Annotated in this window: 54 protein-coding genes and 1 tRNA gene (1 of these 55 only partly in view); 22 read left to right on the top strand and 33 right to left on the bottom strand. The window is 68.1% G+C overall.

The annotated features are described in order from the left end of the window. The 8 genes from QWI33_RS14270 to QWI33_RS14235 form a co-directional block, all read right to left on the bottom strand. Window positions 1-711, bottom strand: partial view of a DNA-methyltransferase gene (locus QWI33_RS14270; protein WP_289957822.1) — the 5' portion only. Its footprint begins 339 nt before the window's first position; 711 of the gene's 1,050 nt are visible here — the first part of the coding sequence; its start codon is at window positions 709-711; the stop codon falls past the left edge of the window. Then, window positions 708-1,658, bottom strand: a complete 951-nt coding sequence (locus tag QWI33_RS14265) for a replication-relaxation family protein (RefSeq protein ID WP_289957821.1) — start codon at window positions 1,656-1,658, stop codon at window positions 708-710. Before QWI33_RS14265 ends, QWI33_RS14270 begins: the two co-directional genes overlap by 4 nt. After that, window positions 1,655-3,844, bottom strand: a complete 2,190-nt coding sequence (locus QWI33_RS14260; protein ID WP_289957820.1) for a type IV secretory system conjugative DNA transfer family protein — start codon at window positions 3,842-3,844, stop codon at window positions 1,655-1,657. The genes QWI33_RS14265 and QWI33_RS14260 overlap by 4 nt, the downstream gene beginning before the upstream one ends. A gap of 504 nt (window positions 3,845-4,348) precedes the next feature. Beyond that, window positions 4,349-4,564, bottom strand: a complete 216-nt coding sequence (locus QWI33_RS14255; protein ID WP_289957819.1) for a hypothetical protein — start codon at window positions 4,562-4,564, stop codon at window positions 4,349-4,351. A 66-nt stretch (window positions 4,565-4,630) separates the two neighbouring features. Next, a complete protein-coding gene (locus QWI33_RS14250; RefSeq protein WP_289957818.1) occupies window positions 4,631-4,807 on the bottom strand; it encodes a hypothetical protein in 177 nt (58 codons plus the stop codon). 79 nt (window positions 4,808-4,886) lie between these two features. Beyond that, a complete protein-coding gene (locus tag QWI33_RS14245) occupies window positions 4,887-5,135 on the bottom strand; it encodes a hypothetical protein (protein ID WP_289957817.1) in 249 nt (82 codons plus the stop codon). Then, entirely contained in the window at window positions 5,132-5,269 is a 138-nt protein-coding gene (locus QWI33_RS14240) for a hypothetical protein (protein ID WP_289957816.1), read from the bottom strand. Before QWI33_RS14240 ends, QWI33_RS14245 begins: the two co-directional genes overlap by 4 nt. Before the next feature lie 354 nt (window positions 5,270-5,623). Further along, complete coding sequence (locus tag QWI33_RS14235) at window positions 5,624-6,019, bottom strand: hypothetical protein (RefSeq protein WP_289957815.1); 396 nt, start codon at window positions 6,017-6,019, stop codon at window positions 5,624-5,626. Window positions 6,020-6,185: 166 nt separating this feature from the next. Here QWI33_RS14235 and QWI33_RS14230 point away from each other — a divergent pair, with 166 nt between their 5' ends. Then, the gene (locus QWI33_RS14230) at window positions 6,186-7,343 is read left to right on the top strand and encodes a hypothetical protein (RefSeq protein WP_289957813.1); all 1,158 of its coding nucleotides are present in this window, start codon (window positions 6,186-6,188) and stop codon (window positions 7,341-7,343) included. 187 nt (window positions 7,344-7,530) lie between these two features. Here QWI33_RS14230 and QWI33_RS29385 read toward each other — a convergent pair whose 3' ends face one another. Together QWI33_RS29385 and QWI33_RS14225 are read right to left on the bottom strand one after the other, a co-directional pair. Beyond that, entirely contained in the window at window positions 7,531-8,436 is a 906-nt protein-coding gene (locus QWI33_RS29385; RefSeq protein ID WP_353895473.1) for a flavoprotein, read from the bottom strand. Next, window positions 8,433-9,821, bottom strand: a complete 1,389-nt coding sequence (locus QWI33_RS14225) for a helix-turn-helix domain-containing protein (protein ID WP_289957812.1) — start codon at window positions 9,819-9,821, stop codon at window positions 8,433-8,435. Before QWI33_RS14225 ends, QWI33_RS29385 begins: the two co-directional genes overlap by 4 nt. A gap of 359 nt (window positions 9,822-10,180) precedes the next feature. On the opposite strand from QWI33_RS14225, the gene QWI33_RS14220 reads away from it, so the two are divergent. After that, window positions 10,181-10,504: a hypothetical protein gene (locus tag QWI33_RS14220; RefSeq protein WP_289957811.1), complete on the top strand. Its 324-nt coding sequence runs from the start codon at window positions 10,181-10,183 to the stop codon at window positions 10,502-10,504. Continuing rightward, a complete protein-coding gene (locus tag QWI33_RS14215) occupies window positions 10,501-10,794 on the top strand; it encodes a hypothetical protein (protein WP_289957810.1) in 294 nt (97 codons plus the stop codon). The genes QWI33_RS14220 and QWI33_RS14215 overlap by 4 nt, the downstream gene beginning before the upstream one ends. Window positions 10,795-11,006: 212 nt before the next feature. On the opposite strand, the gene QWI33_RS14210 is transcribed toward QWI33_RS14215, so the two are convergent. Further along, entirely contained in the window at window positions 11,007-11,822 is an 816-nt protein-coding gene (locus QWI33_RS14210; RefSeq protein WP_289957809.1) for an ATP cone domain-containing protein, read from the bottom strand. A 287-nt stretch (window positions 11,823-12,109) separates the two neighbouring features. On the opposite strand from QWI33_RS14210, the gene QWI33_RS29380 reads away from it, so the two are divergent. From QWI33_RS29380 to QWI33_RS14200, 3 genes are read left to right on the top strand one after another with little or no spacing between them, the layout of a single operon-like run. After that, the gene (locus QWI33_RS29380) at window positions 12,110-12,754 is read left to right on the top strand and encodes a 2OG-Fe(II) oxygenase (RefSeq protein WP_353895480.1); all 645 of its coding nucleotides are present in this window, start codon (window positions 12,110-12,112) and stop codon (window positions 12,752-12,754) included. Between the two features lie 51 nt (window positions 12,755-12,805). Continuing rightward, complete coding sequence (locus QWI33_RS14205; protein WP_289957808.1) at window positions 12,806-13,555, top strand: SDR family NAD(P)-dependent oxidoreductase; 750 nt, start codon at window positions 12,806-12,808, stop codon at window positions 13,553-13,555. A 49-nt stretch (window positions 13,556-13,604) separates the two neighbouring features. Further along, the gene (locus QWI33_RS14200; RefSeq protein ID WP_289957807.1) at window positions 13,605-14,495 is read left to right on the top strand and encodes a hypothetical protein; all 891 of its coding nucleotides are present in this window, start codon (window positions 13,605-13,607) and stop codon (window positions 14,493-14,495) included. Window positions 14,496-14,532: 37 nt separating this feature from the next. Here the strand turns inward: QWI33_RS14200 and QWI33_RS14195 are convergent, their stop codons facing one another. The 10 genes from QWI33_RS14195 to QWI33_RS14150 all read right to left on the bottom strand — a co-directional run bounded on the left by QWI33_RS14195 (window position 14,533) and on the right by QWI33_RS14150 (window position 26,629). Beyond that, window positions 14,533-15,399, bottom strand: coding sequence for a PD-(D/E)XK nuclease domain-containing protein (locus tag QWI33_RS14195; protein ID WP_289957806.1), 867 nt, complete (start codon window positions 15,397-15,399; stop codon window positions 14,533-14,535). Between the two features lie 134 nt (window positions 15,400-15,533). Then, window positions 15,534-15,980 (bottom strand): hypothetical protein, encoded by a 447-nt coding sequence (locus tag QWI33_RS14190; protein ID WP_289957805.1) that lies wholly within the window; start codon window positions 15,978-15,980, stop codon window positions 15,534-15,536. Window positions 15,981-16,229: 249 nt separating this feature from the next. Next, window positions 16,230-17,348, bottom strand: coding sequence for a sulfite oxidase (locus tag QWI33_RS14185; RefSeq protein ID WP_289957804.1), 1,119 nt, complete (start codon window positions 17,346-17,348; stop codon window positions 16,230-16,232). A gap of 82 nt (window positions 17,349-17,430) precedes the next feature. Beyond that, window positions 17,431-19,965 (bottom strand): glycoside hydrolase family 2 protein, encoded by a 2,535-nt coding sequence (locus QWI33_RS14180; protein WP_289957803.1) that lies wholly within the window; start codon window positions 19,963-19,965, stop codon window positions 17,431-17,433. Further along, window positions 19,962-21,194, bottom strand: coding sequence for a mannose-6-phosphate isomerase, class I (manA, locus tag QWI33_RS14175; protein WP_289957802.1), 1,233 nt, complete (start codon window positions 21,192-21,194; stop codon window positions 19,962-19,964). The genes QWI33_RS14180 and manA overlap by 4 nt, the downstream gene beginning before the upstream one ends. 389 nt (window positions 21,195-21,583) lie before the next feature. After that, on the bottom strand, window positions 21,584-22,525 hold the full coding sequence (locus tag QWI33_RS14170; RefSeq protein WP_289957801.1) for an N-acetylglucosamine kinase: 942 nt from the start codon (window positions 22,523-22,525) through the stop codon (window positions 21,584-21,586). Beyond that, complete coding sequence (locus QWI33_RS14165; protein ID WP_289957800.1) at window positions 22,522-23,475, bottom strand: glycoside hydrolase family 113; 954 nt, start codon at window positions 23,473-23,475, stop codon at window positions 22,522-22,524. The genes QWI33_RS14170 and QWI33_RS14165 overlap by 4 nt, the downstream gene beginning before the upstream one ends. Further along, window positions 23,472-24,329: a carbohydrate ABC transporter permease gene (locus QWI33_RS14160; protein ID WP_289957799.1), complete on the bottom strand. Its 858-nt coding sequence runs from the start codon at window positions 24,327-24,329 to the stop codon at window positions 23,472-23,474. Before QWI33_RS14160 ends, QWI33_RS14165 begins: the two co-directional genes overlap by 4 nt. Further along, window positions 24,326-25,300: a carbohydrate ABC transporter permease gene (locus tag QWI33_RS14155; RefSeq protein ID WP_289957798.1), complete on the bottom strand. Its 975-nt coding sequence runs from the start codon at window positions 25,298-25,300 to the stop codon at window positions 24,326-24,328. The genes QWI33_RS14160 and QWI33_RS14155 overlap by 4 nt, the downstream gene beginning before the upstream one ends. A 9-nt stretch (window positions 25,301-25,309) precedes the next feature. Continuing rightward, the gene (locus QWI33_RS14150; protein WP_289957797.1) at window positions 25,310-26,629 is read right to left on the bottom strand and encodes an ABC transporter substrate-binding protein; all 1,320 of its coding nucleotides are present in this window, start codon (window positions 26,627-26,629) and stop codon (window positions 25,310-25,312) included. Between the two features lie 273 nt (window positions 26,630-26,902). On the opposite strand from QWI33_RS14150, the gene QWI33_RS14145 reads away from it, so the two are divergent. Further along, complete coding sequence (locus QWI33_RS14145) at window positions 26,903-27,916, top strand: LacI family DNA-binding transcriptional regulator (RefSeq protein ID WP_289957796.1); 1,014 nt, start codon at window positions 26,903-26,905, stop codon at window positions 27,914-27,916. Between the two features lie 162 nt (window positions 27,917-28,078). On the opposite strand, the gene katG is transcribed toward QWI33_RS14145, so the two are convergent. Then, window positions 28,079-30,292, bottom strand: coding sequence for a catalase/peroxidase HPI (gene katG, locus QWI33_RS14140; protein ID WP_289957795.1), 2,214 nt, complete (start codon window positions 30,290-30,292; stop codon window positions 28,079-28,081). A gap of 241 nt (window positions 30,293-30,533) precedes the next feature. Between katG and QWI33_RS14135 the strand changes: the two genes are divergently transcribed. The 3 genes from QWI33_RS14135 to QWI33_RS14125 all read left to right on the top strand — a co-directional run bounded on the left by QWI33_RS14135 (window position 30,534) and on the right by QWI33_RS14125 (window position 33,104). Beyond that, entirely contained in the window at window positions 30,534-30,761 is a 228-nt protein-coding gene (locus tag QWI33_RS14135; protein ID WP_289957794.1) for a hypothetical protein, read from the top strand. A 160-nt stretch (window positions 30,762-30,921) separates the two neighbouring features. Next, window positions 30,922-31,629, top strand: a complete 708-nt coding sequence (locus QWI33_RS14130; protein WP_289957792.1) for a response regulator transcription factor — start codon at window positions 30,922-30,924, stop codon at window positions 31,627-31,629. After that, the gene (locus QWI33_RS14125) at window positions 31,626-33,104 is read left to right on the top strand and encodes a sensor histidine kinase (protein WP_289957791.1); all 1,479 of its coding nucleotides are present in this window, start codon (window positions 31,626-31,628) and stop codon (window positions 33,102-33,104) included. The genes QWI33_RS14130 and QWI33_RS14125 overlap by 4 nt, the downstream gene beginning before the upstream one ends. Before the next feature lie 7 nt (window positions 33,105-33,111). Here QWI33_RS14125 and bcp read toward each other — a convergent pair whose 3' ends face one another. After that, entirely contained in the window at window positions 33,112-33,585 is a 474-nt protein-coding gene (gene bcp / locus QWI33_RS14120; RefSeq protein WP_289957790.1) for a thioredoxin-dependent thiol peroxidase, read from the bottom strand. A gap of 255 nt (window positions 33,586-33,840) precedes the next feature. Here bcp and QWI33_RS14115 point away from each other — a divergent pair, with 255 nt between their 5' ends. The 4 genes from QWI33_RS14115 to QWI33_RS14100 are packed head-to-tail and all read left to right on the top strand — an operon-like array spanning window position 33,841 to window position 36,396. Continuing rightward, a complete protein-coding gene (locus QWI33_RS14115) occupies window positions 33,841-34,536 on the top strand; it encodes an energy-coupling factor ABC transporter permease (protein ID WP_289957789.1) in 696 nt (231 codons plus the stop codon). Then, window positions 34,533-34,874 carry a PDGLE domain-containing protein gene (locus QWI33_RS14110; protein ID WP_289957788.1) on the top strand — a complete coding sequence of 114 codons (342 nt, stop codon included), beginning with the start codon at window positions 34,533-34,535 and terminating at the stop codon, window positions 34,872-34,874. The genes QWI33_RS14115 and QWI33_RS14110 overlap by 4 nt, the downstream gene beginning before the upstream one ends. Then, entirely contained in the window at window positions 34,871-35,632 is a 762-nt protein-coding gene (gene cbiQ / locus QWI33_RS14105; RefSeq protein ID WP_289957787.1) for a cobalt ECF transporter T component CbiQ, read from the top strand. The genes QWI33_RS14110 and cbiQ overlap by 4 nt, the downstream gene beginning before the upstream one ends. Further along, the gene (locus tag QWI33_RS14100; RefSeq protein WP_289957786.1) at window positions 35,629-36,396 is read left to right on the top strand and encodes an energy-coupling factor ABC transporter ATP-binding protein; all 768 of its coding nucleotides are present in this window, start codon (window positions 35,629-35,631) and stop codon (window positions 36,394-36,396) included. Before cbiQ ends, QWI33_RS14100 begins: the two co-directional genes overlap by 4 nt. 82 nt (window positions 36,397-36,478) lie before the next feature. On the opposite strand, the gene QWI33_RS14095 is transcribed toward QWI33_RS14100, so the two are convergent. After that, window positions 36,479-37,216: a DsbA family protein gene (locus tag QWI33_RS14095; RefSeq protein WP_289957785.1), complete on the bottom strand. Its 738-nt coding sequence runs from the start codon at window positions 37,214-37,216 to the stop codon at window positions 36,479-36,481. A 69-nt stretch (window positions 37,217-37,285) separates the two neighbouring features. Between QWI33_RS14095 and QWI33_RS14090 the strand changes: the two genes are divergently transcribed. After that, window positions 37,286-38,947 carry a copper resistance CopC/CopD family protein gene (locus QWI33_RS14090; RefSeq protein WP_289957784.1) on the top strand — a complete coding sequence of 554 codons (1,662 nt, stop codon included), beginning with the start codon at window positions 37,286-37,288 and terminating at the stop codon, window positions 38,945-38,947. Here QWI33_RS14090 and QWI33_RS14085 read toward each other — a convergent pair whose 3' ends face one another. Then, the gene (locus QWI33_RS14085; RefSeq protein ID WP_289957783.1) at window positions 38,948-39,805 is read right to left on the bottom strand and encodes a TatD family hydrolase; all 858 of its coding nucleotides are present in this window, start codon (window positions 39,803-39,805) and stop codon (window positions 38,948-38,950) included. A gap of 238 nt (window positions 39,806-40,043) precedes the next feature. Between QWI33_RS14085 and QWI33_RS14080 the strand changes: the two genes are divergently transcribed. Continuing rightward, window positions 40,044-41,165: a hypothetical protein gene (locus QWI33_RS14080; protein ID WP_289957782.1), complete on the top strand. Its 1,122-nt coding sequence runs from the start codon at window positions 40,044-40,046 to the stop codon at window positions 41,163-41,165. A 49-nt stretch (window positions 41,166-41,214) separates the two neighbouring features. Here the strand turns inward: QWI33_RS14080 and metG are convergent, their stop codons facing one another. Next, window positions 41,215-43,005 (bottom strand): methionine--tRNA ligase, encoded by a 1,791-nt coding sequence (gene metG, locus QWI33_RS14075; RefSeq protein ID WP_289957781.1) that lies wholly within the window; start codon window positions 43,003-43,005, stop codon window positions 41,215-41,217. 159 nt (window positions 43,006-43,164) lie between these two features. Between metG and QWI33_RS14070 the strand changes: the two genes are divergently transcribed. The 4 genes from QWI33_RS14070 (at window position 43,165) to QWI33_RS14055 (ending at window position 48,229) form a co-directional block, all read left to right on the top strand. Continuing rightward, window positions 43,165-43,923 carry a hypothetical protein gene (locus tag QWI33_RS14070; protein WP_289957780.1) on the top strand — a complete coding sequence of 253 codons (759 nt, stop codon included), beginning with the start codon at window positions 43,165-43,167 and terminating at the stop codon, window positions 43,921-43,923. Between the two features lie 184 nt (window positions 43,924-44,107). Continuing rightward, complete coding sequence (locus tag QWI33_RS14065; protein ID WP_289957779.1) at window positions 44,108-46,249, top strand: transglycosylase domain-containing protein; 2,142 nt, start codon at window positions 44,108-44,110, stop codon at window positions 46,247-46,249. 260 nt (window positions 46,250-46,509) lie between these two features. Continuing rightward, the gene (locus QWI33_RS14060; RefSeq protein ID WP_289957778.1) at window positions 46,510-48,075 is read left to right on the top strand and encodes a dolichyl-phosphate-mannose--protein mannosyltransferase; all 1,566 of its coding nucleotides are present in this window, start codon (window positions 46,510-46,512) and stop codon (window positions 48,073-48,075) included. A gap of 78 nt (window positions 48,076-48,153) precedes the next feature. Then, window positions 48,154-48,229, top strand: a tRNA-Ala gene (locus QWI33_RS14055). A 110-nt stretch (window positions 48,230-48,339) separates the two neighbouring features. Here the strand turns inward: QWI33_RS14055 and QWI33_RS14050 are convergent. From QWI33_RS14050 to QWI33_RS14020, 7 genes are all read right to left on the bottom strand, one after another. After that, the gene (locus QWI33_RS14050) at window positions 48,340-49,533 is read right to left on the bottom strand and encodes a site-specific integrase (protein WP_289957777.1); all 1,194 of its coding nucleotides are present in this window, start codon (window positions 49,531-49,533) and stop codon (window positions 48,340-48,342) included. Next, entirely contained in the window at window positions 49,530-50,894 is a 1,365-nt protein-coding gene (locus QWI33_RS14045; protein ID WP_289957776.1) for a replication initiator, read from the bottom strand. The genes QWI33_RS14050 and QWI33_RS14045 overlap by 4 nt, the downstream gene beginning before the upstream one ends. 105 nt (window positions 50,895-50,999) lie before the next feature. Beyond that, a complete protein-coding gene (locus tag QWI33_RS14040; RefSeq protein WP_289957775.1) occupies window positions 51,000-51,299 on the bottom strand; it encodes a hypothetical protein in 300 nt (99 codons plus the stop codon). Between the two features lie 26 nt (window positions 51,300-51,325). Beyond that, entirely contained in the window at window positions 51,326-51,541 is a 216-nt protein-coding gene (locus QWI33_RS14035; protein WP_289957774.1) for a hypothetical protein, read from the bottom strand. A gap of 132 nt (window positions 51,542-51,673) precedes the next feature. Then, the gene (locus QWI33_RS14030) at window positions 51,674-53,800 is read right to left on the bottom strand and encodes an FtsK/SpoIIIE domain-containing protein (protein WP_289957773.1); all 2,127 of its coding nucleotides are present in this window, start codon (window positions 53,798-53,800) and stop codon (window positions 51,674-51,676) included. A 79-nt stretch (window positions 53,801-53,879) separates the two neighbouring features. After that, window positions 53,880-55,019, bottom strand: a complete 1,140-nt coding sequence (locus QWI33_RS14025) for a hypothetical protein (protein WP_289957772.1) — start codon at window positions 55,017-55,019, stop codon at window positions 53,880-53,882. A gap of 9 nt (window positions 55,020-55,028) precedes the next feature. Beyond that, a complete protein-coding gene (locus QWI33_RS14020; protein WP_289957771.1) occupies window positions 55,029-55,256 on the bottom strand; it encodes a hypothetical protein in 228 nt (75 codons plus the stop codon). 127 nt (window positions 55,257-55,383) lie between these two features. On the opposite strand from QWI33_RS14020, the gene QWI33_RS14015 reads away from it, so the two are divergent. Both QWI33_RS14015 and QWI33_RS14010 read left to right on the top strand, forming a co-directional pair. Then, window positions 55,384-55,758: a GntR family transcriptional regulator gene (locus QWI33_RS14015; protein ID WP_289957770.1), complete on the top strand. Its 375-nt coding sequence runs from the start codon at window positions 55,384-55,386 to the stop codon at window positions 55,756-55,758. A 190-nt stretch (window positions 55,759-55,948) separates the two neighbouring features. Next, window positions 55,949-57,115 carry a helix-turn-helix domain-containing protein gene (locus tag QWI33_RS14010; RefSeq protein ID WP_289957769.1) on the top strand — a complete coding sequence of 389 codons (1,167 nt, stop codon included), beginning with the start codon at window positions 55,949-55,951 and terminating at the stop codon, window positions 57,113-57,115. The last annotated feature ends 20 nt before the right edge of the window (window positions 57,116-57,135 follow it).

Here is a 57,135-nt window from a genome sequence, read left to right as displayed (position 1 = left end):
CGGGAAGGTGGCGAAGTGCTCGCCTCGATAGGCCGCAGTGGACAGTTGCCAGACGTCGCCGGGGTTCTTGCCCAAGGGATGCGACACCTTGCCCGCGCCCTTCATGCGGTTGAGCCCGCGGTTGTCATCGACGCCGCCACCCTCCGGCAGCGCCTCCTCGGGCAAGTAGCGGTAACCCTCGACGTCGGTCCGGCGGCCGGCCCGAGAACGAGGTGGAACTCGAACAGCGTCGAGGTCGAAGAAGTAGTGCCGTGATCGCACCAGGAGGAACAGCACCTCGTATCCGCAGCTGAAGCGGTCAGCCACGCTCGATGGAATGGGGTTGGTCTTGGCCCAGATGATCTGGTTGCGCATGATCCAGCCGTCCTCGGCCAGCACCAGAGCCAAGCGCTGCGGCCCAAGCAGCAGGCCCTTCGGGGGTGCACCTTGCCGGACGTGGTTGCTGTAGCCGTCGCCGACGTTCAACCACAGGGCGCCGCCCGGTTTGAGAACGCGGGCGAGTCGGCGGCAGATATCCACGAGTGCGCGTACCCAGCCGTCCACGTCGCTCTCCAAGCCGATCTGCTCCGGGTGGCCGTAGTCGCGAAGAGCGAAGTAGGGCGGGCTGGTGATCGCGCAGTCCACACTGTTCGCGGGCAGATCGGCCAACCGTTCGCGTGCGTCACCGAGGAGGATGCGCCTCAGCGGGAGATGGTCGGGGCCGAGGTTCATTGTTCGCCTCCTTCGGCGCTAAGCAGATGGATGGTTTCGCTGAGCAGAGCGACGCGGAACAGCGCTTGGGTTTCATGCGGTAGTCGCCGGATTACCTCGGAGAGCTGGTCGGCGCGTCGTGTGGCCTCGGCCAGCCACAGCACCACTGGGAAGACATCGTGTGCCTGCTGCTCGATGCCGCTGCGCCAGTAAGCGATGTAGGACTGGCACTTCTTGGTGAGCGTCGGAGTGCTCTCGGTGCCCATGTCGACCTCGATGAAGACCGACAGTTCAACGGCTCGCACGCCAAGACGGAGCGCTGCATCAGGTTTGAGGGTCACGACGCCACCGGCAGCCCCCGGGAACCGACGCCAACATGTCGGTTCAGGCTGGAACTCCAGAAGGTCCACACGACCGTCTCGATCCGCCTCGACCAGCTGGACAAACAACTCCGAGACGGCCAGCACGTGCCGCTGGTGGGGCGGACTGGTCTCCCATACCCGTCGCCGCTTCTTGCCGGTCGGGCCATCAACCTCCAGCACAGCTTGCCCGTAGCCGGACAGCCCGTAGATGAACCCTGCCGATCCAGCTCGCACGCCGCCGACGCGTTGGCCAAGACGCACCACGACGTTGAGCTCGCTCAACCGCTGAAGCAAAGCCCGTGTCCGCCGCGCCTGCGTCGCCCTCGACCCGCCCGCTACGTGAAGTCGCGCGATCTGAGCACCAGTAAGGAGTCGCAACTTGTGAAGCGAACGCAGGACTGCGAAGTCTCGTTCGCTGAGTTTCTGTCGCAGCCGCTCCACCCGGCCGCGCGCGGGACGAGTCGTCGGAGAGTGCTCACCAGACGGCTCAAGAGTCGTTGTGTCCTGTGAGCTGATTTCGCACGTCGGGGCCACCCCTTGCTCAGCGCGATCGGCAGTCCGACCGGTAGCCCCAGTTTCACCCCTGTAGGTAGGCCAATCGGTCATGCCGACCTCCTTGGCTTCGTCCCGATGGGACCGACAGGCGGCAGGTCACCGCCTTCCCAACGTTCAAGTTGCGCGCGGTCCAGCTCGGCACCGTCGACACCGTAGCGCGACTCGCTCTCGTGCTGGACTTCATCCGGGTCGCTCACCCACGGGGGGAGCGGCTGGGTCTTCACCGAGAATGGCGCGGTGGGGTGACGATCAAGAAGAAGCTGTGCACACGCCTCGAAGGCACGCAGGCGCAAGAGGTCGTCGCCCGTGAGGTCACCACCGAGCGACGCGGCTAGCGCCTTGGCGTCCTCAGCTGCGGGTCGGAAGGTCACGCGTGATCGGGCGTTAGCGAGGACTGCGGCCCTCGGATTCAGACTGAGCTGGTTCAGATGCTGATGCGCCAGCGTCCATCCGACCCCCAGCCCTCGGGACTGCGCGAGCGCGTCCCCGAAGTCGAGGCCGCCAGAGAGTCGCAGGTAATCCTGGAACTCGTCAACGACCATCATCACCTCATGCCGCTTCTCCTGCGGTACAGCCGCGCGCCGCTGCGCCGCCGACCAAACTTGGCTCAGCAGCAGCGCACCCAGCAAGTTCGCCGCAGGCGATCCGAGGAGTCCACGGTTAAGGTTCACCAACACGATCCGACGCTTGGTGAACAACTCTTCCAGGTCGAACTTCGGTGCAGTCTGGCCGAGCATTCGGCGGGTGGTCTCGCGGCTCGTGAGTGCTCGCAACTTGTTCAGCAGCGGCGCGATCACCTGGGCGCGTTCACCTTCCGAGAGTCCGTCGAACCAGGCGAAGAACGGGCCGAGAGTGAGCGGGTCACCAACTTCTGCGAGTGCCCGTCGCCGGAACGCTGGGTTGGTCAGCAGCATGGGCACGTCGCAGATGGTGCCGTCTTTGAGTCGGCTCACCGCGACCAGCGCATGCAGCGCCACGTCGGTGGTGCGCGGCCCGAAGTTCGGCCCGTGCATCTCCGCAAGCAGATGGACGATCTGATCCGCCCGTCGCTCTGCACCTGAGTGATCCCCACCAAGCACGTTGATCCCCACGCTGCGCTCGCCCGCAGGGTCGATTACTACGACGTCTTTACGGCGATGCTCAGGAATCCGCGCGAGCAAGTCACGCACCAGATCGCCACGAGGCTCAACCACGAGCACCGAGCGCCCAGCTTCGATGTCGGCTAGAGAAAGCCCACACAGGAGTGTGGACTTGCCCGAACCTGTCGGCCCGATGACGTGCAGATGATGCAGGCTCGTCGCAGGCGGTACGACCACCAGCCGGCCCCGCTGCCCAGGGTGCAGACTCTCGCCGAGCGTCCGGTGGTGAGTGGCCTTCCGATCGTCTTCGTTTGTCAGGAGCTTGTTCGGCACCTCCGAGATGTGCCCGCCGATCACTGGCAGCGTCTCCGGCAGCCTGTCCTGAACCGGCCAGCCCAGAAGCGCCGCCAGCTCGGCAGCGTTGAGAACGCAGGACCAGCTGACCACCGGCGAGACCGCATGGTGCTGCCGCAGCGCCCTGGCCGCGGTCGGCCGGCTGAAAGTGAGCGCGGCATGTTGGCTGTTCGCCAGTTTGAGTGCACTACCGATACGCCCGATGATCGCTCGCGCTCGCTGAGGGTTTCGAGCCATCGCCCCGATCCGTCCTTGAGCAGCGAACAGGGCTTCCGAAGATTTCTGCTGCCACGAGCGTTGGGCTCGGGCGTCCGACGTCGAAGGAGCCCGCAGTCCCAACGACTCCGCCAGGTTCAGCGGCCCCGATGGTTGGGTGCGGCCCTGGGACGGACCGAGCACCCATTGCAGGCAGGCCGTCTCATCCCCGGTGAGTTGGGCGAGAACCTCGGTCAACTGCGCGCTGGTGCCTCCGGCCGTATCCAGTCGAAGCGGAGCGGCCAGACTTGAAAGCCGGACGTCCGCAGCAAGCGAGAGCGGCCGACGAATCTCCGGCGAAACCGGAGCCATGCCAAGACGTGGCAGGTGGGCATGGAAGGTTTCGGCTACATGCCCAAGTACACGGGCATCTACCCCAAGCCGCCAGCCGAGGCGTTCACCTTCGCCCCAGAGTTCCAGGACGACCGGCGGCGTTGTGTGAAGCCACCCGACGCGCGGCCGATGGGCGAGCGGACGAAGGAGGGTCGTCACGGTCTCGAGATCGAGATCCCGCGGCGGGGTGAGGTCGAACCAGCGCAGCTCACTCATTGCGCGGCTCCCGGGTCCTCGGGCTCGGAGCGCGGTCGAACGCTCTCCTCCCCGGGCGGCAGCTCCTGGTGATGCTGCGCTTGGATCTCGATGCGTGCCAGCTCCAAACAGGCGCGGGCCAGCTTCCTGATCTCTGGTCGTTCCCGTTCCTCCCCTGTGACGTGTACTGGTCCCGTTGATTCTTTGCTCATAGGCGACCTCCTCTCCTTGTGACGTTGTTGATGACGCTTCGGGAAAAGCCAGTCGCTCGAGAGTCTTTGGGGCACCACGAACACACCCCACATGAAGGCTCAGGGGTGCATCGGCGAGACCCGGGAACGACCAGCAGACGTGACGCGAGGGGCGATCTCTGCGCTGGTGATGCCGGACGAATTCCGTCCCGAGCGCCCAGGCCCTCGCTACATTTCTTATTGTGAGCCTTGACAACTCGGCGGTAAAGGGACTTGGCAGCTTTCACAACACCGATCGGCAGGCTCCTACCACAGTATTGTCCACAACGGAAACTCAGCTGAACCACCGCCGGAATATCAGCAGGTAGACGATGCCAACCGCCAGCAGCGCGATCAACACCGGCACCAGCGGGCGCAGGATCTCCCATACCATGCGGGCCGCGAACGCTACTGCAACCACCACGAGCACCCACCCAAGGACGCGGCCGGCGGGCGGCACCTTCGGCCTCTCGCTCATCCCGGCATCACCACGGGGCTGCACCTGATGCATTTCACCTCGTATACTTCCTTCCACGAGAAGTGGGCACGTACGCGGCGCGCACCTGCCCACTGGTTCCTAGTCCTTCTCTTCTGCGGCGGACGCCCGACGACGCCGCTTCGGCCCGCTGAAGGCCTCGTTCAACTCGTGGTCGCGGTGAAGCTCGCTCCCGAGCTCCTGCATCTGCGCTTCACGTTCGCTGCGCTCGTGGTCCTCGCGCTTGCCGACGATCTGCTTCCGAGTACGCCTCGGCACATGACTCCTCCTAAGTGAGTGTGGTTGAGCTTGGTGACCGGCCGCCCCAGATCGAGGCGGCCGGAGATGGAAGGACGAGTTACGTGATGTCCCCGAACTTGTCCCGCTGCGCCTTGATGGCCTCGTCCCGCATCAGGTTTCGCGCCCGCCAGAACGCGAGGTGAACCCGCTGCGATTGCTCTAGCGCCTGCCACCGTTCCTCGAGGACGGCTTCACGAGCACCAAGCTCGCGCTCCCTCTCCTCGTGCCAGTACTGGTGCAGGATCCATCCGTCTACGACACCGCCGAGAATGAGGATGAGGACCAGCACCACGATGAAGGTGGTCACGGGTGACCGACCTCGTTCGCGACGGCGATGGCGAAGGCATCGACGATGGCCTTGTACCGGGCTTCGCCCAGCGGCGCGGCCTGGATGTACAGGGCCTCTTCGTTGCTCAGCGCCGCCGTGCTGGCGAGCGCCACATGGGCGACGAGAGCGCGGCCATCGACGCGGGCAGCCCGCACGACGGCGGCGCCCTGCTCACGGTCTACTTCACGCGCGACCTCCCTCTTGAGGCGGGAGGTCTGCCCGTCTCCGCGTAGCGACGCAAGGGCGTCACCGAGGCGTGGACTCAGCTCTGACATTTCTTGCTCCTCTCGTTTGAGTGCGTGATTCCTTTATCCACGCCTCTTTAAGGAGCGTCAAAAATGTCCCTGGTATGTCCCTGTACCACCTGCAAAGACAGTCGTAGGACAGGTGGAGGACAGCAAATCGACGGTCCGAGGACAAGAGAAAGCCCGCTCGATGAGCGGGCAGGCTGGCCTGTGGCTTGTGAACTAGTGATTCGGTGCGGTCGTCTTGCTTTGTGAGTCGTACGTGATCCGCTCGAACCAATACGGCTCAAGGATTCGATGATCGAAACCATCCTCGCCGAAGACGGAATCCACGGTTCGGGGAATGATGCGGCCCTGTCCGGCGACGTAGTACAAGAGCTCGGGGTCCCCAGCCCACGCCTCGGTGATTGCGATGATGGTCTCCAGGAACATCTCCCGGCTGCCGCAGCAGATGCGCAGACCCTCGCCCTCAGTCAGCCATGCGGCGATGTAGTCGGCGAGACATAGGTCGCCGGTGATCCTGGCGTCGAGAGAGCCGTCCTCGTTGAGCCCAAGACCGTCGAATCCGACGACGAAGTCTTGAAACGACTGGGCTGCGGCTTCACCTAGATTTCTCACTGCGGCCTCCTTTGACGTAGAAGGCCAGCCTGTACTTACTTATGCCTGATTAGGGTATTTATGTCAAGGTGACCGTTATCTGAATTGGCACGAGGTTGCTCTAGCCAGGAGGACCGTCCGTGAGGTATTGATTACCTCAGGCACGTACTCAAAGGAGCTTCGGGGGATGTCTGTAGACGGACAAGCCGCAGACCGTGAACCAACCGCTGTCGACAACCTGCGCGGTCTCGCAGCTGTCGGCGTCACTCCAACTTCGCTACACGGGTGTCAGGCGCTCGCCAAGGTCATTCTGGATGAGCTTGGCGTGTCTGCGATCGTGGTACCGGAGCATGGCCTGACGGGTTGGCAGGCAACGCTTGTCAGGGAGGTGCTCACCCAGGTGATTGGTGAGCAACAAGAGACGGCGTTCAACCGGCGCGCCGACATACGTAAGTCGCGCCAGAGCTTGGACGACTGCTTCAAGGTTGCGGCAGCCGGTGAGCTACTGGGGATCTCAGACGAAGATCGCTTCATCCAATTGAGGACGCACCTTGAAATGCAGAACGCCACATGGCGATGGTCAGAGCTGATCGAGAAGGACGACAACCAGGGCGAACGCAACCATCGACGACTGCGAGCGTCACTGTGGCTGGCGGCAGCCTCGGCGAAAACTGGGGAGCGTCGCGAGGACGAGTGTGTCCTTGCGCTGTTGTCTGCGGTCAAGGTCTACGTGGCACGCCCTGAAGTCCGGGAGACGCTGAGCTCAAGGTATGCGCGCCACTGGGAAGCCCAACCTGCACCGGTCCAGCCGCCGCCTCCCGAAGTACCGACCCCGATGCCCCCGCCGGCTGCGTCACCTTCGAACTTGGCGCGGTCGTCTGGTTGGCCGAAAAATCGAGTCGTCATTACCGCCTTGATCTTGGCCCTCGCGGTGGGACTCTCCGCATTCGCGGGCAAGTTGCTGGCGGACAGCGCTAGCTCAGACACCGGTTCTGAGACTCCCGGCGAAGGGGATGACTCAGCGGTCGTGCCAGCTTCGACCCAGTACGAGGTCGCCTACACCTACGGCGTAGGAGCGATCACCAACGCCGGACCTTCACGGGATGCCGTGCCGGGTGAAGCGCTGCCGGAGGGTGAGGACCTCAACATCGTTTGCCAGGAGCGCAACGGAGAGGTCATGACCGCAGAGGAGTTCGCAGATGGTGAGGTGTCACCTCGGTACGACGAGGACTGGCCAGTCTGGAACAAGCTCGATAATGGCTACTGGATTCCAGACATCTTCGTGAACACCCCGAAGGTGCCGGGTGATGATCCGCCAGAAAGGATCGCACTCTGCGAGGATTAGCTTCGGCCTACTGTCGAACACCCCAGGGGTAATGAAATGAATCGCCCAATTTCTCGGAGCGTCATGGTAGTGGAATTGCCTTTACGAAGACGAGTAGGTGGAGATATCCAGGAGATTTTCACCTTGGCGTCAGGCCATTCGTCGGGATCCCAACTTATTGAAACTCGGACGCTTGCTCCGGGCTCGATCAGAGCAACAACAGGAATTTTTCCAGCACGAGCGAGAGGATGACCTTTTTGCTCTTCGGTTGCCTTCGCCTCGCAATTGATTCCTGTGAGTGAAACTTGAAACGCCCTCCCGTCGCCAACGTTGTTGAGTCTTCCGAGGATTGTCGGCTTCTCTCCGCGTCGGATACTTTCCTCGTCAGCCGAGACAGCCTCCCCATGGATGATCCAGTCGGGTTCGGGCCGCTCCCTCCTACGAAGCCAGAGCACCCATGACGTCGAGATCGCGGTGGCGATAGTGGCTGCAGCGGTCGTCGCAGTCCAAAAGAGCATCCAGAACTGAGTTGGGTCCTCCATGTGCTTGTCCTCCGTGGCTGCAGGTATGGGGTTTCTGACAAGTGCGTGCGTTCTAACGAACCGATCCGCTCAAGGGCTGCTTGCCATGGAAAGCTCGTGATCTGCTCTCCACCTTGCTTCGGCTCATGCGGCTCGATCCCAAGTACCGCAACACCTTCGTCGTTCAGCGCAGTCACGGCACGTTGATACGGCGCCCTCCCGGCGAGTGCCGAGTTCACGAACGGCACCACCACCATGGGCACACCGAGTCCAATGCACTCCGAAGCGATGTCCAGCGCGTAGGTGTCCGCAATCCCGGCCCCCAACTTGCAGATCGTGTTAGCCGACGCGGGAGCTATCACCACTGCATCAGCTGGAGGTCGCCCCCGGCGCGGCGTACCTGGCCGGCGGTGCTCCGAAATCACCAGGTTGCCTGAAGCCTCCTCGAGCGCCTGGACGTCCACGAACCCGCGCCCCGCGGGCGTCGTGATCACGTGGCAGTCCCAGCCCTTAGCCTTCGCGGCCGCGATGAACTCACCTGCGTGCGGCGCGGGACCAGCGCCGCAGACGATCAGGTAGACGACCCTGCTCATACGGTCGCCAACTTCTTGGCGAACTCACGGGCGTGAGAGCGAATCGAGGGAGGTGCCGCGCCCTCGATCGTTGTCAGCAATTCAGACACACCCTTTCGTACGCGGACCTCCTGCGGGGCAGTGGCTTCGGCGTAGTACAGCGTGTCCATGGCTCGCTCATACCGACCCCACAAGGCGAACGCTCGCGCTACGTCGATTGCCAGGCTCACTTGGCGCTCCACCAAGTTGATCGAGGTCATGTCGATGTCCCGAGCGATCTCGATTGCCCGGCCAGCGTCGCCAAGGGCAATGGCAATACGGACACGGTGCAGGGAGACGTTCACCCGGTTGAATCCCGTGCCGCGCAGGTTGTCCGCGTCATCAAGCTGCGCGCTCGCGACGTCGGCAGCGTCGAGCAGTTCCGAAGACTTCGCTCGCCTGCCGGCGTCCGCGGCGGCCACGGCTCCTCGTAGGAGCAGCGCGCCTTGGACAGAGAGGTTCACCGGAGTTCGAGCCTCGGATTCAAGCAGGCTCGCTTGCTTGGCCGCGAAGTCGGCCGCGACGTCGGCATATCCGGTGCGCAGCAATACGTGGGTGACCGCTCGGGCGCTCGAGGCCACCGCGATCGGGTCGCCCAAGAGGTTCGCCGATGTCATGGAGCGGTCGGCGGCCAGGGTCGCTAGGGTCTGCTCGGAGTGCTTCAACATGACGCCCGCGACGACTTGATACGCGTTGGCCCGCAGGGCCGCCAAGCGATCTGCGTCCGTCGTTTCGCCCTCCGCCAGGTGCAGTTGTTGCACGAGACCCGGCAGCCGTTCGAGCACCTCGCGGTACTTGCAGGCCTGATACTCCCGCTTGGCGAGAGCAAATCCGCCTTCGAGCGCATCCAGAGTTGCGAGGTCACCGGAGTAGGTCGGTGCCGTGTCGAGCACGACGGCGATCAAGTTTGCGAGACCCGGCATGCGGGTGGTCCCCGTGGCGAGCAGCGCAGCCCACGCGCCGGTACTCGCCAAGAACTCTCTGCGGTTCACCTCGGGCTCCTCGGTCATGGACTGGTCAGCTTGCCCCAGCATGCCTCGCAGCCCAGCATGTTTGCCAAGAAGCGGGCCCGCGTTTAGCGGGTTGTCCAGTTCGGCAGTGGCCTTGTCTCTTTGGCCTTCCACGAGCGGCATGGCTCGAACGAAGAAGCCGTCCGAGTGGAGCACCTCATCAAGCTTCTTGGCGATGTCCAACTGGAGCGAGCGCTGACCGAGTTCGAGCTTGCTGATGAGCGAGGTCGACACGGTCGCCCGAGCTGCTAGCTCAGGCTGATCCAACTCGGCCGCAGTCCGGCGGTGGCGGAGCTCGGCACCGACCCAATGGTCGACGCTCCTCCACGGCTCCAGGGTCTTGAGCGGCTTGGGCACGTCGCCTCCTCGACCGGTCGAATTGGACAAGCGGTCCGGACCGGTCTTGTCCCATTGAGATTCTTGATCGTGATCTTGCCGTGTCCCACACTACAGATACGGCCGCCGTCCCGAAAGCCCACTGACGTGGGAAAACGGGCCGATCCGGCCGTGTCTCGCCGCCCGCGCGGCGGGACGGTCGTCTGGACGTCTCAACTGATCCGGCCGTTGTTCGGTCCGATCGACCCAGCGAGTGGACCGGGTAGCGCCGAGACGCCTAGGGCGACTGTTCACAACTTCATACGGGCCGCTGCCCGGATGTGTGAGAGCGACTGGTCAGCGGCCCGCCATTGCAGCGACACCAGAAGGGCGAACCTCTGATGCCAAATACCAGCCTACGAGTAGTTCCACCAACCGAGCAAGATCAACGCGAGCTGCCCGAGGTCCTGGGCGAGTGGACCACCGAGGGCGGCACCACCTTGTCCCTCGTCGGCAAGGCCAGCGGACAGTACGCCTCCATCTGGATGCAGCGCGACGGTGGCATGCCGCGGAAGATCGGACGGGTCGAACATGCCGGAGGTGTCCTCCGCTCGACCCGATGGGAAGAGCTGTGGCGCCAGCAGACGGCCGGCTGGAAGGAAATCCAGCGCAGCAAGGCTGCGGCTATCCTCGCGGACTGGCATGCAGCACGGTCAGACGCATGACGGTCACCGTCGTCCAGTTCGAGATTCCCATCAGCCAGCAGCCTGAGCGGAAACTTCCGTTCTCGGTGGAGCTGGACGAGACAAACGCGGTGGTGCGCTACCGCGCGAAGCTGTGGGCGAGCGAAGCCGACACCGTGCTCTGGATGATCCACGAACGGGGGCGAATCCGAGAGGTTCGCTGGGTTGAGTACTGGCAACGGATGTGGGCTCCGAATATCCGCATCCAGCTGATCGGGAGGGTTCAGCAGCTGTTGATCAAGCAGCTACAAGAGCCGCACCCCGATCCCTGATCTTTCTTCGCGGGCGAACGCCGAGACTCCTCCGGCCGTCGCTCAACCTCTGAGGCGGAGTTCTGGCGCTGCGGTGGGGCAGCCCTCCGACCTTGGATAGTTCGCCGCGCCTCTGAGTGCTGGCGAGAATGCCCGGTCGCATGGGTGGATGCGGCCGGGCATCCGCCTGCTCTCGGCAGCTGTGTTAGAGACACAGAAACCGTGGAGTCTTCTTAATCCTCGACTAGAGGATGGATGTCTAGCCAAAAGTCGTTTAGTGACCTGTATCTCTTGACGGCCGATGCGTAGCGGAGATATGCCAGCTCATTGTGCTGCAAAAGTTCTTTGAGAGCCTCAGCGGCAATCTGGCCCGTGGTCACGAGTACTTGGTTCTTCAGCTCATCCTGTACCACAAACGCTACCCGGCTACCGAGGCTGCGTAGGTCGGCCTCGGTGCCACAACCCTCGGCCGCCCTGACAATGCTTCGAGCGAGCTTATCCGGTTCGAACTTCTCTCTCGTGTCACCCCGCTTTATCACGATCGCGGGTATGCGGTCCGGCTTCGAGACCGTCGGGTTGCCGCGCTCTTCTTGTAGCCAAGTCGCGAGGTCTCGCAGTCGTCTGAACAACTTGTGTTCACTGGAGGGCCCAAGCAGTGCCAGAGCGTAACGCATGCCCACAATGTCCGCGAGCTCACTTTGGTGAAGTTGCTGCAGCACCAGGTCCCCGATGCGGCTGCTTCGAACTGGTACGTTCGGTGCGTCAGGCTGGAGAAGCTCAACAACCCGATTCACATGCTCGTCGATCTCCCCCGAGGAGAGCAAACCTTCAGGATCAGCTCGAGCGATGGACTTGCGGAGTCTCTCCCGAGCAAACGGCTGCGTTGTGCCGTCGCGATAACGCACCTGAATATAGTCAGCAGTGATTCGCTCGGAAGTAGTGAACTTTTGCCCGCATTTGAGACAAATTCGGGCACGAATCACCTCAGCTTTACTCTTCCTTGTTTCCTTCACTCGCGTTTGCGGGCTTCCGCAGTGCGCACAGGTCATGCCACGATCCTAGGGTGCGCCCGAGACGGTGGGTGAGCGAGCGGCGGGGCTATATCAAGATCAACTTAAGCTTTCTCCTAATTAGCCCGCAGATATGGATTCCTGCGCGCCCTACAGACTATCAAGACGATCCGACGCTACATCTGGCCACAAGACACCTTGCGAGAGTGCGGAATTAGTCGGCATACTAACCTGCATTTCGCAAGCTTAGCCGGGAGCCAGATTTGCCCCTCGAAGAGAACTTCACAGACGGAGCCCGCTCGACCTACAGCCCCGTAACCGACCAAATGTTCGTATGGCACACAATCGACGTACGCCCACTCTTGCCCCCCGGATGGGATGCTGAGCTCGTGCAGATTGCCAGGCGTAGCGCGACTTTTAATGAGATCATCCCCGAGTCGGTAACTTCTCGCGAGGACGAACAAACTACGAATCTTGTGCTGGCGACTGTCGATGGCATAAAACTCCAGGAGGAAGCCCCCTGGCTTCTGGCGCTTTATGAATCAGCGTTTCGAGAGCTCGCATGCCGAGTCGCGGGGTCGAGGGTGCACACTGCCTCTGACACACGAATAAAGGTGAATCTGAATCTCCAGGTCGGCACGGAGATGCGATACGAGGCGCACGTAGATTCGAATCCTCTGCAAGGTCTTCTCTACGTCACTGACCACCCCCCGGGGGCGGGTGGCGAGCTTGTCGTAGCCCAGTGTTATGATGCCAGCGGAATCACCCAAATCGAGGAGAATTCGGCACAAATTTACCCGAAGGCTGGATACTTGGTGCTTTTTGATGCACGTAAGCACGCCCACTATGTGAGGTCTCTGCGGTCCTCTGATGCTGTGCGGGTAGTCGCCGCAATGAACTTTTATACACCAGACTCTCCTGAATCTTCTCGACCCACGGATCTTACAAAGCATCTTTTCGGGGACGATTGAATCACGCTCATAATTCCATTACACTGGTTTTATGAATAGGAAAGGAATATCATGAGGAATATCGTTGTATTCGGCGCAGGAAGGCCCGGCTATGGCCAGGCAACTGCTCTTCGGCTTCAGCAAGATGGATACTCGATACAGGGAACATTCGATAACGACTACGCCGACGAAGGGAACGAATTCGCCGCCCAGAATCCGTCGATGAACCTCATCGAGCTTGATCATTCAGACCTCGGTGCCGTCGAAGAATATCTTGCTTCAATCAAGGGACCTCTTGCGGGCCTTGTAGTCGCTGAGTTCTATTTTGCAATGGAGGACCCTAACAACTTCGATCTCGCCCAGTGGAACCGTAGCCTGGCAGTCAATCTCACTCTTCCGAAACTGGCTTTCCACGGCCTGATCGAAAAGTTTGATACCGCGTCATCCACTGTCTTCGTCACGAGCACCGAAGGCTTCATAGGATCGTTCGGCGCACATGCATACGCATCAACTAAGGCGGCAACGCACAACTTGGTCAAATCATTGGCTAACATCGCGGGTGCCAAGCAAGTCCGAGTTAACGCGGTTGCTGCTGGTTGGATCGGTGGAGTGATGGACACCGATGAAGTATTCAACATGTCACGCCGCATCACTCCTCTTGCAAGACTTGGAGAAGCAAAAGAAATTGCGGGGGTTGTTTCCTTCCTCCTCGGCGGCGACTCAAGTTTCGTTAACGGATCGACCGTGACTGCCGACGGCGGGTACTCCGGCGTAGATACGATCTCGAAGTATGAATTCGACCATGAATTCGAGCAGGACTAGCTTTTCCTCGTAGACCTATTGGCCCGTACCCCTCGCCGCTAGGAATGATATGGAAGGTTTCAGCCATCGCCAGTGGATTATCCTTGCGGCAGAAATAACTGCCACAGGGCTTCTAGGGCTGCTCCTGTTTCTCTTGGACGTAAAGGAGCTTGCTCAAATCACGTGGATAATTGGGTCTTTCCAGATCCTAGCGCGATACACACTCGCGCGTTCAGTCCGCGATGATTTGAAGGCTTTCTCCCAGAGAATCGACACGGAACTTGATACTATTCGTGGTCTTGCAAACGTTGTGGACACTACGGCCCATGCAAAGGCAGATTCATTGCGCCAGCTTTGCGACCTGTATTTCCGCACAATTGAACCAGAGTTTATGCGGGTCAAGGATAGGGTAGTTGAGGACGCCCGAATGGAGCTTGATCGGCTTGCTCATCAAAAGCGATCCGGAACGCTTTTCACAGGAGAATACTACAACTGGCTCCTGCCCATCCTACGCACTGCCACTCCGGATTCCGAAATTTGGGCCATATCAATGATGATGGACTGCGAATGGGACGACTCACCTGAAGAGCGTGAGTTCTTGAACCTAAACGTGGACGCAGTGGCTCGAGGCGTGCGGCTGTCGCGTATTTTTGTGTTCCCTCAAGCTGACTACGACAAGGTGCGAGTACTACCACCTGTCGTGCAGCAATGCGGAGCCGGCCCGTTGAGTAATATCCGATATGTGTTCAGGGAGCGTCTTCAACGCCTTGATCCGCAACTTCTGACCCGAGTTGGAGACGGCCTGATTGCAATCGGAAGTCGAGTTGCATTGATCGATGAACACTCTCACGATGGAACTGCTCGCGGATACGTAACGATGAATAATGCCGAGATTTCGCGATGCCGATCTGATTTCGACAATTTGCTGGCATACTCTGACAAGCTTGAACCTCTGCCCTAGGGAAAATATAGTAAAGCCGCAGATTAGCGAGTGCATTTCAGTTTGAAGTGCCGAATCTACCTAAGCGGCCAACGACTGTGCGGATCGGAAAGCGTGCGTCCGCCTGATTCAAGTCTGTTTCGAACGCCGTCGTATTGCCGACTCGATGGGTGGGGTCGTACACGTATATAAAAAGCCCCTTCGCCTCAGGGAACTTCTGGTACTGAACGATATCGACAAGAAGCTCATCGCGGAGCTTTTTAGCTGAGAGTCCTTGGCGAGTCATCTTGACTTCGATGGCGATCCGCTCTTTCTTGAGCCAAAAATCCATCCTATAGCCCGATCCCGCGAAGCTCGGGGCAGACTCTTCGTCGCGAACATCATCAAACTGCCCCTTCAGAATCAAGGACAGCACATCCTGAACGTCATATTCGTTCTTCATAACCCAGGCATCGTGGCGCCGGGTCTGCTCTCGAAGCTCTCTGAATACCTCGGGGAGTCGACGTCCCATCGCTTCAAGCTGACTCAAGGTCTTCTCGGGCCTGAGAACTTGGAAATCGTCGAGCTCCCGAAGTATGTCGCATTGCTCGCGAATCGGGTTAACGAAACGTGCTGGCAGCTGCTCATGCCAGCTTCCAGAAATGCTTTCAAGGCTCTTCTGGGTCCTGCTTACTCCCGGACGTTTATCGATGCCTTCGAGACACCGACGAATCTTTGGAAACATCATCGAACCCGTATATTCAGCGTCAAATCGTTTCCGCTGCTCGTCGCTGAGGTATCTGACCGCCGCAGCCTTCCACGGTGAGTAGAGCTCCCTCAACCGCTTCGAGTCTTCGTCGGGATCTCCGGGCGATTCGACCATCGCCTCGACCTGCACAACGATGCGTTCCGCCTCTTCAAGCAGTTCGGACACGTCCCATTCCATGCTCACGATTCGATAGTACCGAGCAGGGGTTGTCCGTCCGCTCAGAGCTTTGCCTGTTGGAGATCGCTGCCCCAGGGGCAACGGGGAGCAAGAAAGCCCCGGCTCGTCGGAGCCGGGGCTTTCACAGGAGAATCCTAAGCCTCTTTGAGCACCGTGAGTACCAACTGCGCAACCGCCTCATCCATCCGGTAGGAGCGTCCTACCTTCGTGAACGGCTTCTCCTTGACCCCGTGGGTGTTGCGCACTGCAAACCCAAAGGAGGACATGGACCCCGCGTACGTGTATCCCTCAAGGCCCGAGCGGCGCTGCACCACGTCAACGTCCACAGCCGGCGCATACTCGGCGATAATCCCCAGCACCTTCTTCGCGTTGGGCTGGAGGGCCTTGACATAGCGGTTCATCTTGGTCTTCGTCCAGCCGCCAGGGATCGGAGACGGAGTCGGTTCGTCGTCGATGACTGCTTCCTCGTCGTCGGGCTCGATGAACTCCTCGACGGAGCTCAGCCCGTATGCCCGAGCCACCGACAGTGCCACGTCGTAGGCGATGTCCTCTGTTGTGTCGAATTGGATCTGAATCTTCACTATGAACCTCTTAGTGACTATTCAGCGACCACTGTTAGTCGCTGTGATGACCAGTGTATCACTGAGAGGCACTGAGACTCACTATCGTGGACACGGGAAGGCGAAGGGTCCGTGCTCCACGGCACGGACCCTAGGGCCGTTATTGCTGGTCAAGGAGGCGTTGAGCGGTCGGGTCCGGCCTCGAAAGACCCCCGATAAGGTGCACCATCGAGAGGCCCTGAGCATTCGGGGCCTTTTTCGCTGTCCGCGTCAGTCCGGTTCGGCGCAGAGGACCGGGACGCGTTGGACGAGGTTGTTGGCGAAGCCGCCCCGGTTCCAGGGTTGCTCGAGGGGCTGGGTGCGGCCTTCGGCGTCGGTGGCCCGAGCGCACAGGACGTGGCTGCCGGGGGTGGCCGTCCAGGTGACATGCCAATGGCGCCAAGCCCAACGGTGGTCGGTGGGCGGTTCGAGGTTCGCGGGGCTCCAGGTCCGGCCCTCGTCGGTGCTGACGTCCACGGCGATGATGGGCGCCCGGCCGGACCAGGCGCGGCCTTCGAGCAGCACGTCGCCGGGGCTGACGACGCGGGAGCGGGACATGAAGTCGGGGAAGCCGGGCGGGATCATCAGCGCGCGCGGGGCGATCCGGGTGACCGGCGTGCCCTCCTCGTCCGGTTCCTGCCGGAGCCGGTAGGCCACGGTCTGCTGGAAGCCCGTGAACGGCTCCTCGGCGACGGTGATGTCGCGCAGCCATTTGACGTGCGCCATGCCGTACCAGCCGGGGACGACCAGCCGGAGCGGATGCCCGTGCTGCGGCGGCAGCGGCGCGCCGTTCATCGCGTAGGCGACGAGGACCTCGGGCGTGTGGCCAAGGGCCGTGTCCAGCGGGAGGGCGCGCTGGTAGTCCTGCTCGACGCCGCGCTCCACGCCGTGGTCGGCGCCGGTGAAGACCACGTCGACCGCGCCGTCCCGCACGCCGGCCTCACTGAGCAGTGCCCGCAGGGGCACGCCGGTCCAGTCCGCGGTGCCGACCGCTTCGAGCAGCCACGGCTGGCTCACCGGGCGGGGCGAGAGGAGCGCCCGCCCGTTCCCGGCGCACTCCATGGTGACGCGGGTGGTGACCGGATGGTGCGCCCGGAGCTCGGCCATGCCGAGGCACAGCGGGTGTTCCACGTGGCCGCCCACGGTCAGTTCCCAGGACGTGTCGTCGGGGACGTACGGGATGTCGTAGTGGGTGAGGACGTAGTGCATGCCTGGCGGGGTGAGGCTGTAGCGCAGGCCCTCGAGCGGCAGGCCGTGGTTGCGGGCGGCGAGCGAGAGCTCGTCCGGGCCGATGCCCTCGTCGGGCTCGGCCAGCCGTGCGGGTGAGCTGATGTCCTCGAAGCGGACCACGCCTCGATCGTACTGCTCAGGGGCCCGAAAAGGGCCGTGCTCAGCGCAAAGGCCAGGGCCCTCGCGCTGAGCACGCACGCGGTCAGAGCAGGTCGTTGGCGCAGCGGACGGCCGCCGCGAACGCGGCCGGGTCGGCGTCGCCGGTCGCGCTGACGCGGATCTCGGCGGTCTCTCCGGCGCGGAGGGTGACCATGCCGCGGTCGGGCTTCGCGCTCGGGTGGACGGTGTCGGCGAGGCAGTGCGCGTCGCGCACGAGGGAGGTCGCGGTCAGGCGCAGCAGGACCGTGTCGCCCTCGCCGACCGCTTCGACGCGCAGCGGCTTCGGGTCGAGTCGCTGGTCGACGACCTCGGCGGCGTAGCGGAACGCGGGGGCGAACCCGGAGCCGGGCTCGGCGACGGCGACGAGCGCTTCGGACGCCGGGTCGCCGAACGCGGCGACGTCCGCCGGCACCGCGAGCTGGGCGCTGCCGCGTGCGGGGACGCCGACCTGGAGCACGGCCTCGGCGAGCACGGTGCCGTCGAAGGTCTCGCGGGTCAGGGTGAACGCGCCCGCGTAGTCCTCGCCCGTGTCGTTGACGAGCACGAGGGCCAGGTGGTCGGGCGCGGGCTCGGTGCCCTCCCACGCGTTCGCCTGCGCCGCTTCGGAAGCGCGCGGCTGGAGCGTGGCCAGGCGCGGGGCGTAGGCGTCGCGCAGGGCGTGCCACATGGGCTTGCGGTGCTCGTTGAAGTCCACGGCCGCCCAGGAGACGACGGGCCAGTTGTCGTTGAGCTGCCACAGGATCGTGCCCGTGTTGTGCGGGGTGAGCGAGCGGCAGTGCTCGACGCCGAAGCGGATCGCGTGCGCCTGGTTGAGCTGCGTCGTCCAGTGCCAGTCCTGAATGGACTGCGGGTCGGGGAGGTGGCCCTGCCAGCCCCGTTCGAGCTTCGCGTTGCCCAGGTTCGCCTTCTGGTGCACGAGCATCTGCGGCCCGAACGGGTCGAGCGGCTCGTCGTGCACCACGGCGGTGAGGGTCGACCACGCGGGCGGGGCCTGGAACCCGAACTCAGAGAGGAAGCGCGGCTTGTACTCCGCGTACTTCGTGTAGTCCTCGCGGTTCCACACGTCCCAGATGTGCATGGTCCCGTAGCGCTCGTCGTTGGGGTGCCGGTAGTCCCCGAAGGAGTACGGGCTCGCGGGGGAGTACGGGCGGGTCGGGTCGAGCTCGGCCAGGAGGCCCGGCAGGACCTCGCTGTAGTAGGCGTCGCCCCAGCCGCGCTCGTCGACGCGGTGCGCCCACTCCCAGTCGACCGAGCCCCACGTGTTCTCGTTGTTGCCGTTCCAGAGCACGAGCGAGGGGTGGGGGCTGAGCCTCGTGACGTTCTCGCGGACCTCGGCCTCCACTTCGGACCTGGTCTGCGCGTCCTCGCTGTAGGCGGCGCAGGCGAACGGGAAGTCCTGCCAGACGAGCAGGCCGCGCTCGTCGGCGAGGTCGTAGAACGCATCGGCCTCGTAGATCCCGCCGCCCCACACCCGCAGCAGGTTCATGTTGGCGTCCAACGCGTCCGCGAAGCGGCGCGCGTACCGGTCGGCGTCGATCTCGGTGAGGAACGCGTGGTCAGGGATCCAGTTCGCGCCGCGCACGAGGACGCGTTCGCCGTTGACCCGCAGCAGGAACGGCGCGCCGCCCTCGTCGGGGGCGGTGTCGAGTCCGACGGTGCGGAAGCCGACCCGGCCGCGCCAGGCGGCATCGGCGGTGGCGGCTTCGACGCCGTACAGCGGCTGGTCGCCGTAGCCGACCGGCCACCAGCGGCGCACGTCCGGGACCCGCATCTCCACGATCGCCGAGGACGCGCCGGGCGCGACGGTGCCCGTGGCCCGGCGGGTTCCGCCGTCCGGGTCGGTCACCGTCACGGTGACCGGAACGGGCGCGTCGCCTTGGGCGCGTTCGATGTCGACATGCGCGGTGAGGACGCCGTCATGGCCGCCGCCGACGCGCTCGACCACGTCCACGAGGGGACGGACCGCGGCGACGCGGACGCCGGACCAGGATTCGAGGCCGATCGGCTTCCAGATCCCGGCTCCGGCGACGTCGATGCCCCAGTCCCACCCGAACGAGCAGGCCATCTTCCGGATCTGGTTGTACTCGTGGTGGTTCACGCGGGGCAGCGCGCCGTCGCGCTCGGCGCGGGCCTCGGTCTCGGGCACCGGCGCGGCGAACGCCACGGTGAGCGTGTTGGCGCCTTCGCGGAGCGCCTTGCGCACGTCCCAGCGGTAGCCGCGGTGCTGGTTCTCGGTGCGGCCGATCTCGATCCCGTTGAGCGACACGACGGCGACGGTGTCGAGTCCGTGCGCGACGAGGTCGTGGCGGGCCGAGCCGTCGTCGGTCCAGTCGAACGCCGTGGTGAATCGCCAGGCGGTGTCGCCGATCCACTGCTGCGCGGACTCGTTGTCCCCGTCGAACGGGTCGTCGATCAATCCGGCGCGGACCAGATCCAGGTGGGCCTCACCGGGAACGGCGGCCGGGATGCCGTCCGCGAGCGGCGCGGCGACCGCTTCGGGTGCGCCGGCGGCGAGGTCGGCGGCGGTGAGCGTCCAGCCCTCGTGGAGCGCGCGGAAGGTCGAAGGAAGGTCGGTCATCGCTGGTCCTCTTGGTGTTCGGGTGTCAGGTGGTGCCGGGTCGGCGGTGCGGCGACCGTGGCCAGGAAGACCTCGCCGCTGCCGGTGACCGTCACGGGCGACTCCTCCGGCGTGAGGTACCAGGCGGTACCGGGGGCGAAGTCGGTGCCGACGATCCGGCCGCGGCCGCTGGTCGCGAGTGCGATGGCCGGGCCGTCGAGGCGGATCGAGGCGGGCGCGGTGTCGAGGTCGAGCTGGTAGAGCGCGAAGTCGGGCACGTCCGGGCGGAACAGGCGCACTCCGGGCGCGGGGCGCTCGGGGTCGAGCCGCGGGACCGGCAGCGGGTCGCAGTCGAGCACGCGCAGCAGCTCCGGCACGTCGATGTGCTTGGCGGTGAGGCCGCCGCGCAGCACGTTGTCGGAGGCGGCCATGAGTTCGATGCCGACGCCGTCGAGGTAGGCGTGGATGTTCCCGGCCGGCAGGTACAGCGCCTCGCCGCGGTGCAGGCGCACCCGGTTGAGCAGGAGCGACACGGCCGCACCGGGATCGCCGGGGTAGGCGGCGGCGAGGTCGCGGACCGTGGCGAGCGGGGCGGGGCAGTCCGGGACGGTTGCTGCGAGGTGCACGATGCGGGCCACGGCCGGTCCGGCCTCGCCTCCGAGGAGCCACGCGACCGTGGAGCTGTAGCCGTCCTCGAGGTGTTTCGTGAACGCCCGCAGCGGTTCCGGCTCCGGATCGGCTGAGGCGGCGTCGAGTTCGACGATCGTGTCCAGGATCGAGCGGGCCTCGGCGACGGGCCGGAACCCGCACAGCGCGTCGAACGTCTCGCTCACGGCCACGATCAGCTCGGGCTTGTGGAACGGGTCCTTGTAGTTGCGGTCCGGGGCGTCGAGCGCGAGCCCGGCGGCGTTCTCGCGGGCGAAGCCCTCGGCCGCCTGCTCCGGGTTCGGATGGGCCTGGAGCGAGAGCGGGGAGCCGGCCGCGAGCACCTTGAGGAGGAACGGCAGGCGACCCCCGGCGGCGACGTGCGCTCCGAGAGCGCTCCCCGGATCCTGCGCGATCCACTCCCGGAGGTCGACGGCGCCGCCGGTCGCAGCCGGGTCGAGGACGCGCGCGGGCGAACCCGCATGGGCGCCCAGCCACAGCTCGGCTTCGGGGCCGCCCGCGGCCGGGCGGCCGAGCAGTGCCGAGATCCGGCCGACCGCGCCCCACGCGTACGGGCGGGGGCCGTTGTCGATGGGGATGAGCAAAGCCGTTGCCTCTCTTCAGGTTGTTGCGGAGTCGTCGTCAGGTCCGGTGATGCGGTGGCCGCGCTCGCGGTCCGGAGCGAGGGCGCCAGGCGTACCGGCTGCGCTGCGATGCCGGGCCGCGGGCACCAGCGCCGGCCGCACGGCTTTCGGCCGGAGGGGCCGGTATGCGGTGCTGCGGGCTGCGACCTGCAGCGTCGGCGTCAGGCGTACCGATCGCGCTGCGATGCCGGGCGTGCCGCCCGGTTCGCGCGGTGAACCGAGCGGTATGGCGGTCGGACCCCCGCCTCCCCGTTCCGGCTGCGCTGCAGAGCGAATGCGGCACTCAGGTCCGAGCCCCGCGCCGCCGAGGCCCCTTCGCTCCATCCCGTTCGGCATCGCCACCATGCTCCTCAGGCGTCGGCCTGCGGCACGCTCGCGGCGGCGATGCGTGCGGCGAGGGCGCTCGACTCGGCGACGTCCGGGAGCAGGCCCGCGCCGTCGAGCGGGTTCGATTCGCCCACGGCCACATCGGCTCCAGGGAGGCTCGCGCACACCTCGCGGGTGAACGCCTCGGCCAGCGCCGGGGCGGTGAAGACGCCGCCGATGCCCCGCACGCGCGGCCGTTCGGCGGCGTCTTCACCGGTGCGGCGCAGGCCCGCGAGGGCCGAGAGTGCGAGTTCGCGGCCCGCGGCGCCGAGGACGGCGGCGGCGACCGGATCGCCTTCGGCCGCAGCGGTGGTGACGGCGCGCGCGTACCCGGCGGTGCGGCGCACGCGGTCCGCGTCGGCCTGGAGTTCGAGGTACGCCCGCTCCAGGTCCGGGAAGTCGGCCCTGACCAGGTCGGTGAGTGCGGTGGCGTCGCCGCGGCCGTCGTGGGCGCGCATGACCGCGTCCAGGCCGGCCCGCCCGATCCAGTAGCCGCTGCCGGCGTCGCCGATGAGGTGGCCCCAGCCGTCGACGCGGGCGACCTCGGTGCGGCCCACCGCGAGTGTCACGACGCCGGTCCCGGCGGCGACCACGGCCCCGCGCCCGTCGCCGAGCGCGCCGAGGAACGCCGAGACCGAGTCGTGTGCGATGTGGACGGATCGCACGCCGCCGCGCCGGTACCGCTCGAGGAGCCCGGCCGCCTCGGCGTGCGCGGACTCCAGGCCCGAGACGCCGAGTGCGAGCCGCTCGAAGGCGTGGCCTTCGGCGACGGCCCGGTCGACCACGGCGGCGAGCTGCGGCAGGAGCGGGCCGTCGGTGCGGACGCCGGGGGCCGACCACTCGGTGGCGCGGTCCCCGTCCCGAAGGCGCACTTTGACACTGGTCTGCCCTGCGTCGATCGCCAGTGTCGCGGTCGCACCGTTCACCGGGCGGTCCTCTCGGTGTAGTGGCGGGCGATCACATCGGCCGCGGGCTTGGCGTAGGGGCAGTAGTCGTCGTTCGCGGCCGCTTCGTCCTCGGTGTAGAGACGCGGCGGCCAGTCCCAGAGCATGAACCCGCCGACCCACGGCCGGGCGTCGCACGCCGCGAACATGGCCTCGTAGTATCGCGCCTGCTCCTCGCCCGAAGGCGTCCCGGGCAGGGCCCAGTCGTTGGGCTTGTCGGGGGAGCCGGTGCGGGAGGGGCAGCCGGCCTCCATGAAGAAGAACGGCTTGCCCGCGGCGGCCACGGCCGGCTCGATGCGGTCGAGCTGGGCCTCCCAGCCGTCGATCGGGTAGTAGCCGGAGGAGGAGACCACATCGACGGCGTCCCACCAGGTGACGCGGTCCTCCTGGTACTTGTCGCAGTTGTAGGTGACGAGCCCGGAGTACACCTCGCGCACGTCGGCGATGAGCGCGCGCCACTCGGCCTCGCGGGCATCGGCGCGGACCATTTCGCATCCGACGCAGAGCATCTCGCAGGCCTCGGTTTCGGCGATGCGGGCCGCGTGCAGGATGAACTCCCGGTAGGACGCGAACCACTCGCCCCATGTCGGCTCGCCCGGCACGTCCTGGTCGAAGAAGCCGATGTGGGCGCGCCAGGTGCCGTCGCCGACGTTCACCACGGGCTTGAGGCAGACCTTGAGGCCGTGGGACTTCGCCTCGCGGATCGCCCACACCACCTCGTCGTCGCGGACCGTGGGCGCCTCGCGGAACGGCACCTCGGTCGATTGCGCGGTCTCCTGGACCGCGGCGTACGCGAGCGCGGTCCAGTTGGCGCCGATGCCGGTCATGGCGCGCATCGACTCGGCGGCCTCCGGGGCCGCCCAGGTCCCGCGCACGCCGGTCCAGCCCCAGGTCATACCCGCGACGTACGGGGCCAGAGGGTTCGCGGTCATTTCACGGCTCCCGAGGTGAGGCCCCTGTAGATCCACCGCTGGAGGAACAGGAACGCGATGAGGGTGGGGATGATGACGATGAGCGTCCCGGCCGAGATGACCTCCCACTGCGCGCCGAACGGCCCCTTGAAGCGGAACAGCGAGGTCGAGATCATGTCCTGCGAGGGCAGGTACAGGAACGGCGTGTAGAACTCGTTGTAGATCGCGATGCCCTTGATGATCACGACCGTGGCGATCGCCGGCCGCAGCAGCGGGAGCACGATCTTCCAGTAGATCGTCCACCGGTTCGCGCCGTCGATCATCGCGGCCTCGTCCAGGGACGGCGGGATGGCCTGCATGAACTGGATGAACAGGTAGATCGCGATGATGTCGGTGCCCATGAACAGCAGGATCAGGGCGGCCTTCGTGTCGTACAGCCCCATGCCGTTGATGACCTGGAACGTGGCGACCTGGCTCGTCACGCCCGGGACGAGCGTGGCGATGAGGAACAGGGCGAACACGAGCTTCTTGCCGCGGAACTCGAACCGGTCGAGGCCGTAGGCGGCCATGGTGCCGATGAAGATCGTGCCGGCGAGCGAGACGACGAGGACGATCCCGGTGTTGAGGATGCCTTCGAGCATCTTGCCGCTGTCGAAGGCGGTCACGAAGTTCGACAGGTTGAACCAGTTCGACGGCGGCGTCAGCGCACCGGTCGAGCCGTACTCCTCCGAGGTCTTCAGGCTCGCGAACAGCACGGTGACGAGCGGCAGGAGCGTGCACGCCGCGGCGATGACCAGGCTGAGGTACTTCGCGGTGCCGACGGTGGCCTTCTGCGCCTTCACGCCCGGCCGCGGGACATTGTGGATGGTGGTCATGTCAGGTCCACCTTCTCGTCGGGGAAGAGCTTGCGCTGCACGAAGGTCACCACGAGGACGATCGCGAGCAGGACGACGGCCATCGCGGAGGCGGTGCCCACCTGGCGGTGGGTGAACGCGGTCTGGATGGTCTGGATGACGAACGTGGAGGTGCCGTTCGCGCCGCCGGTCATGATGAACGGGATCTCGAAGACGCTGAGCGAGCCCGCGATCGAGAGCACGAAGCACAGGCCGATGATCCGGCGGATGCCCGGCAGGATGATCGCCCAGAACTGCTGCCACTTGTTGGCGCCGTCGAGCTCGGCCGCCTCGTAGATGTCGCTCGGGATCGACTGGATCGCACCGAGGAACAGCACGAAGTTCATGCCCATGTACCGCCACACGCTGGTGCCGGCGAGGGACCAGTTCGCGATCTCGGGGTCGCCGATCCACTGCGGCGGGTCGGTGAGGCCGAACCACGACAGGACCGTGTCGAGCGTCCCGTCCGGCTGGAACAGGTACAGGAACACGAACCCGATGGCGACGCCGTTGATGAGGTAGGGGAAGAACAGCACGCCGCGGAAGAAGTTCCTGAACTTCGTGTTGAAGCTCAGGATCGTCGCGAAGTACAGGGCCAGCCCGATCTGGAGGAACGAGGCCCCGAAGTAGTAGAGGCTGACGTAGAAGACCTCGAAGATGCGCGGGTCGGTGAAGACCTGCACGTAGTTCTCGAAGCCCACGTAGTTCAGGTCCTGGTCGAGGCCGTCCCAGTCGGTGACGCTGAAGTACAGCAGGTTCGCCGCGGGCCAGTACGTGAGCAGGATCAGCAGCGCCACGGCCGCCGCGATGAACAGGTACGGGGTGAGCTGGCGCCGCGTCTGCCTCCAGGTCCGCCGCCGGGCGGCCCCGGAGGGCCGCGCGGGGCGGCCCTCCGGGTGGAGGCGGTCGGCGCTGGTTTCCGCCGAGGCGGCACCGGTTGCGTTGATCGCCATGGGGTTTCCTTAGCCCGCGACCCGTTCGACCGACTCGCCCCAGCGGGCGTTCAGGTCGGCGAAGACGCTCTCCTTGTCGCCGTCGGCGGCGCCGCGGGCGACGTCGACGAGCTCCTGGCGGTAGATGTTGCCGAACAGGTCGACCTGCGAGTCGCTGGAGACCTCGTTGAGCAGGCCCTCCTCACCGGCGGGGGCGGCGTTCATCTCCATGAGCTGGACGCCGTTCTCCTCGAGGCCGGCCAGGTTCTCGGGCAGCGGGTCGGCCTTCACGGTGGAGATCATGGCCTCGTTCTCGGCGAAGCCCGACTCCTCGATGAACCACTGGATCCAGGCCCAGGCCGCGGCCTTGGACTCGGAGTGGCGGCTGACGGCGAGGTTGTAGTCGCCGCCGATGACCGCGTGCTGGGTGCCGTCGACGTTCGAGGGGAACGCCATGTAGCCGATGTCGTCGGCGGAGGCGCCGTTGGCCTCGGCGGCGGCCTGCATCTGCGAGATCGCCCAGGAGCCGAGGGTCATCGTGCCGATCTTGCCGGTCGCGATGTCGATCTTGGACTGCTCCCAGTTCGTGGTCAGCGGGTCCTCTTCGGTCAGGCCCGCGGCGACGGCGTCGTAGAGCAGGCCGTCGATCGCGTACATGTCCTTGCCCTCGGTCCAGGGCGCGGTGTCCTTCGCCATCTCGCTGGAGGCGTCGGGGTTGGCGGTGACGCCGCCGAGGTTCCCGAAGGACTGGCCGAGGGGCCAGCCGTCCTTGTAGTTGGTGTACATCGGGATGGCGTCGGTGTTGTCCTTGACCTGCTGCAGCGCGGCGATGAACGCCTCAGGGGTGGTGGGCAGCTCGGTGATCCCGGCCTGCTCGAAGACGCGCTTGTTGTAGAGGACGCCGTTCGCGTTGCCGCCGATGGCGAGCCCGTACTGGGTCCCGTCGTAGGAGGCGCCGTTGAGGAACCGGTGGGTCTCCTCGAACTCGGCCTTCTCGCCGAGCGGCTCGAGGAACTGCTCGAACTGGTCGGGCTGGATCGCGGCCGGGATGCCGATGACGTCGCCGTAGTTGTCGCTGCTGAGGCGGGTGGTCATCTCGCCGGCGTAGTCGGTGATGCCTTCGACTTCGACCGAGACGTCCGGGTACTGCTCCTCGAACGCCGCGATGTACTCGTCGAACTTGCCGTTCTCGACGAGGTCGGTGCGCCAGGTGATGATCTTGAGGTCACCCTTCACCTCGCCGTCGATCGTGTTTGAGGGGTCGTTGTCGGCGGCGCCGCCGGTGCAACCGCTCAGAGCGATCGCGGCGGCGGCGAAGGTCGCGACACCGGCCAATGCCTTCTTTGTCATGAGGGACTCCTTGTCGGGTTCTTCATTGAACTGCTCCGCGCGGCCGTTCAAGCGGAGCTCCCGAAAGCCTAGGTTCTGAACCGGTTAATCGCAAGTTCATGTCAACGCTGTCTTGTTATCGATCGGTGACCTGGGTGACCTCTATCCCAGCGTTGAGCTGGTGATTCATTTCAGTCGGGCGGCAATGATTTCGTCGAAACTTGTTCGACTGTCCGACGATGGACATCGCTGAACTTGACCGGGTAAGCTCAACTTTCAGGGGAGGAGGCCGGTATGGCGGTGCAGCAGCGAGCGACGGTCGAGGACGTCGCGAGGCTCGCGGGGGTCAGCTCGAAGACCGTGTCGCGGGTGTTCGGGAACCGGGACCTCGTCGCCCCCGCGACGGTGGAGCGGGTCCTCGACGCCGCCAAGCGGCTGCGGTTCCGGCCGAACTCGCTGGCGCGGACCCTGCGCCGCGGCGGCGGCACCGACACCATCGGCTTCGTCATGGGCGAGCTCGGCAACCCGTTCTACTACGGGATCGCCTCCGGGATCGAGCAGGAGGCCTCGCGCAACGGGAACGCGCTCGTCGTCGCCACCACAGGGGACACCCCGGACGGCGAGGAGCGGGTGGTCGACGCCCTGCTCGCGCAGCGGGTCGGCGCGCTCCTGCTGGTGCCAGTCGCCGCCGACCAGTCCTACCTCGAAGGGGAGCGGCACCTGGGGACGCCGGTGATCGCCATCGACCGGCCCGCCCGCAACCTGGTGGCCGACGCGATCGTGCTCGCCAACCGCAGCGGGGTCTTCGACGCGGCCTCGCGGCTGCTCGCCCGGGGCCACCGCCGGATCGGCTACGTGTGCAACCCGGCCGCGGTCCGGGCTCAGGCCGAGCGGGTGCAGGGGTACCGGGAGGCCATGGCCGCGTACGGCATCGGCGGCACCGAGCGCTGGGAGCGGCTCGTGGACGACCCGCGCGCCGCACCGGAGCGGATCGTGGCGGACCTGCTCTGCGGCGAGGACCCGCCGACCGCGCTCATCACCGGGAACAACCGGATGACGATCGGCGCGCTGCGCGCCATGCGCGGCCTCGGTGAGGACGTGCCCGCCCTCATCGGCTTCGACGACTTCGACACCGCGGACGTGCTCGGGGTCAGCGTCGTCTCCCACGACCCGGTCGAACTCGGCCGCCGCGCGGCCCGGCTCGCGATCGAGCGCATCGGCGACCCGCTCGGGTTCACCAGGCGCATCGAACTGCCGACCCGCTTCATCGAGCGGGGTTCGGGGGAGCGCCCGCCGCGGGGCGCTTGAGCCCGGCACGAGCCGCCGGTCGTCCGGGCCCGCCTGACGTCCGCAAGACGGATCGTTCCGCTCGACGCCTTCGTCCGTCCGGGACGCGCTCCGACCGGCCCGGCCGCCCCGAACGCAGGCGGCCCCCGGCGGGTCGCCGGGGGCCGCTGCACGCGCTGCGCGTCAGCGCAGGTCGAAGCGGTCCAGGTCCATCACCTTCGCCCAGGCGGCGACGAAGTCGCGGACGAAGTGCTCCTCGGCGTCGTCGGCCGCGTACACCTCGGCGACGGCCCGGAGCTCCGCGTTGGAGCCGAACACGAGGTCCACGCGGGACCCGGTCCATCGCACCGCGCCGGTGGCGCGGTCGCGGCCCTCGTACGTCTGCGAGTCGTGCCCCGCAGGCTCCCAGTCGATGTCGAGCGAGAGCAGGTTCCGGTAGTAGTCGTTCTGGAGCGTCCCGGGCCGGTCGGTGAGGACGCCGACGGGCGAGTCCTCGACGTTCGCGCCCAGCACGCGCAGGCCGCCGATGAGGACGGTCATCTCAGGGACCGTGAGCCCCAGCAGGTTCGACCGGTCGACCAGCAGGTACTCGGCGGGGAGCGGGTGGTCCTTGCCGAGGTAGTTGCGGAAGCCGTCCGCGGTGGGCTCCAGCGGCGCGAACGAATCCACGTCGGTCTGCTCCTGCGACGCGTCGACCCGGCCGGGCGAGAACGGCACCTCGACCTGGTGCCCGGCGAGCTGCGCGGCGCGCTCGACCGCCGCCGAGCCGCCCAGGACGATCAGGTCCGCGAGCGAGACGCCCTTGCCGCCGCCACCGCCGTTGAACGCCTCCTGCACCCCTTGGAGCGCGCGGAGCACCGCGGCCAGCGACCCGGGTTCGTTGACCTCCCAGTCCTTCTGCGGCTCGAGCCGGATGCGGGCGCCGTTCGCGCCGCCGCGCTTGTCGCTGCCGCGGAACGTGGACGCCGACGCCCAGGCGGCGGCCACGAACTGCCGCAGGCTCGGGCCCGACCCGAGGATGCGCTCCTTGAGCTGCGCGATGTCGTCGGCGTCGATCGGCTCCCATGACGGAGCGGGCAGCGGGTCCTGCCACAGGAGCTGCTCGGCGGGGACCTCCGGGCCCCGGTAGCGAATGATCGGCCCCAGGTCGCGGTGGGTGAGTTTGAACCACGCGCGCGCGAACGCGTCCGCGAGCTCGTCCGGGTGCTCCAGGAAGCGCCGCGAGATCGCCTCGTACACCGGGTCGAACCGCAGCGAGAGGTCGGTGGTGAGCATCGTCGGCGCGTGGCGCTTGGCCGGGTCGTGCGCGTCCGGGACGGTGCCCTCGCCCGCGCCGTCCTTCGGCCGCCACTGGTGCGCGCCGGCAGGGCTCTGCACCAGCTCCCACTCGTAGCCGAACAGGATCTCCAGGAAGCTGTTGTCCCAGGTGATCGGGGTGTTGGTCCAGATCCCCTCGAGACCGCTGGTGATCGTGTCGTTGCCTTTGCCGGTGCCGTGCGAGTTGGCCCAGCCCAGGCCCTGCGCCTCGAGCGGCGCGGCCTCGGGCTCGGGGCCGAGGTGCTCTTCGGGAGCGGCGCCGTGGGTCTTGCCGAACGTGTGGCCGCCGACGATGAGCGCGACGGTCTCCTCGTCGTTCATCGCCATGCGCCGGAACGTCTCGCGGATGTCGCCGGCCGACTCGACCGGGTCGGGATTGCCGCCCGTGCCCTGCGGGTTCACGTAGATGAGGCCCATCTGGGCCGCGGCGAACGCGTCCTCGATCTGCCGGTCCTCGCCGCGGCGCTGGTCGTCGAGCCAGTCGGATTCGGGACCCCAGTAGATGTCCTCGTCGGCCTCCCACGCGTCGACCCGGCCGCCGCCGAACCCGAAGGTCCGCAGGCCCATCGACTCCAGGGCCACGTTCCCGGTGAGGATGAGCAGGTCGGCCCAGGAGAGGCTGCGGCCGTACTTCTGCTTGACCGGCCACAGGAGCCGCCTGGCCTTGTCGAGGCTGATGTTGTCCGGCCAGCTGTTGAGCGGCGCGAACCGCTGCTGGCTGGTACCGGCGCCACCGCGCCCGTCGCTGATGCGGTAGGTGCCGGCGCTGTGCCAGGCCATGCGGATGAACAGCGGGCCGTAGTGCCCGAAGTCCGCCGGCCACCAGTCCTTGGAGTCGGTCATGACCGCTTCGATGTCGCGCTTGACCGCGGGGAGGTCGAGGGACTCGAACGCCGCGCCGTAGTCGAAGTCGGTGCCGAACGGGTCGCGCACGGACGGGTTCTTCGCGAGGAGCTTGAGGTTGAGCCGGTCGGGCCACCAGCCCCGATTGCCGCCGCCTTGGACGGGGAGGAGGGCGCGGCTGTGCTGCACGGGACAGCCGCCGGTCTCCTGGTCGTTCGCTTCTTGCTTGGCAGACATGGGAATCCTTCCGCATGGACGCGTCGGGGAGCCCAGTGCTCGGTTGAGGGAGCCCCCCATGAGGTCATACCATCACAATGCCTACTTAAGCCTGAAATCGCCCCACGGATACCGGCCGATTCGAGCCCTGGAACCGGAGAACCCGTTCGGGGGCAAATCGGACATCGATCGTTGCAGTCGCGTCCGGTCCGGTTCACCTCCGGTTCGCCTCCAGGACGCCTGCGGCATGGACGGTCATGGCATGAACGCCGCTGACAACGCCGACCTCGCACGCGTCGCCGCCCTCGCCCTCGCGGTCCAGCGGGCGGGCCTGCTGCCGCAGGAGGAGCAGGCCGCGCTCCTCGACCGGTACCGGCGCCTGCGCGACCACGTGCTGCGCACCGGCACGGCCGAGACCGTCCAGCGGCTCCTGGAGTTCGACGAGGCCGCCGGGCCCCGACCGCCGGTGCTCACCCGGCTGCGCTCATGAAACCGCGCCCATGAAACCGCGCTCATAAGCGCCGATACGACGGCGCTCATAGATCCGCGCCCACGAGGGCGCGACTCTTACCGTTCTTTGAGCTGGCTCCCAGCGCCGCTGCGGTCCGCCTCGGTAGACATGGCCGGTACGCAGCGCCGAAGGAGTCCAGGTGACCGAAGCGACCGAGCCCAAAGACCGCGTCCTCGTCGTCGACGACGAGGAGAACATCGGCGCGCTCCTGTCCGCCACCCTCCGCCTCACCGGCTTCGAGGTCGACGTCGCCCGCGACGCCGCCGAGGCCCTCCGGGCCGCCGACCGGTTCGAGCCCGACCTCGTGATCCTCGACGTCATGCTCCCGGACATGGACGGCTTCGAGGTCGCCCGCCGCCTGCGCGCCGCCCGCGACCTGCCCGTCCTCTTCCTCACCGCCCGCGATGCGGTGCGCGACCGCGTCACCGGCCTCACCGTCGGCGGCGACGACTACGTGACCAAGCCCTTCGACCTCGAAGAGGTCGTCCTCCGGGTCCAGGCCGTCCTGCGCCGCGCCAAGGCCCCCGCCCCGCCCGATGACCACGTGCTCCGCTACGCCGACCTCGAACTCGACGAAGCAGTCCACGAGGTCCGCCGCGGCGGCCGGCCCGTCGAGCTCTCGCCCACCGAGTTCAAGCTCCTGCGCTACCTCATGCTCAACGCCGGCAAGGTCGTGAGCAAGTCCCAGATCCTCGACCGGGTCTGGAACTACGACTTCGGCGGCAACGGCCGCATCGTCGAGTCCTACGTCTACTACCTGCGCAAGAAGATCGACCAGGTCGAACCCGCGCTCATCCAGACCGTGCGCGGCTTCGGCTACGCCCTCAGGGAACCGCGGTCGAAGTGAAGCAGCCCCGGCGCTGGCGGCACTGGACCGTCCGCTCCCGCATGGCGTTCACCATCGTGACGCTGTGCGCGCTGGCGCTGGCCGCGGCGGTCCTGGCCGCCACGCTCCTGCTGCAGAACGTGCTCACCGACCGGATCGACTCGCAGCTGCGGACCGCCGCGACGGCGATGCGCGACGAGGCGCCGCCGACCGGGCAGGACGACGGGTTCGAGCCGCCGGGGCCGCAGCCGGGGATGCCGGACGCGCCGCGGGTCTACGTCTACGACGCGGACGGCTCGCTGGTCCACGCGTTCGGTGTCGACGACGCCGCCGCGCTCACCGGCCTGGGCGGCCTCGCCGCGAGCACCGGCGAGGCGACCACGGTCGAGGACGTGGACGGGAACTCCTGGCGCGTCCTCGTCGAAGAAGGCGACGCGGCGGGCACGTACGTGGTCTACGCCCTGTCCTCGGAGTACATCAGCGCGGCCACGGAGTCGCTGCTGCTCATCGGCGGCGGCGTGACGCTCGCGATCCTGCTGCTGCTCGCCGTGAGCGCGTTCTGGGTCGCGCGGCTGGGCCTGCGCCCGCTCGACCGGATGCAGGCGACCGCGGACGCGATCGCCGAAGGCCGCCTCGATGCGCGCGTCACCGACACCGACCCGCACACCGAGACCGGGCGGCTCGGCGCGGCGCTCAACACGATGCTCGCCCGCATCCAGGCGGCGCTCGACGCCAGCGCCGCCTCCGAGGCGCGCCTGCGGCAGTTCCTCGCGGACGCCTCGCATGAACTGCGGACCCCGCTGACCTCGATCAAGGGGTTCGCGCAGCTGTACCGGCGCGGCGGGGTGCCGCCGGGGCCGGTGCTGGACGAGACGATCGGGCGGATCGAGGCCGAGTCCAAGCGGATGGGGCTGCTGCTGGACGACCTGATGCTGCTCGCGTCCCTGGACCGGCGGCGGCCGCTGAGCCGCGGGCCGGTCGACCTGCTCGGCGTCGCCGCGGACGCGGTCGGGGACGCGCACCTGCGCGAACCGGGCCGGTTCATCGCGCTCGAATCCCTGCACGGCTCCGACGACGACCTGCTCGAAGCGGTCGACGTCATGGGGGACGAGCCGCGGCTGCGCCAGGTCCTGACGAACCTCGTGGCCAACGCGCTGCGGCACACCCCGTCCGACGCGCGGATCACCGTGCGCCTGGGCTGGAGCGCGGACCTCGAAGGGCCGCGGTGCCTCGCGCAGGTCGGCGAGGTCCCGGCGCTGCCGGCGGCCGTGGTCGAGGTGGCGGACACCGGGCCGGGGGTCGCGCCCGAGCACGCCGCAGGGGTGTTCGAGCGGCTGTACCGGGTCGACCAGGGCCGCACCCGCGGCGCCGAAGGCGGCTCAGGGCTGGGTCTGTCGATCGTCGCGGCCATCGTGGCCGGTCACGGCGGCTGCGTGCGCCTGTGCGAGACGCCCGGCGGCGGAGCGACGTTCCGAGTGGTCCTGCCGCGGAGCTGACCCGGGTCTACTCGGGGAGGCCGAGCTGCTTCTTCAGGCGCGCGACGTGGCCGGTGGCCTTCACGTTGTACTGCGCGAGCTCGATGTCGCCGTGCTCGTCGATGACGAACGTGGAGCGGACGACGCCGACGATCGTGCGGCCGTAGTTCTTCTTCTCGCCCCACGCGCCGTACTCCTCGAGCACCTTGTGCTCGGGGTCGGACAGGAGCGGGAAGGTCAGGCCGTCGCGCTCGACGAACTTGGCCAGGGCCTCCGGGGCGTCGGGGGAGATCCCGAGCACCGCGTAGCCGGCGTCCTGCAGACCGGTGAGGCTGTCGCGGAAGTCGCAGGCCTCCTTGGTGCAGCCGGGCGTCATGGCCTTCGGATATGCGAACAGGATCACCTTGCGGCCCTGGAGGCTCGACAAGGTCACAGGGTCGCCGGTGTCGGTGGTCAGCGTGAAGTCAGGCGCCGTCTCACCAGGCTGAAGTCGTACGTTCACAGGTCGCAACCCTACCGGTCGTCCCTGACAATCGCCTGGGAGCACGCTTGACGGTCCCTGTCCGGCGGCGGGCGGCTTCCCGACACTTCCCGGTCCGGGTTGACGACGAGAGAGCGGCTATTGCAAAATAATTGCAATAGCCTCACCGTGGGCTGTTGATTCCGCGCGTGGGCGCCTTGCATCCGGCAGGGCGGCCGCCACCACCGCCCCGGCCCGCCCCAGGCCCCCACAACCAGTCGAAAGGCGGCACTGCCCGTGTCAGACCTGGCGCTGCACATCCCGACGGACGTCGTCAACGGACCGACCTCCCTCGCCTTCGCCCTCCTCGCCGCCATCGCCGTCGGCCTCTGCGTCGTGATGGCCCGCAGGCACCTCGACGAGCGGCTCGTGCCGCTCGCGGGCCTCGCCACGGCGTTCATCTTCGCCGCGCAGATGCTCAACTTCCCCGTCGCCGCCGGCGTCTCCGGCCACCTCCTCGGCGGCGCGCTCGCCGCCGCGCTCCTCGGGCCCTGGCTCGGGGCGCTCTGCGTCACCGTCGTCATCGTCATCCAGGCGCTCCTGTTCGCCGACGGCGCCGTCACGGCCCTCGGCCTCAACGTCGTGAACATGGCCGTCATCGCCAGTTTCACCGGCTACGCCGTGATCGTCCTCGCGCTCAAGGTCCTCCCGCGCACCCGCTGGGGCCTGGGCGCCGCGGTCTTCGCCGCGGCCCTCGTCAGCGTCGTCGCCGCCTCGGCCGGGTTCGTGCTCCAGTTCTGGCTCGGCGGCGAGGAGGTCGGCCAGTCCTTCGGGGCCATGGCCGCCGCGATCCTCGGCACCCACGTCCTCGTCGGCATCGGCGAAGGCGTCATCACCGCCGGCGCCGTCACCGCGGTAGCCGCCGCCCGCCCCGACCTCGTCCACGCCCTGCGCGGCACCCGCCTCGCCCAGGCCCCCAAGGAGACGGTGTGAAGACCAAGCGCTTCTGGACCACCGGCGTCGTCGTCACGCTGGTCCTCGCCGGGTTCGTGTCCCTGTTCGCCTCCGCCTCGCCCGACGGACTCGAATCGGTGCTCCTCACCGGCTGCGACACCGCCGAAGGGGAGATCACCGGCGGCGCCTGCGTCCTCCAGGCCGCGGGCGACCACGAGATCGGCGGGGCCTTCGCCGACTACGGCATGTCCTTCCTCGGCAACGAGATCCTCGGCGCCTCGCTCGCCGGGATCCTCGGCGTCGTCCTCACCCTGGTCGTCGCCACCGGCCTCTTCTGGCTCCTCGCACGCGGCAAGCAGACCCAGGGCGAAGCGTGAGCCCGGTCGACGGGCTCTACCGGCCGGGGGACTCACCGGTCCACCGGCTCCGGCCGCAGGTGAAGATCGTCGCGCTCGCGGCCTTCACCTGCGCCATCGCCGCCACCCCGCGAGAGGCGGTGTGGGCCTTCGGGATCTACGCCGCGCTCCTGGCCGCCCTGTTCACGCTCGCCCGTGTGCCCCTGACCTGGCTGCTCTCCCGCAGCCTCATCGAATCACCGTTCCTGGTGCTGGCCTTGGCGTTCCCGTTCATGATCGACGGCCCCGCCGTCCAGCTCGGCTTCCTCCAGGTCTCCGAACCGGGCCTGTGGGCCGGATGGAACCTCCTCGCCAAAGCCACCCTCGGCGTCTGGGCCGCCCTCCTGCTCTCGGCCACCACGCCGATTGCCGGAGTCCTCGCCGGACTCTCCCGGCTGCGCTGCCCCGAGATCCTCCTCCAGATCACCGCGTTCGCCATCCGCTACGCCCACCTCACCGTCGCCGAGGTGACCCAGATGCGCCTGGCCCGCCTCGCCCGCTGCGACGACCCGCGCTTCCTCTGGCAGGCCGGCGCGCTCGCCCGCAGCCTCGGCGTGGTCTTCATCCGCTCCTTCGAACGCGGCGAACGCGTCTGGCAGGCCATGGCCGCCCGCGGCTACACCGGCCGCCTCCCGCTCGAAGTCGGCCCCGCCCCCGCCGGCGCCCTCCAATGGTCGGCCGCACTCGCCGTCCCCGCGCTCGCCGCCGCCGTCGCGACCTGGACGGCGGTCCTCGCATGAGCGCCGATACGACTCCAGCCCTGCGCATCCGGGCCCTCGAGCACGTCTACCCGGACGGCCACCGCGCCCTCGACGGCGTCTTCCTCGACGTGCGCACCGGCGAACGCGTCGCCATCCTCGGCCCCAACGGCGCCGGGAAGACCACGCTCATGCTCCACCTCGCCGGGCTCCTCACCGCCACCGCCGGGGACGTGTCGGTCGCGGGCGTCACCGTGGCGAGGAAGACCCTCACCGAGATCCGCCGCCGCGTCGGCATCGTCTTCCAGAGCCCGGACGACCAGCTGTTCATGCCCACCGTCGCCGACGACGTGGGCTTCGGCCCCGCCAACCTCGGCCTGCGCGGGCCCGAACTCGCCGCCCGCGTCGCCGCCGCCCTCGCCGAAGTGGGCCTGGCAGACCTCGCCGACCGCCCCCCGCACCACCTCTCGGTCGGCCAGCAGCGCCGCGCCGCACTCGCCGGGGTCCTCGCGATGCGCCCCGACATCGTGGTCTGCGACGAGCCGAGCGCCAACCTCGACCCGGCCGCCCGCCGCGACCTCGCCCGCATCCTCCAGTCCACCGCGCCCACACTGCTGCTGGTCACCCACGACCTGCCGTACGCCCTGCAGTTGTGCGAACGCTCGGTCATCCTCGACGCGGGCCGCGTCGCCGCCGACGGCCCCACCGCCGAGATCCTCGCCGACACCGCACTGCTGCAACGGCACCGGCTCGAACTCCCCTTCGGCTTCTCCCTGGAGACGGCACTGGCGGCGATGCGGGCGTAACGCCCGGGCACACGTCCCGCCGGCGCCGAACGAAAGGGGCGCGGCCGTGAGAACGGCCGCGCCCCTTGCAAAACGTGTCGGATCAGCTCGCGTCGATGGCGGCCTGGACCTCGTCGGCGAACGCCGAGTTCTCGACCAGTTCGCCGTTCACCTTCGCGGTCGGCGTACCGGAGACGCCCTGCTCGCCCGTCGCGCTGGCGTTGCCCTCCTTGACCCAGCCCCGGTACTTCTCGTCCTCCACACAGGACTTCCAGTCGGCGCCGAGGCCGACGTCGTCCGTGCCGATCGCGATGAGCTCCGCGTCGCTCAGGCCCGAGGTGTTCTCGGCGGGCTGGTTCGCGTACAGCGCCAGCGTGTAGTCGAGGAACTGCTGCTCGCCTACATCGGCGGCGCACACGGCGGCCGCGGCCGCGCGGCTGGAGTACTCGGTGCCCGCGCTCAGGCGGTCGAGGATCGCGAGCGGGTGGTAGTTCACGGTGACCGAGCCGTCGTCCACCCAGGACTGGATCTGCTCGGCGTACGCGGACTCGAACTGGTTGCAGGCCGGGCACATGTAGTCGATGTAGAGGTCGACCTGGACCGGCCCGTCGCCGATCTGCACGCCGAACGTGTCGGTGACCTGCGCGGCCGGATCCTGGACCTCGTACTCAGGCTCGCGGTTCATCCAGATGCCCCAGGCGAGGAGCCCTCCGATCAGCACGACGGCGGCGCCGATCGCCACTCCGAACACGATCTTCCGGCGCCGCGCCTCCGCGGCCTGCTGCCTGCGCAGCGCCTCGGCGGCCTGGCGGCGGTCGGTATTCCGGTTCGACTTCCCCATGTGCCTCGCTCAGCCTTTCTGCGGTCCAACTCTCGATTCACGAAGCGGATTCGAGTACGCTCAGCGGCGATGCGCTCCCGATCCAACGACCGCCGCACTGCCGCTCAAGCGACCCGCTTCGCCTGGTCGTCGCTTGCAGCGGCCCTGCTCGGCGTGTTCTTCGGCGCGCTCTGGGCCTCAGGGGCCTGGGCGCACGCCACGGCCACCAAGACCACGCCCGCCTCAGGGGCGCTCCTTGAGGCGCCGCCGAGCGAAGTCGTCGTCGAGTTCAACGAACCAGTCACCCCCGTAGACGCGGCCACCGGCGTGGTGGCTCCCGATGGTGACCGAGCCGACACCGGGGTCACGCAGAACGCCGAAGAGACCACCCTGACGATCGCGGTCGACGCCGACCAGGAGGGCACCTACCTCGTCGGCTACCGGGTCGTCTCCCACGACGGGCACCCCGTCTCCGGCACGTTCACCTACTCCGTGGGCGCCGAGAGCGAAGCGCCGAGCGCCGAAGCGCTCACGGCCGGAACCGATCCGTTCGTGCAGGCCCTGCTCTACGGCAACCGCTGGCTCGGGTACGCGGCGCTCGCGCTCGCCCTCGGCGCGGGGATCTTCCTGGCCATCGGGGCGCGGCCGCGCGAGGCCGCGGCCAAGATGGTCGCGACCGGCCTCGCCGTCGTCGCCATGACCGCCGTGCTCGGCCTGCCGCTGCAGGCCGCGTACGAGACCGGGACCAGCATCTCCGGCCTCGACGCGGTCGGGCTCCAGTCCGTCATGGAATCGAACATCGGCCTCGCCGGCCTGCTGCGGCTCCTGCTCGTCCTCCTCGCCCTGCCGCTCATGCGGACCGTGGTCACGAGCGAGGAGGAGCCGAAGCCGCTCCTGGTGGCCGGCCTCGCCGGCGTCGGGCTCGCACTCGCGGCGACCTGGCCGCTCGCCGGGCACCCCATGGCGACCGAACCGGTGGTGGTCGCGTTCGTCGCGGACCTGGTGCACCTGGCCGCCGCGATGGCCTGGGCGGGCGGCGTGATCGCGATCCTCGTCCTCGCGTTCCGCAAGGACGCCGAGATCCCCGACAAGACCGCCGAGACCTGGATCGCCCTGGTGCCGTGGCTGTGCGCGAACGTGCTCGTCGCCGGGCTCGCCTCCGGGCTGCTCCACATCGACTCGATCGAAGCGCTCACCGACACCAGGTACGGGCGCCTGGTGATCCTCAAGGCCGCGCTGTTCGTCCTCATCGTCGGCGCGGGCCTGTTCACGCGCCGGGCCCTGCTGCGCCGCACGCAGGCACGCGGGCGGCTGCGGGTCGCGGCCGGCGTCGAGGTCGTGTTCCTCGCGGTCGTGCTGGGCGCCGTCGCGGTGCTCGTGCAGGCCGTGCCCGCCAAGACCGCGCTGCTGGAGACCGAGACGGCCGAAGCCGAGTCCACCGAGACGGCCACGCTCGTGACCACCGAGGCGTTCTCGGCGCAGCTCGTGCTCGAACCGGGCCGGCCCGGGCCCAACAGCGTGCGCATCCTCGCCACCGACCTCGAAGGCGCGCCGTTCCCCGCCGAGGAGTGGACCGCCACATACGGGCTCGAAGGCAAAGCGCCCGAGGCGATGCCCCTCATCGAGCTGCGCACCGGCATCCTCGCGGGCGAGGTCAGCCTGCCCGACGAGGGCCGATGGATCTTCACCTTCACCTTGACCGACGCCGAAGGGAACACCGCGACCGCCGAAGCGGCCGTGGACGTCAGCTGATCACCACGGCCCGAACGCGGACGCTGTGTTCGCCCACAGCCGCTCGCACCACGCTTCAAGGTCGCGGCCGAGGTGCTCGGCGAGGAACCGGGCCGTGTAGTTCGTGAGCGCCGGGTGGTTCCGGTGGCCGCGCACGGGGATCGGCGCCATGAACGGCGCGTCCGTCTCGACCAGCACCAGCTCGGCGGGGGCCACCGAGGCGGCGTCGCGCAGGTTCTGGGCGTTCTTGAACGTCACGTTCCCCGCGAAGCTCATGAAGAACCCGCGCCGCGCGCACTCCTTCGCGAACGCGAAATCCCCTGAGAAGCAGTGCAGCACCACGCGCTCGGGGGCGCCGTCGGCGTCGAGGATCGACAGGACGTCCTCATGCGCGTCCCGGTCGTGGATGACGAGGGCCTTGCCCCGCTGCTTCGCGATCTCGATGTGCGCGCGGAACGACCGCTGCTGCGCGGCGCGGCCGGTCTCGTCGGTGCGGAAGTAGTCCAGGCCCGTCTCGCCCAGGGCCGCGACACGCGGGAGCGCGGCGATCGCGTCGATCTCGGCCAGCGCCGCGTCCAGGTCGGCCTGGCGCGGGGCGTCGTTCGGGTGCAGCGCAGCGGCGGCGAGCACGCGCGGGTCGGCGGCGGCGAGCGCGGCGGCCCACCGGGAGGACTCGACGTCGGTGCCGACCTGCACGACCCGCGCGACCCCGGCGGCCTCGGCCTCGTCCAGGCGGGCGCGCACGCCGGGCGCGTCGGGTGCCGGCGTCGGAAGCTCCTCCTCCGCGCCGAAGACGTCGACGAGGTCGAGGTGGGTGTGGCTGTCGGCCACGGGATGCGGCAGCGGTGCGGGCAGCGGCGCGGGTTCGGATCGGTACACGCCTCAACGATGCCACGAGCCGGTCCGGGCATCGGACCGCCTGTGCGTTTGCCGAGGCCGGAAGTGCGCGATGCTCTCTGCGTAACATCTTTTTCATATTCCGGACATCCGCGCCTGACACGCCGCGCTTACGTTGGCGGACAGTCGAAGTACCGGCTGTGGACAAGCCACTACCGTCCGGCGACAGGACCAGCCACGACAACGCCGTCGCATCCGCGCAAGACGAATCGAGACGCACATGACCCGCGACCTCGCGTCCCGCCGCAACCGCGCCGCAGCGCTCCAGCAACGCCGCCCCGCCGTCCCGGCCGAACCGACGCAGACCCAGACCCTCGTCACCGTCGAATGGCGCGGCGAGAAGTACCCCGGCACCCCCTACGCGGACGGCGCCGCCTGGGAGCTCTACTCCGCCCTCCCGCGCCCCGACTTCCTCCCCAACCCCCGGCCCGGCAGCGACTACCCGTACCGCCGCTTCGCGCACGCCGGCGAGGTCCTGCGCGATGGCGTGCCCGTCGCCGTCGCCGACGACCGCTCCCTCACCGTGCCCCTCGCGCCCGGCCTCGACCTCGAGTACGTCCGCCGCCTCACCCAGACCCCGCACCTCGACCCGGCCGCGCGCGTCCTCCTCGACCGCGTCCGCCGCTCCGCCGCGGTCGCCGCCGGCGAGGTCATGGAGCGACCCGTCACCGCTCCGATGATCAGCCGCCTCATGGAGACCGCCGCCGTCCCCGGCGGCTTCTGCTACCGCCGCTGGGACATCGCGCACCTGCGCACCCCCGCCGCCCGCTCCGTCCTCGGCGGCGAGACCGAGCCGGGCGACCCGTGGGTGTTCGCCCTGCGCTGGCACGCGGCCGACGCCTGGGACTACCAGGCGCCCGTCGCCCCCGAATACGAGGGTCTGACGGCGATGCCGTCCTCCGACCGGCGCGGCATGCCCGTGCTCGGCACCGGCTTCGCGATCTCGACCGCGCACCTCCTGCCCGAGCACGTCACCGCCGACCTCACCGACCTGCCGCTGCCGGAGGGCGCGCGGCTCCTGGCCTACACCGAGCAGGGCGCCGAACTCGAGCTGTTCGCGTACGCGGGCCAGCAGTGGTCGCCGCTCACCCTCGAACGCCGCGTCGACATCCCCGGCGTGGAGCAGGGCCGCGTCCACCAGGTGCGCCGCGTGCTGCGCGAGGCGAACCACGTCGTCTGGAAGGGCGTCCCGGGATCTCTTGTAGACGCCGACGACGACTGGGCCCGGTTCCGGCTCTCCCGCCCGAGCCCCGACGTCCTGTCCCGCACCGGGGCCGAACCGGTCCGCCGCGGCGTCTACGAGAAGTGGGTCGAGCGCGGCGACGTCGCACCCGCGATCTGAGGCACGAGAAAAGGGCCCGGCTCCCGCCGGGCCCTTCACGCTTGCGCCCCTAGGCGTTCAGCCGCTCGATCTCCTCGTCCACGATGGACGGCTCGAGCTTGGTGAACACCGGGACCGGCTTCTCCAGCACCGTGCCCGGCACCAGCGGCACCGACTCCCACTTCGGCACGTCCGAGTAGTCGCCGGTGAGGATCGGGTACGGGCCGTCGGTCGCGCCGCCCTCGTCCAGGTCCGCGACCTCCTCGATGTACGGCATCGGCGCGAACACGCCCTCGCCGCCGAGCAGCTCGTGCACCCGCTGCGACGAGTGCGGCAGGAACGGGCTCATGATCGTCTTCAGGTCCGAGACCGCCTGCAGCACCGTGTAGAGGACCGTGCCCTGGCGCTTGGGGTCCTCCTTCATCTTCCACGGCGCGGTGTCCGCCAGGTACTTGTTCGCCGCCGCCACGGTCTTCATGGCCTCGCCGATCCCCGCCCGGACCTTGTTCGCGCCGATCAGGTCCCCGATCGTGTCGAACGCCGCCTTCGTCGTCGCCAGCAGCTCCCGGTCGACGTCCTCGAGCTCGCCCGGCTCGGGAACGGCCCCGAAGTTCTTCGCGGCCATCGCGATCGAGCGGTTCACCAGGTTCCCCCAGCCCGCCACCAGCTCATCGTTGTTGCGCCGCAGGAACTCCGCCCACGTGAAGTCCGAGTCCTGGTTCTCCGGGCCCGCCGCGCAGATGTAGTACCGCAGCGCGTCGGGGGAGTACCGCTCCAGGAAGTCCCGCACGTAGATCACCACGCGCCGCGACGACGAGAACTGCTTGCCCTCCATCGTCAGGAACTCCGAGGACACGACCTCGGTCGGCAGGTTCAGCGTCCCGAGCGACCCCGGCTCGCCGCCCTTCGCGCCCTCGCCGTTGGCGCCCAGCAGCATCGCCGGCCAGATCTCGGAGTGGAAGACGATGTTGTCCTTGCCCATGAAGTAGTAGGACACCGCCTCCGGGTCCTGCCACCAGCGCTTCCACGCCTCCGGGTCCCCCGAGCGCCGCGCCCACTCGATCGTGGCGCTCAAGTAGCCGATCACCGCGTCGAACCACACGTACAGGCGCTTGTCCGGCCGGTCCGCCCACCCCTCGAGCGGGATCGGCACACCCCAGTCCAGGTCGCGCGAGATCGGGCGCGGATGCATCTCGTCGAGCAGGTTCTTCGTGAACCGCAGGACGTTCGTCCGCCAGCCCGTGCGCGTGTCCAGCCACGCGTTCAGCGCCTCCGCGAACGCCGGCAGGTCCAGGAAGAAGTGGTCCTCCTCCACGAACTTCGGCGTCTCGCCGTTGATCCGCGACTTCGGGTCGATCAGGTCCACCGGGTCGAGCTGGCGCCCGCAGTTGTCGCACTGGTCCCCGCGCGCCGAGTCGAACCCGCAATGCGGGCACGTGCCCTCGATGTACCGGTCCGGCAGCGTGCGCCCCGTCGACGGGCTGATCGCCCCCAGCGTGCGCTGCTGCAGGATGTACCCGTTCGCGTGCAGCGTCGTGAACAGCTCCTGCACGGTCTTGTAGTGGTTCCCCGTCGTCGTCCGCGTGAACAGGTCGTACGACAGGCCCAGCGCGTCCAGGTCCTCCACGATGATCCGGTTGTACTTCGCCGCGGCCTCCGCCGCCGTCAGGCCCTCCGCGTCGGCCTGCACCAGGATCGGCGTCCCGTGCTCGTCCGTCCCCGAGACCATGAGCACGTCGTGACCGCGCATGCGCATGTAGCGGGCGAAGACGTCGGCGGGGACCCCGAATCCTGCTACATGGCCGATGTGGCGCGGGCCGTTGGCGTAAGGCCAGGCCAGCGCGGTCAATACATGAGTCATGCGCCCCATGTTATCGGTCCAGATGTCAGGACCGCACAGTCCGCACACCTAAACGGCGCACGTCTCGCACCGGTCTCACACGCGCCTCGCACTCACCGCGACACACTACCGCCGCCCGATTCCGCCCATGCCAGCCGATTCGGTGATGCAATAACCGGTATGTCTGGAAGCAACCGCGCGGTCGACCCCCAGCACCAGCCCGTGCCCCCCGCCGCACCGGAGCCGAACGTGCCCGTCCCCGAGATGCCCGCCGCCTACGGGATCGTCCGGGACACCACCGGCGACCCCGACTGGGAACCCGCCGAACCCGCCCGCCCCGTCTCCCAGCGCGGCCCCCTCGGCTCCCAGACCGACGGCATGGCCGCCATCCGGGCCGTCTGGGAACGCGCCGCCGAGACCGACCGCCACCGCCCCGCCAGGCCGGGCATGCCCCAGCGCCGCCGCGAACCCAAGGCCTTCGCGCCCGCCCTCCTCGGCATCCTCGTCTGCGCCTGCCTCCTCATGTTCTTCGCCTGGACCGCCGCACCCGCCCTCTGGATCTCCGTGGGCCACTACGAGTACGGCACCGTCGAGGTCACCGCCTGCCAAGACGGCTTCGCGCCCTCCTGCACCGGCCGCTTCGAAGCCGACGGCTGGTCCCGCGAACTCCACATCACCGGCGACGTCACCGTCGCCGACCTCGGCGCCCACCTCCCCGCCCGCTCCACCGGCCCCGACGCGCACAGCGCCTACGTCGGCGACACCGCCGGCCTCCTGCTGCGCTGGGCGCCCTCACTCGTGATGTTCATGGCCGTCGCGTTCGCCCTCGTCGCCCTCTCCGGCGCCACAAGGCTCTACGAAGGACGATCGGGCGCCATCGGACTCTGCTGGGCCGCCGCCGGAGCCGTCCTCGCCGCCGCCCTCGCCTTCGCCTGGTGACGGCGGCACACCGCCCCGGGACGGGCTGTAATGACGCCCACCCGGGTCGGAAGGCCCCTCAGGCCGCCGCGCGCGGCGTCGTAGAGTGAACCAGCCCCCGGAACTCCGCTCGACTCGGCGCTACGCCGCGCCCATTTGAATTGACCGTATCCTTCCCCGCTCGCGGGGCACTTCGGGAGACAGCGTGAGTGCATCTTCGAAACCGGTGGCGCAGACCTGGTTCGGCCCCATCACCGCCGTGCAGCGACGCGCCATGTTCGCGCTCGTGCCGGTGGCGGTCGCCTTCGGTCTCGTCGTCGGCCTCGCCTTCCTGCCGCTGACGAGCGCCTTCGGCGGCCTCGCCAAAGTCGGCTCCGAGACCGTCCTCGAACTCCCCGACGAACTCGTGCTGCCCCCCGCGCCCGAGTCCTCGACCCTCTACGCCTCCGACGGCACCACCGTCATCGCCACCTTCGGCGACCAGTACCGGGTCCAGCTCGAATACGACCAGATCCCCGAATCGGTGATCGACGCCCTCCTCGCCACCGAGGACTCGAACTTCTTCGAGCACAACGGCGTCGACCCCGAAGGCGTCATGCGCGCCCTCGTCACCAACGTCGCCAACGGCGGCACCTCCGAAGGCGCCTCCACGATCACCATGCAGTACGTGCGGCAGGTCCTCTCCTACACCGCGACCACCCCCGACGAGGTCGCCGCCGCCAGCGAGGTCACCATCGACCGCAAGGTCAAGGAGATGGGGTACGCGCTGGCGCTCGAAGAGGAGATGACCAAGCAGGAGATCCTCACCAACTACCTGAACACCGTGTACTTCGGCAACGGCGCGTACGGGATCGGCGCGGCGGCGCAGGTCTACTACGGCAAGGTCCCCGCGGACCTCACCGTCGCCGAGTCGGCGATGCTGGTGGGCCTGATCCAGTCGCCGTCGACCTACGACCCGATCAACGGCTCCTCCGAGGCCGCGCAGGTCCGCCGCGACCACGTGATCGACCGGATGGTCGACGTCGAGGCGCTGACCCCGGCCGAAGGCGACACGGCGCGCGCCGAGGGGTTGAACCTGAACCCGCAGGACGCCAACAACACCATGGGCGGGGCGATCGACTCCGACTACGGGTTCTTCGTCGACTACTTCGAGCAGTGGTGGAACCAGCAGGAGGACTTCGGCGACTCCGACGAGGTCCGCAAGGCCCGCCTCTACCGGGGCGGCTACGAGATCGTGTCGACCCTCGACGTGGGGCTGCAGGAGGCCGCGCAGGACGCGGTCGAGGAGCAGAAGCCGATGGGCTCGGAGTTCGCGCTCGGCTCGGTCGTGGTCGAACCGGGGACCGGCGGCATCCAGGTGATGGCCGTCAACCGCAACTACTCCAACGACACCTCCGAGAACGGCCCCAACACCTCCAACCCGGAGTACAAGGGCTCGTACCCGAACACCACGAACCCGCTGCTGAGCGGCAACTCGGCGGTGCCGGGCTACCAGGCGGGCTCGTCGTTCAAGATGTTCACGATGCTCGCGGCCCTCGAGGAGGGCTACCCGCTGGACACGACGATCTACTCGCCGTACCAGTACACGTCGAAGTACGTGGTGGGGGACGGCGCGGCCTCGTGCGGCAACAAGTGGTGCCCGAAGAACGCCTCGGAGTCGGAGGTCGGGAACTACAACATGTGGACCGGGTTCGGCGAGTCGGTGAACACGTACTTCGTGCAGCTCGCGGAGCGGGTCGGCGTCGAGAAGGCCATCGGCGTGGCCGAGCGCCTGGGCATCAAGTTCCGGTCCCAGGAGGACCTGAACTTCGTCACGAACTACCCGGAGACGTACGGGCCGTTCGTCCTCGGCGTCACGCAGACCACGCCGCTGGACATGGCCGCGGCGTACGCGGCGCTCCCGGCGGACGGCGTGTACTGCCCGCCGATCCCCGCGCAGAGCGCGACCACGCTGGCCGGCGAGACCATCCCGTTCGAGTCCGCGTGCGACCAGGCGCTGAGCGTCGAGGTCGCCCGCGCGGCCGTGGACGCGGCCCGCTGCCCGACCGAGTACGGTGCGGCCAAGGGCAACTGCACGTGGGGCACCGCGCCGCAGGTCGGCAACGCCGTGGACGGCCCGGTCGCGGGCAAGACCGGCACCACCGACGGGAACTCCACCAACTGGTTCGTGGGATTCACCCCGAACGCGGCCGCCGCGGCGTTCATCGCCGACCCGGACAGCCCCCAGAACCTCGTGGGCAAGGGCAACCTCGGCAAACCCGCGAACGCGGTCGCCGACATCCTGGCCGCGCAGTGGGAGATGAACGGCGAGGGCGACTTCACGCCCCCGAAGGAACTGGTGCACTGACCGTCGAGTGAAAGGGCCTGACCGCGACTCGCCATTGTCGGCGCTCGGGCCCTAGGGCCTCCTGCGGCACCCCCGCCGGGCGCTGTCCGGCCCATTCGCCCGCTCGCTTCGTTGTCGGCCTCCCAGATACAACACCGGTATCGGGAGGCCTTCCGCGGTCTCGGCGACGCTTGCGAGCCGTCAATCGGAGGAGCGAGCGAGCACATGGACTCGGATACCGCCTCGCCGGGCATGCCGCAGGAGGCCCTAGACTCACCACGGTGAGCGCCACCGCAGTCCGGCCCGAGCAGCCGCCCGCCGCCTGGCGGCCGACGCCGCTCCCCGGCCCCCTCCCCGCCGTCCGGGCCCGCCTCTCCAGCGCCGTCCCGGACGACCGCCGCCGCGCCCTCTGGGTGACCCTCGTGGTCACCGGGATCGCCGCCGTGCTGCGCCTGATCGGCCTGGACCACCCCAAGGGCCTGATCTTCGACGAGGTCTACTACGCGCAGGACGCGCACTCGATGCTGCGCCACGGCGTCGAATGGGACCCGGGCTCGGACGGCTCCGCGTACGTCGCGCACCCGCCGTTCGGCAAGTGGCTCATCGGCCTCGGTGAATGGGCGTTCGGCTACGACGAGATCGGGTGGCGCATCGCCGCCGCGTTCGCCGGGATCATCGGCGTCGCGATCCTCATCCGCCTCATGCGCCGCCTCACCGGCTCGACCCTCCTCGGCGGCACCGCGGGCCTGCTCCTCGCCGTCGAAGGCAGCCACCTCGTGCTCTCCCGCACGTCCCTGCTCGACATCTTCATCGCCACACTGCTGCTCGCCGCCATGTACTGCCTGGTGCGCGACCGCGACTGGCGCCGCGCGAAGTGGCTCGCCGCGATCGAGGACGGCCTCGACGTGCTCCGCCGCCGGCCCCGCCTCGGCCTGCCGTGGTGGCGGATCACGTGCGCGGTGCTCCTCGGACTCGCCATGGGCACCAAGTGGAGTGCGCTGTGGTACATCATCGCGGCCATCCTCCTGTTCATCGTGTGGGACTGGCGGCTGCGCGTGGACGTGGGCGCCCGCAAGCCCTTCCGCGACACGCTCATCTACGAGTTCGGGCAGAACCTGTGGTTCGGGCTCCTCGCGGTCGGCGTGTACACGGCCTCGTGGACCGGCTGGTTCCTCAATGACACCGGCTCGTACCGGCACTGGCTCGCCGACCAGGGCAAGAGCGAGCCGCCCGTCATCGGCGCGCTCGTCAACTGGATGCAGTACCACTTCAGCGTCCTGAACTTCCACGAGACGCTGGACTCCGAGCACGCCTACCAGTCGTGGCCGTGGCAGTGGCTGTTCGACCTGCGGCCGGTGGTCTTCTACTGGAGCTCCGACGTCGACTGCGGCACGAACGACTGCGCCGGCGAGGTGCTGCTGCTGGGCACCCCGCTGCTGTGGTGGACGTTCGTGCCGGCGACCCTCGCGCTCCTGGTGTGGGCGCTGCACCGGCGCGACTGGCGCGCCTGGTTCCTCCTCGCCGGCCTCGGCGCGGGCATCGCCCCGTGGTTCTTCTACCCCGAGCGGACGATGTTCTTCTTCTACTCGGCCCCGGCCGTCCCGTTCTTCATCGGCGCGGTCACCTGGTGCCTGGGGCTGATCATCGGACGCAGCGACCGCCGCCGGCGCGGCCTGGACGTCCCGTCCCTCGGCTCCCCGGAGCGGCGCCTCACGGGCGCGCTCATCGCCGGGGCGTTCGTGGCCGTCGTCGTCCTCTGCTTCGCCTATTTCTGGCCGATCTACGTCGGCGAGCCCATCCCCCGCGACGACTGGCACGCCCGCATGTGGCTCGACTCCTGGATCTGACCGCTTCCCGGGCGAGACCGGGCCCACACGCCGCCCTTGCGGGGCCCTGCCGCCGCTGTGCTAACCTTGTCGCCGCAAGGGGCTTTGGCGCAGTTGGTAGCGCGTTTCGTTCGCAATGAAAAGGTCAGGGGTTCGAATCCCCTAAGCTCCACCAGATCTAGCAGGCAAAAGAGGCCACAAGGTAATCCCTTGTGGCCTTTCTGCTACCCAATTTGCTACCGATTGGTCAGCGTATCCCCAGGTCAGGGCCCAGATTCTTGTTACCTAATGGCCGAGCGGCCCGAGGTCGAAAAGCTCATCCAGTACCTCGGCCCCCGTCGTGATGACCGGCCGGAGCTGGTGACGGTAGACCGTGCGAGTGGTCGAGGTCCGCTTGTGCCCGACCAGGTTGGCGATGAGCTCTTCCCTGACCCCGGCGTCGGACATGATCGAGACGAACGTGTGCCGGAACTCCCTCGGCGTCCACTCGCCTTCGATCCCGGCCGCCGTGACGACCTTGCGGAAGTCGCGGCGGACGTTGGCGGCGTCGCGCACCGTGCCAGCCTCGGAGGGGAAGACGTAGCTCTCGGACCTGAGTGTGTGTCCGGCGTCCTCGGCCTCGATCTCAGCGGCGGCCCGCACGGCGGTCAGGACCATGACGACCTGGCGCGGCAGGGCGATCGTGCGGCGGGACTTCGGCGTCTTGGTCTCGCCCTTGTTGCGGACCGAGCGCCACACCTCGACGTGCGGCGCGGCTGTTTCGCGGTGCCGCTCGCCGCACGTGCAGTCTTGGCCTGCAACGGGATTGAGGTGGGTGTGCTTCCACTTGAGCGGGCGCGCCTCCTCGGTTCGAACGCCGGTGAACACCGAGAGCGCGATGTAGCCGTGGATCCAATGGCCCCGGCTGGCCTCCAGCAAGGCCTGCGCCTGGCCGATGGTCATCGACTTGGACGGGCGGCCCGCGGTGCCCTCGGGAGCGTCGACCAGCTCGGCGACGTTGCGGAGCACCTTGCCGCGCGCCTCGGCGAACCGGATGATCCGGCGCAGCAGGCCGAGCAGCAGCGTGATGGTGGTGTTGGCGTGGTCCTTGGCGACCTGGGCGAGCCAGTGGTCCACGTCCTCGGCGCGGAGCTTCTTGAGCCGGGCGCGGCCGAGCAGCGGCACGATATTGGCGTTGACGAGTGAGCTGTAGCCGATCTTGGTCCGCTCGCTCTGGCGCTTGAGTCCGTACTTGAGCCAGTCCTCGCAGGCCTGGGCGACCGTGTAGGAGACGCCTCCCTCGACCCCGGCGGAGACCTCGGCCTTGAGCCCGTTGAGCCGGTCTTGCGCTTCAGAGGGCGTGTGCCCCTCCGCGACTCGGACATCGCGGGTGCCGTCCGGCCGGATGCCTGCCGAGACGCGGGCGACCCAGCGGCCACGCCGCTTGTCCCAGAAGACCGTGCCTTCGCCATAGCGGCCTTTGCTCTTTGGCTTGCTCACTTGGACACCACCGTTCCGATGGTTGCAGACGCTTGGGCGACGGCTCTGGCGCGGTTCGCTTGGTGCCGTTGGGCAATGGCGGCGGCGATGGTGTGCTCCTCGGCGGTGCGGTAGCCGAAGCCGATGACTTGCCATTCGGCGTCGATGACGACATCGGGCAGGCCGTTGTCGAGCAGGTTCTTGGCGAGCACCCAGGCGGCGCGGCGGGCCCGCAGCTCGGCGAAGGTGGTCGAGAACGCCCGTGACTTGGTCAGGAAGTGGCCCCGGTAGCCGAGCATGTGGGCCCAGCGGTCGAGCCGGAGGTCTGCGAGGTGCGGGACATCGGCGAGCTGGAGCGCGGTGCGCATCATGGTCTTGGCGTGCGCGGTGGCCTCCAAAGCGTCGATGTCCGCGAGGGTGACTTGCTGGTCGATGCCGTTCGTGGCCCCGGTGGACTTGGTCGCGTACTTGGCGATGTAGGCGGCGACCTTGCCCGCCGCGACCTGCGCGGGCCCGCTGGTCGAGGCATCCGCAGACCCGGTGTCGATGGCTTGGATGTCGAGCTGGGTTCCCCAGCGGAGCGCGAGCGGGCTCGCGTCGGCCCGCTCGGCGTCGACCTCGGTGGCGACGGCGGCAACGCGGACGGCGTCGGCGAGCACTTCGGCCGTGGCCCAAGCCGGAGGCTCGGCGCTGCACCCGCCGGGCCCGTCGAGCCGGACGGCGGCGTGGAAGTGGACCCGTCCGCGCCGCTGGTACTCGGCGACCTTGGCGTAGGAGAGGCAGACGACCTCGCTTGCCTCGCGGACGGTCAATCCGCCGGCATGGGCGAGGGCGCGGCGCAGCCTCCGGGTGAAGTCGGCCCACAACGCCGAAGCGTGGTTGTTCCAGAGGACGGCGGCCTCGTAGTCGTAGGTGGCCGGGTCGACCGGGGAACCGAGCCGGGTGTCAGCCTCCAGGTGCCAGGCACCGCAGACACAGGGCCGGTTGCCGGGCCGGTTGTGGACGGGCCCGAAGGACGGGGCGGTCAGCGTGACGAACGCCGTTGGCCGGGTCGCGACGGAGACCGGGACGCCCTTCTCTTCGTCGCCGGAGAGTCCGGCCCGCACGAGGTGGTAGGCGTCGGCCTCGTACCGGGCCGAGCAGGCCGGGCAGGCCGCCTCCCGGCGGGTCCCGCAGCGGACCCACACGGACCGGTCCTCACGGGACAGCACGAGGCCGGTCTTGGTGTCGACCTCGCGCAGCCGACCGAAGAGCTTGACTGGCCGGGCGCATCCGCCGACCGCTTCGACGCGGGCCTTCCAGTCGGGGAACGATGACGAGCTCACGAAGGACTTGAGCGAGGACTCCGTGAGCGGGGTTGCATAGGTCTGAGCTGCTACCATTTGCGGACATCACTTTCTGTTAGAGGGGCCGCGCAGTGCAGGGCGAGGCCCCTTTGTCGTGCTTGGAATCGGGCGGGCCGGTCGTGCAGGACCGGCCCGGCCGTGTCAGCGGCGGTTCTTGTGGGTGCGACCCGGCCAGCCCCGGCGGACGGCGTGGCGTTCGCACAGCTCGGCCGTGTCGGTCCCGGTGGTCATCTGGACGCGGGCGGCTTCGCGGCGGGCCGGGAGCTGTCCGGCGGCGTGGTCGGCGGCCTGTTGGTGCCAGCAGTCGACGCAGTCGGCGCGGCGGGAGATGAGCCGCCAAGCGGTCGTGCCGGGCATCGGCGGCTGTGCGACGGGCGTGTTGGCAGCGGCCTGGGGTTCGGCGAGGTCGAACAGGGCGGGTTGTTCAACGGCGATAGACATGGCACTGGGTCCTCTCTGGTGGCGGGTTACTTGGTGCCGTCGCGGTATTCGCGGCGGATGGCTTCGTAGAGGCGGCGGCCGAGGCGCTTGCGGCGACCGCTGCCGTTGCAGGCATTGCAGTAACCGGCGGCGTTGCGGCCGTCGGCCTTGCACCACCAGCAGCGGCCGAACGGGTGGGCCCAGCACACGAGGGCGTAGGCGATGAGCCATGAGAGGGCGGTAGCGGCGAGAGAGAGGGTCACGAGCGGTCCTTTCGAGCGGATTTTGGGTGAGGTCAGGGAGGGGTGCTATCTGCTAACACCCAGGTCAGTGATCGTTTTTGGTGCTAGCGGGCCCGCTATCGATAGCGCGGGGCCCGCTAGCGGTAGCGGCTCCTAGCGGCCCCCGGATCGGCCCTCGCGGGACGTGTCGAGGTCGGCCTTGGCGAGGCCGCGCCGGTTGGTCAGCTCGCCGTCCAGGCGGCGTGAGACGCCCTTGGTCGACAGGCCGTAGGGCTTCACGGCGGCGGTCAGCGCCTCGGTCTTGGCCGCGTCCGCCAGGTCGGCCCACTGGCCGTAGACACCGGGTCGGAGCTCGGCGAGGCGATCGGCGAGCACCAGGTTCCACACGTTGGCCTCACCGGCGGGCCACACCGCGTTGAGGTCGTCAAGGAGGTTGAAGGCGGGGGCGGCGGTGGCGGCGACTTCCCCGGCGGCGTGGCCGGTGAGCGTGCCGCGCTCGATTCGCAGCGCGCGGGCGCGAGCGGCGATCGCTTCGCCCTTGGGGCCGTCCACGAACGCGCCCTTGACGATCAGCGGCTCGTCGGCGGCACCGACCAGGTAGAACACGCCCCGGTCGCGCTTGGTGAACATGGTGGCGCGGATGCCGTTCTTGTAGGCGCTCGTGCCGAGGATCATGTCGTTCTCGACCTGTCCCATGACCCGCAGGCACGCCCTCGTGCCCACGTTCGCCGACACGCCGGTCGGGAGCGAGTCCTTGTCGGGCCGCTGGGTGGCGAGGATGAGGATGACGCCGAGGGCGCGGCCGAGCTTGACGATCTTCTCGGCCAGGACGGCGGCCTCCTTCCCGAACTCGGGGTGCGAGAACAGCTCCTGGCACTCATCGATGGCGACCACGAGCGGGTGGAGGCCGAGCCCCTTGCGGGACGCGAGTTCGGGCGTGACCTTGTTCTCCGGGCACAGGTCCTTGGGCAGGTCTTTGATGATCCGGGCGCGCTTCTTGCATTCGTTCCGCAAGTCGCGCAAGGCGATGAGGGCGGCCTCGATCTCGTCGTCGTCAGCGCCGGAGGCGTAGCGGGTGGCGTACTGCTCGGCGAAAGCGAGGTCACCGGTGCCCTTGAGCTCGAAGACCTGGACCTCGGCGCGAGCGTCAAGCCCGGCGGCGAGCACGGGCAGCTTGACCAGGAATGTCTTGCCCATGCCCGGGATGGAACCGACCAGCCAGTTCGTGAACATCAGCTCACCGGTGACGGCCTGGCCGCGCGGGTCAACGCCGAGCGGGAAGGGCGCGAACAGGTCGACGGTGCCGGAGCGCGCGAGCGGCCAGGTGACGGCCTTGGCCTCGGCCAGGTCGGTGTCTCCAACCCAGAGCGCGAGGCGACCCGGGTGCACTTCGGACTGGCCTTCGGGCCACACGCAGCCGAGCGGGCGAGCGAGGGCGGCGGCGAGCTTGTCCCGCTTGTCGATGACTTCGACCGCAGTCGTCCCGGCGGGCAGGTCGATCACGGCCCGCCAGCCCGCCCCGTCGCGGGTGATCGGGTCGGGAAAGTGCACGCCTTCCCCGCCCTTGGACATGGCCGACAGAGCGGCGATGCCGATGCGGGACAAGGCTTTCTCGACCATGGGCGCGGTCAGCGGGCGCAGCTTCGCCTTGACCACGGCGCGGGTGACGAGCGGCTTGTCGGCGGGCTTCCCGGCCAGGCCGAGGGCGGCGACGGTCGACCCCAGGGCGGTCCACGCGACGGGGTCGGGCGTGCCGAGGCCGACATACAGGCCCGCACCGGTCAGGCCGAGGGCGGCCGTGGCGGTGAGTGCGCCACGGAACCGGACGTGGCGGTCCCGCAGGCGAACCAATCCCTGATACGCGGCGTAGTCGTGCGCGGTGACCGCGTCGGAGCGGATAGGGCGTCCCTCGGCGTCCGAGGCCCACCGCCAGACCGCGCCGACCACGCGGGCCGTACCGACCGGGGACCAGGCAGCCAGGCGCAGGCCGTAAACCGGGAGGCGCACGGCGTGGTAGCTGCACCGGTACGCCATGAGCTTCCCGAAGCGGGTCAGCTCGGCGGCCAGACCGCTACGGGACAGGACCCAACCCGGAAGGATCGGGGCCCGCCGGTCGGCCTCGGGTGCGTTCCATGCCCGGATTGCCTCGGCGCTATCCACGGGGACCGTGGCAGCGTCGGTGTAGTCGTCGGCCGGTTCGATGGTCTCGATCTCGGGCGCGGCCTTGGCGGCGTTGAGCTCGGCCTCGCGAGCCTGCCAGTCGAAGTTCTCGATAGTCATTGTCGTTGGCTCCCTTCAGGTTCGGAGAGGTGTGGGGCGGTACGGCGAGCAGCAGAGCCGCACCGCCCCGGTGGACAGGTCAGTCGGTGGCCGGGATCTCGGCCGGGAGGGTGTAAGCCGCGTCGGCGGCGAGGCCGACCAGGCGGGTGGCGCGGGGCGTACCGATGCGGAACTCGGTACGGGCCCGGTTGATCGAGACGGCCGTACCGGTCTCGGCGGCGAGCGCGCGGAGGCGGGCGACCAAGGCCGCGTCGTCAGCGGTGTTGGTGCGCTTGGCTTTGGCCGTACTGGTACGGGCCCGGCGCGGCTTCGGGGCAGGAGCCGGAGCGGCCGTCTCGGCGGTCGGAGTGGTGCGGGCCGGAGCGGTGCGTTCGGCGTTGAGGTCGGCGGCGATGTCGGCGACGGCGGCCCCGTGGTCGGCCTGCTCGCACAGCTCGGCGGCGATCCGGTCCAGGTCGTACTGAGCGACGTAGAGGGAAGCGCGGAGCTTGTCACCGTTGAAGTCGGCCAGGGCCTTGCGGCGCAGCAGTCCGGCGATCTCGGCCCGGCGAGCCTCAGCGGCGATGGCGGTCTCGGCGGCGGCGAGGGAGCCGTACAGGCCCAAGGTCGGGTCGGCGGCGGCAAGGGCCTTGGCGCGCTTGGTAACCGCCCGCTGCGTCACCCAGCGGGTAAGCCCGTAGGCGGGGGTGGGGTGGGCGGCCTTCCCGGCGGCGCGGTCGGCCTGGCGGCGGCGGAACTCGGCGCGGATCGTGAAGGCGATGAACGCGAGAGCGGAGAAGAGGCCGAACACGGCCGCGCCGAACGCGTCCCCCATGACCAGGTGTCCGAAGATGTTGACCCCGACCGCGATCGCGGCGAGCACGTAGGAGAGTGCCTGGGGGACGATGGCGTGTTCCCCGGCGGCGCGGGCTACGGCTGCGTCGTAGGCGAACTTGACCCCGGCCAGCTCCAGAGCGCAGGCGAGGGTGAGAGCGAACCAGAGCGCGAGGCCGAGGACGGCGGTCCCGACGAGGGACTGTCCGAAGACGGCGGCGATGAGGCACACCGCGTAGAAGACGCCGGTGATCGCCGCGTGTCCGGGCGTCTCGCCCAGGACCAGCCACCAGGCCGCCTCGGCGGAGGGGCGGGCGGTCATGCGGTCGGTGTTCGGAGCGGCGGGCGCGGGCACTGCGGCGGCGAAGGCCGGGGCCTCGACGCGGGTCTCGATGAAGGTCGTCACGGTGTGCCCCTAGGAGAGTGAGAAGGTCGGGAAGCCGGGCGCGGTGGTGTCGCCGAGGACTCGGTCAATGTCGAAGGCCACGAAGCGCTCCGGGGCGGGGTCCGTGAGGTCGCGCTCAAGCTCGGCGAGGTCGGCCTCAATCCGGGGCCATTCGATCTCGATGACGTCGAGGTCAGCGAACGTCGGCTCAGCGTCGAACCAGTCCGGCCGGTCCGGCGTTGCGATTGAGGTCTTCATGCGGTTCTCCCTGGCGTCGTGGTGGGAAGCGGCCTAGATGCGATCCAGTAGACCATACGTCTAGACCACTAGTCAAGCACTCCTGCTCATCTAGGCTGTGAGACCTCTAGTGAGCTAGACTTCCGGCATGAGCGACGGCAACGACAGCAGGAACCCGACCTACTTGCGCATCGCGAATGAGCTGCGCAAACGCATTTTGAGCGGCAAGTACCCCGTGGGTAGCTACCTGCCGTCTCAGACGGTCCTCGCGGACCAGGACTTCAACGCCGCGCGGATGACCGTGCGAGCAGCCATCGAGGTGTTGGAGAGTGAGGATCTCGTGAAGGCCATTCAGGGACGCGGGACGCTCGTCCTCGAACGCGACGGCGTCCCGACGACCACACCGGCCGAGGTCGACGCGGGCGAAGCCATCCTTACCCAGCTCGAAGAGCTTCAAGCCGAGATCACCGGCCTGTCGGACCGGGTTGCGCGGCTTGAGAACCAGCGGACTCAAGGGCCGTGACCCGCTTCTTGATCCCGCGTACCTGAACGCGCATTGCCTCGATCCGCTCAATGATCTCCGCTGCTTGGGTGCTTGAAATCTGTGCCATCATGGGACCAAGGTCCCAGGTGCGACAGAAGTTGCCCAGACGTTCTAAGTTGCCTCGTTGACGTTGGCAACTAGGCAACCCCACGATGGAGGGATGAGGTCATTGTTTGCCGAGACGCTGCGCCGCCTCCTCCTCGAACGGGGCTGGTCACAGAACCGGCTTGCCGCCGCGATCCCGTGCAACAAGGGCCACCTGTCGAAGCTCATCAACGGCCGACAGAAGCCATCCGAGGGCGTCGCGCAACGTTGTGACGAGCTACTGAACGCCCGGGGCGACCTCATCGGAGCGGCGCATCTGGACATCGCTGCCGCGCGGGACCTTCGGCCCAACGAGACGGTGGAACTCCTGCAACGCATCCGTGCGACCGACACCAGCAGCACCACGATTGAAGCCCTCCGGTCCACGGTCGAAGACCTGTGTTGCCAGTACGCCACCACTGACCCGACCCAGCTTCGCGCCGAAGGGCACAGGTGGCTTCGCGAGGTTGCTCGTATGATCAAGCAACCCGTTGGGCTGCAAGCTCACAGGGAACTGCTCGTCAACGCCGGGTGGCTCGCCCTACTCATCGGCTGCGTTGAGTACGACCTCGGTATGCGGGCATCCGCCGAGGCGACCCGCATTATGGCGTCGAACCTGGGCGTGGAGGCCGGAGCGCCTGAGATTCACGGTTGGGCTCTCGAGATGAAGGCGTGGATTGCCCTAACCCAGGGGCGCTATCCGGACGTCCTCAGCGCAGTTGCCGAGGGCCGCCACCTTGCGGCAGGGCACAACGTCGCCGTCCAACTCATTGGCCAGGAGGCCAAGGCGCTCGGCCGACTCGGGGACGTCCAGGGCGTGCGCAGGGCACTGGACGAAGGAGCAGAGATCCTTGAGCGCTTCGAGGCTCCCTCGCGATCGGACAACCACTTCGCGATCGACCTTCCGAAGTGGCAGTTCTACGCCATGGACGCGTACTCGCAGGCCCAGGACTACGACCTCGCGACCCAGTACGCAGGCGAAGTGATCAAGTTCGGGACCACTCCCAACGGCATCGAGATCTCGCCGATGAGGAACCAAGAGGCCCGCTTGGTACTCGCGATCACGGCCGCCCGGAAGGGCGAGCTTGACCAGGCGATCGAGCAGGCTGATCAGGTCTTCACTTCCGAGCGGAAGTCTCTGCCGTCGCTGCTCATGGTGGCAGGCGAGCTGTCCGGCGAGCTTCAGCAACGCTTCCCGGAGGAGAGCGCCACCAAGGACTTCCAGGAACGCCTGCGGGCTCTCGCTGGGTAGAGCCGGAGCCTCGGCTTGTG

It is taken from the genome of Glycomyces tritici (assembly GCF_030403505.1).
Note: the sequence above shows the minus strand (reverse complement) of the source record. Positions and strands in the feature narration are given on the sequence as shown.

Coding starts and splice junctions, on each gene's coding strand:
- QWI33_RS14265 (WP_289957821.1), bottom strand. CDS start 1,658: ATGACCGATTGGCCTACCTACAGGGGTGAAACTGGGGCTACCGGTCGG.
- QWI33_RS14260 (WP_289957820.1), bottom strand. CDS start 3,844: ATGAGTGAGCTGCGCTGGTTCGACCTCACCCCGCCGCGGGATCTCGAT.
- QWI33_RS14255 (WP_289957819.1), bottom strand. CDS start 4,564: ATGCATCAGGTGCAGCCCCGTGGTGATGCCGGGATGAGCGAGAGGCCG.
- QWI33_RS14230 (WP_289957813.1), top strand. CDS start 6,186: ATGTCTGTAGACGGACAAGCCGCAGACCGTGAACCAACCGCTGTCGAC.
- QWI33_RS29385 (WP_353895473.1), bottom strand. CDS start 8,436: ATGAGCAGGGTCGTCTACCTGATCGTCTGCGGCGCTGGTCCCGCGCCG.
- QWI33_RS14220 (WP_289957811.1), top strand. CDS start 10,181: ATGCCAAATACCAGCCTACGAGTAGTTCCACCAACCGAGCAAGATCAA.
- QWI33_RS14215 (WP_289957810.1), top strand. CDS start 10,501: ATGACGGTCACCGTCGTCCAGTTCGAGATTCCCATCAGCCAGCAGCCT.
- QWI33_RS14210 (WP_289957809.1), bottom strand. CDS start 11,822: ATGACCTGTGCGCACTGCGGAAGCCCGCAAACGCGAGTGAAGGAAACA.
- QWI33_RS29380 (WP_353895480.1), top strand. CDS start 12,110: ATGTTCGTATGGCACACAATCGACGTACGCCCACTCTTGCCCCCCGGA.
- QWI33_RS14205 (WP_289957808.1), top strand. CDS start 12,806: ATGAGGAATATCGTTGTATTCGGCGCAGGAAGGCCCGGCTATGGCCAG.
- QWI33_RS14200 (WP_289957807.1), top strand. CDS start 13,605: ATGGAAGGTTTCAGCCATCGCCAGTGGATTATCCTTGCGGCAGAAATA.
- QWI33_RS14195 (WP_289957806.1), bottom strand. CDS start 15,399: ATGGAATGGGACGTGTCCGAACTGCTTGAAGAGGCGGAACGCATCGTT.
- QWI33_RS14180 (WP_289957803.1), bottom strand. CDS start 19,965: ATGACCGACCTTCCTTCGACCTTCCGCGCGCTCCACGAGGGCTGGACG.
- QWI33_RS14165 (WP_289957800.1), bottom strand. CDS start 23,475: ATGACCGCGAACCCTCTGGCCCCGTACGTCGCGGGTATGACCTGGGGC.
- QWI33_RS14160 (WP_289957799.1), bottom strand. CDS start 24,329: ATGACCACCATCCACAATGTCCCGCGGCCGGGCGTGAAGGCGCAGAAG.
- QWI33_RS14155 (WP_289957798.1), bottom strand. CDS start 25,300: ATGGCGATCAACGCAACCGGTGCCGCCTCGGCGGAAACCAGCGCCGAC.
- QWI33_RS14150 (WP_289957797.1), bottom strand. CDS start 26,629: ATGACAAAGAAGGCATTGGCCGGTGTCGCGACCTTCGCCGCCGCCGCG.
- QWI33_RS14145 (WP_289957796.1), top strand. CDS start 26,903: ATGGCGGTGCAGCAGCGAGCGACGGTCGAGGACGTCGCGAGGCTCGCG.
- katG (WP_289957795.1), bottom strand. CDS start 30,292: ATGTCTGCCAAGCAAGAAGCGAACGACCAGGAGACCGGCGGCTGTCCC.
- QWI33_RS14135 (WP_289957794.1), top strand. CDS start 30,534: ATGAACGCCGCTGACAACGCCGACCTCGCACGCGTCGCCGCCCTCGCC.
- QWI33_RS14100 (WP_289957786.1), top strand. CDS start 35,629: ATGAGCGCCGATACGACTCCAGCCCTGCGCATCCGGGCCCTCGAGCAC.
- QWI33_RS14095 (WP_289957785.1), bottom strand. CDS start 37,216: ATGGGGAAGTCGAACCGGAATACCGACCGCCGCCAGGCCGCCGAGGCG.
- QWI33_RS14090 (WP_289957784.1), top strand. CDS start 37,286: ATGCGCTCCCGATCCAACGACCGCCGCACTGCCGCTCAAGCGACCCGC.
- QWI33_RS14080 (WP_289957782.1), top strand. CDS start 40,044: ATGACCCGCGACCTCGCGTCCCGCCGCAACCGCGCCGCAGCGCTCCAG.
- metG (WP_289957781.1), bottom strand. CDS start 43,005: ATGACTCATGTATTGACCGCGCTGGCCTGGCCTTACGCCAACGGCCCG.
- QWI33_RS14070 (WP_289957780.1), top strand. CDS start 43,165: ATGTCTGGAAGCAACCGCGCGGTCGACCCCCAGCACCAGCCCGTGCCC.
- QWI33_RS14045 (WP_289957776.1), bottom strand. CDS start 50,894: ATGGTAGCAGCTCAGACCTATGCAACCCCGCTCACGGAGTCCTCGCTC.
- QWI33_RS14040 (WP_289957775.1), bottom strand. CDS start 51,299: ATGTCTATCGCCGTTGAACAACCCGCCCTGTTCGACCTCGCCGAACCC.
- QWI33_RS14030 (WP_289957773.1), bottom strand. CDS start 53,800: ATGACTATCGAGAACTTCGACTGGCAGGCTCGCGAGGCCGAGCTCAAC.
- QWI33_RS14020 (WP_289957771.1), bottom strand. CDS start 55,256: ATGAAGACCTCAATCGCAACGCCGGACCGGCCGGACTGGTTCGACGCT.
- QWI33_RS14015 (WP_289957770.1), top strand. CDS start 55,384: ATGAGCGACGGCAACGACAGCAGGAACCCGACCTACTTGCGCATCGCG.